The following is a 57671-nucleotide window of genomic DNA, read 5'->3' on the forward strand; positions in this document are numbered from 1 at the left end:
CCAATGGGTGCCATAAGCTGGTCAAACACTCGCTTGAGGGTAATCCGTAGCACAATGATCAATCCGAGCATCAGTAGGGTCGAGATTGCCATCAATACGCCCCAACTGTCGTCCCACAAATCCATATCAAAAGAGCTGATGGTGATGTAAGCAGGGATAGTTTTACCTTGGTCTTTGAAGGCAAAATGATAGACGACTACACCGGGTATAAGAATGTGTTCTTCAGAAAGTCTTAGTTCAAAACGTTGGCGAACCACGGTATCCAATGCCATGGGTGGAACCTTTTTGAGTTGGTCGGAAAAGTCCTCTTCACCATAATAAACCGTCACGTTCTCCGATAGCTTTAGGCTGCCATCGGGAGAAAGACGTTTGTAGAATTGCTCTGCTACCCCTTTGAATGATTTCAGGTGATTCTCTATTTGAGCTTCTTCCTGCAAAACTAGACGCAGTGAGAACACAAAAAATACAACGCATGAAGAGACCAGAGCGATGACAGAAAAGGTGCGCATGGTACGGATTCTGACATCTTCGATTGAGTTGCCTAGTTTGGTTCGAATTTTCATACTTATTGAGGCTCACTAGCAGACAAGATCAACTGAAACCCGTGCTTAGGAATTGTCTTCAACATTGGGAACTCGAATGGTTTATCGAGTACGTTTCGCAGCAGGTAGATATGGCTGCGGAGTACATCTTTATCTGGAATATCATCGCCCCACAGCATGTATATCAAGCTTTCACGAGATACGACGCCGCCTTGGGCTTTCACTAATTCTCTTAGAATCTGAAACAAGATCGGTGTCAGGGTTAGGGTTCGTTTGTCTCTTGACGCTGTATGCGTTTTCTCATCAATCGTTACCTTGCCATAGCTTAAGATCTTTTGAGCAACCAAGCCTTTATGGCGTTTGATAAGCGCGTAAAGACGAGCTTCCAGTTCTGGAAATTTAAACGGCTTAGTGACAAAGTCATCCGCGCCGGAGTCGAAGCTGTTCAGTAGATCTTCTTGGCCATTTAAAGCTGTTAGCATCAAAATCGGTGTCGTTATGCCATTTTGGCGCAATTTAGCTGCCACTTGCATGCCGTTAAGCTTGGGCAACATGACATCGAGAACAATCGCGTCGAAGTCATTGTGCATGGCTAGATTAAGACCTTGTTCGCCATCAGAAGCAAAATCTGCGATTGCCTCTTTAACCTCTAAGAAGTCGGCAATAATGCCTTGTAGTTCGATATTGTCTTCAATGACTAGAATACGGCTGCGTTCAAGCATCGACTTGCTCCACTAAAATATCTGCTCTCATTAAAACGTCTGTTCTCATCAAAACATCGACTCCCAGAAAAAATCTAGCCTACCTAAAATTATGTCGAATTTATGTCTAATTGATAGCGTTGATTAAAAAATGGAGCTTCATCAGATTCTTTTTCAATGTCGAATCGACTTCGACTTTAATTCGACAAAGCCAGTTCAACAATAGTTCACATCAATAGGTGAAGGTTGAATTATGAAAACTAAAATTATCGCGCTGGCAGCACTTCTCGGTGTCTCAACGACTCACGTACCACTAGCTCAAGCAACAGAGCTGATCGGTCACGTTCAAGGGTTAAACAGACACAGTGTTGTGGCTGAGGTGCCCGGTGTCGTGGAGATGAATAACCTTGAAGTGGGTGACGCCGTAAACCAAGAACAAATACTGGCTCAGATTAAAGCCGATGATTTTAAGTTTAGCGTGGATAAGGCCAAGGCCAATCTTACCCTTGCGCAGGCTGATCTAGCATTGCGAAAGGCTACATATAACCGCTATCAAGCTCTCATCAAAAAGAACAGTCTTTCAATGGGGGAGTTAGATACAGCACGTGCCGAGTTTCTCAGTGCTAAAGCTTCAGTTTCCGTCGCTCAAATCGATTACCAACAATCTCTAGTGGATCTCGAAAATACGCAAATTGAATCTCTTATCTCGGGTTACATCTCTAACAAACCCGCGCAATCTGGAGCTTGGGTGAGTGAAGGCGATTTGCTTTATGAAGTGGTCAATATCGATAAAGTCACTCTGTCATTTATGGCGAGTGAGTATGACTTAAAGCACTTCATCGTTGGTCAGGAAGTCGTGGTGTGGTCTGAAACTAACCCAGAGATCAAAATGGAAGCGAATGTGCAGCGTATTGGTGTCGAGATGCAAAATTTAACTTACCCAGTATTGGTCGAGATCACCAACCAAGGGCATCAATTTAAGCCGGGGATGTCGGTTTACGCCTCGACAGATCTTTCGGTGACAAATATAACAACTGCTCAAACTGTATCGAACTCGAACCAAGGTAAAGGGCAGTAGAGATGAACTTTTTAGCATACTTCGCGAATCGTCAATTTTTAGCTCGAATCATTACGGTCATGGTGTTGCTGACGGGTGTTATGTCGTTAATGCAACTCAACTTGCAAGAGTATCCCGATGTTGCGATGGACACCGCGGAAATCGAAACTAGCTATCCTGGCGCAACAGCTCAAGACATTGAACTCAACATCACCAACCCGATTGAGAAAGAGCTTCGTTCCGTGGATGGCATTGCCTACTTTTCGTCTGAATCCTCAGAAGGGCGTTCTTTTATTGAGGTCGAATATCTACCCGGTGAAGACGCTGCGGTGATCTTACGAGATATTCAGCAAGCCGTCGATCGAGTCGGTAACCTGCCGAAAGATATAGACTCGCCACCGGTTGTGACTCAGCAGAAAACCTCTTCTTTGGATGTGTACCATTTTGGCGTGAGTTTATCAGACAGCAACACTGATCCCGCTTCATTACAGCACTACGCGTATCAGCTAGAAAAGAGAATCAACAACCTTGGAGGCGTGGGTTCTATCAAGCTTTCTGGTTTTAACGAGCGTGAGTTTTGGGTTGAAGTTGATCCTGAAAAAGCACGCCGCTATCAAGTTGCGTTCAATGATGTCAGCACTGCAATAGAGCAACACAACCTGTCTCAATCGGGTGGCTTTGTAGAGTCATGGAGCCAAGAGCAGAAGATCGTCACGATGACCAAAGTGGCGTCGACCAGTGATGTTTCTGATATCGTAATTAAGGCGTTAGATTCAGGTCAGGTCGTGCGTGTGTCTGATGTAGCAACGGTGATTGATACCTTTGCGCGAGCAACCGAAGATCCCGTTCTGAGTGGGAAACCCGCGGTGATTTTCTCAATCACAAACAGTGGCAGTGCGGATGTCATTACCACCATCGACAGCATTAAGGCCTTGTTGGGCAAAGAAAGCGAACGCATTGGCGATCAATTTATTTTCCAGACCAGCCTCGACCTTGGCAAAGACATGGGTGAGAAATTCTCTATCGTGGCCACCAATGGTGCGATAGGTCTGGTGTTGGTTCTGCTGATCTTGAGCATGATTCTGCAACGACGCGTCGCCTTTTGGGTATCGGTTTCTATCCCGTTTTGTGTGTTCGGTGTGATGATTGTTTTGCCGATTATTGGGCTTAATTTAGACAGCATCACATTGGCTGCATTGTTGTTGGTGATCGGTATTATCGTTGATGATTCAGTGATCATTGCTGAGAGTATTTTCCAAGAGAAGGAAGCGGGTAAAAAAGGTGTTGATGCTGCGGTGTCGGGTACGTTAAAGGTGATCAAGCCATTGATGGCAAGCCTTGTGACAACGGCTTTGGTATTTATCCCAATGATGTTTATTCCGGGCACCATGGGCAAGGCGGTTGCGGTGATTCCAATTACCGTTATTGCTGCGCTCGTGTTCTCATTGATTGAATGTACCTTAACGCTGCCAGCGCATTTATCGTTGGCGAAAGAGAGCAACTCAAAGACACAAGAAAAGGATCGATTTGAATGGATAGCGAACCACTACCGTTCGCTGCTCAATCTCGCTCTGAACTACAAGAAGTCAGTGATTGTATTGGCGTTGGTTGGCTTCTCCGTTTCTGGCTATTTAGTGTCTTCGTTGAAAGTGGATATCTTCCCAACAGAAGCGGGTAAATACATTGAGATCTACACCGAAGTGAAGGCAGGCACGCCGCTAAGCAAGGTGCGAGAAGCCCATCAGTCGATAGAGAAAGCGATTGAATCCCTGCCGGAAACGGAACTGGTTAGCTACGAATTGGTTTACTCATCACCGGTATCGCAGGGCATCATCAACCTAACGAACTTTGACCAGCGCAGCCGTTCTGCAGAGCAGATTATCACGGGGCTTAATGAAGAGTTGAAAGTGGTGTCTGATGGCATGTTCATCAAGTTCTCGATTGATGCTGGTGGTCCTCCTCCCGGCGCCCCTGTTGAGGTACGTGTACTTGGCGGAACCGAAAGTGAACGTAATCAAACCGTGGATTTGGTGATGACTTGGCTAGAATATTACAAAGGCGTGACCAGCATTAATCACAGTGAGGCACTGAAAGATCCTCAGCTGAATATTGTTCCTCAGTATCACTGGTTGGCGAAATACAACTTAACGGTGAGTGACTTATCGAATGCGCTGCGAGTCGGCTTTGACGGTAATAGCGTGACCTCCACTTGGCTTGGCGATCAAGAAGTCGATATCCGTGTTGTTCTGGATGAGCAATTTCGCGATATCGAGAAATTGAAAACGACTAAAATCTACACGGCAGAAGGGCAACAACTACCGCTCAGCCGACTAGCAACGGTTGAACAGATAGAAATCCCTCGTCTGATTAAGCACTATAACGGAGAGCGTGAGGTGACGGTATCAGCGGCTTTATCTGACGAGAGTATTAGTTCAGTCGCATTAGCCGATGAGCTAATCACAGAGCTTACAGGTCAATATCCATCGAGCGTGACCATTAGCGTTGGTGGCGAAGCGGAAAGTACCAATGAGACCATGAGTGGCTTTATGGTGGTGTTCCCCGCGGCAATGGTGGCGATCTACTTTGTATTGGCGGTGATGTTCAACTCATTGTTGCAACCGCTGCTGATAATGGCGGTTATCCCGTTTGCGATTATGGCCTCATTAATGGCACTCGTGGTTCACATGCAGCCGATGTCTTTGTTTGGTTTGATTGGTGTTCTAGGCATGACAGGCGTGGTGGTCAACAACTCACTAGTGTTGATTAACCGAATCAACGAGCTAAGAATCGAAGGTTTAGATGCGATAGACGCAGTGATGCAAGCTGCGGTCAGTCGCCTTCGCCCGATTGTGATGACATCACTGACCACGGTTGCTGGCTTGCTTCCTCTGGCTTATGGATTAGGTGGAACAGACGTGTTTATGGGGCCAATGTCGCTAACACTGGGCTATGGTTTGTTGTTCTCTTTGCCCGTTGTGCTCTTGGTGATTCCTGCAATGTATACGTTGTTCTTTTCTCGAGCTAACAACAGTGAGTCATGACGCGCGGTTTTGTGACCCGTTGTGCAATAACTCATTTATCTTGAATTCGGTTCGATTAGGTATGCCATTTTATTTAAATGACAGGTTATAGTATCGCGAAAATTGGCGGCACTTACTCTTCTGAAAAGCGAAAAGCGACAAGCTGGAAACTTATAGATGAAGCCGCTAACAATATTACACGCACAACATTAAGGTTTAGCAATGACGCTTAAAAGCTTGGCATGCACCATCAGCGCAGTTCTGCTTGCAGGTTGTGGTTCAACGGTCGCGATGCAAACATACAACGCCGATCTGATCATCAAAAACGGACAGGTTTTGACGATCAATTCAGAAATGGATGTGATTGAAGACGGTGTTGTCGTCGTGAAAAACGATCAGATCATCGCGGTGGGCAATGAGGATTTGATTACTCAGTACCGTGCTGAAAAGGTGATTGATGCTCAAGATGGGATCGTTATGCCGGGCATGGTGAACGCGCACAACCATTTACCTATGATCGCGTTTCGTGGCTTAGGAGAAGAGGGCATCTCGAACCGCTTGTTCGCTTACTTCTTCCCTCTAGAAGCCGAAAAGCTAAGCCGTGAACTGATTTACAACGCAACCAAGCTTGGCTCTATCGAACTAGCACAAAGCGGTGTAACCACTTATGCCGATATGTATTACCACATGGATGAAATGGCCAAGGCGACCAAAGAAGTTGGCTTGCGCGCCGTGTTGGGCGAAACCGTGATTAAGTTTCCAGTGGTCGATGCTAAAGAACCTTACGGTGGGATTGAGTATGCCAAAGGCTTTATTGAGCAGTACAAAAACGATGAGCTAATCACGCCTGCGTATGCGCCACATGCGGTGTACACAGTCAGCAAAGATAAGCTGCAAGAAATCAATAAACTGTCTGCTCAATACGATGTGCCGGTGCTGATTCACGTTGCTGAATTCCCGAATGAAGAAAAGCGCATCAAAGACGAAACCAAAGCCACGTCACCGGTCGAATACATGGATGAAATCGGCGTACTTGATGAGCGTGTTGTGATTGCTCACGGTATCCACCTTTCAGAGAATGACCAAAAGCTTCTCAAGCAAGCTGACGCGGGTATCTCATACAACCCAATGGCGAACGCCAAAGGCGCGACGGGAATTGCACCTGCGTGGGATATGTACCGTGCTGATATGCGTATTGGCTTGGGAACAGACGGCCCAATGAGCTCCAATCAAGTCGATATCATGCGTACCCTGAGTTACGCAGCAAACATGCAACGTTTGAAGCATTCTGACCGCACTATCATGATCCCTGAACAAGTCATTGAGATGGCAACATTAGGCGGCGCAAAAGCCCTGCACATGGAAGATCAAATCGGTTCTCTTGAAGTGGGTAAGAAGGCGGATATCGTGATTGTAGAGACACAATCGGCGAACATGATGCCTAATTACGACCCATACGCGACTTTGGTTTACCAAGCGAACCCAAGCAATATCGACACGACCATCGTTAATGGCCAAATCGTGATGGAAAACCGAGTGATGCAGACGGTTCAATTGGATGAAATCCGCCAAAGCGTCGATGAGTTTGAAACAGATATCAAAGCGTTTGCCAAAGAGCTTTCTAAGAAGGCGATTAAGTCTAAGAGCTTGATGGATTAGGCCGTGAATCGGATTCTAAAAATCGAATAGAAGTAACAAGGCCGACATCATGTCGGCCTTTTTTGTTACGAACTCTCTCCAGAACCTTACTCCTTGAACCTCCGTTCTTTGGATGACAGCAACAGTTGGTTAATTGAGGTTGCACTTGGTTAGTTAGAGAAGCTCTTGATTAATTAGAGCAGCACTTAGCTAATTAGAGCAACTATTGCCATTAGGGATACCGCTACCTAAGAATTCGACGCGAATCTGTTCGATATCTTTTAGATACTGGTTGTTCGCTTGCTCGGTTTTATCAAAGTTGTTAAGCGTGACATTCCATGAAGTGAATGGGGTGGGCTGGAAGTACGCGTATTCGAACTTATTCGCTACGGCGCCATCTGTAATGATGCTGATGTCGTTGGTGGTTGGATCATCAATGCGATAGTAGAACGCGCGTGACACGGGGTTAGAGCTGAACTGGTAATCTTGATTTTCGTATCGATCGGCATAGTTGCCTGAACTGGAGACACGCAGGTTGAGTTGCTTGCCATAAGGTAAGTTTTCACCCTCTAAGAACACTCGTACCGTGGATAGCCTAACGCGGTCAAACGAACAGAGTTGGACTTGCTCTAATGGAATAGAGAAGTTGAGCTGTCCGGTTGTTGCAAAGCTTTCGAGTTGTTCTGGGCTGGAAATGGTGTAGTTATCGATGGTGAAATCTTGTGGTGCGGGTTGGAAAGAAGACAGAGCATTCACATACTCACTTTCGATGGACGCCAAATCAAACTGGTAGTCCAAGTAGCTTTTGTTGAGAGAAGGCGTGATCTCGCTTGGCTTCAATGCCCAATATTCGTATGCCTGAACATAGTTAGATAAAGCAACGTACATCGGACGTTTGAAGTGCATCAATACTCTCGACAGTTCACGTTCAATCGAATCGAAGCTGTCGGTGTCTACCTGGTAACCCCCAATTGCATCATTCAGTCTTTGCTGTTGATTGATGGTTACGTTATTGGTTAACAGTAAGTCGACCAGCTTTGCTTGTTCCTGAGCAAAGTTAAGCTGGGTGATGTTAATTGCCTTACCCAGAAGCACCTGTTTCTCTAGCTCTAGTAAGTACTGTCTTGTCCCTTTAATGCCTAAGCTATCGGCATATCTTAAGTTGCTGCGGATCTCGGTGATCATCAGATCCCACGCTAGATTGCTTTCATTGATGGTTGGGATATTGAAGTTAAAGCCATCCATCGCTTCCGATATCTTCTGGAACTTGATAGTTGATTTAATATCCGCGGTGAGCTGAGAGATACCAGAAATCGTTTTAGTGACGCTATCAATAATGCCCGTGACAGACTTGATATTGGTGACGAGATTTTTCGCTTTTTCTAATGCTTCTGGGGTTTTAGCCAATTGCTCGGTTAGGTCATTGACCCCTGAAAGGTTGCCTGTGAACACGCCACTCACTGCACTGCCAATCTCGGCTATTGCTTTGAAAATCGCCAAAGCTGCGTTGAGTTGCTGCTGGGTTTTCCAATTCTCTACGCCAACTAGATAAGTCGTTCTTGCATCGAGAGTCACTAACTCCTGAGCTTTGTATTGGCTATCTACTTCGGTCAGGCTATCGCCTATCTTGTCTATGTTGGACTGGGTTTGTGTGATGATTGAAGTTTGTGCTCTAAGAACGTCTTCGATGTTAGCGAGTGCCAACTTAGCCGCTTCAATCTTGTCTTCAATGACCGTGCTTCTGTCTTGAATAATGTCCCACTGAGCTTGATACGCAACCATCGCTTTCAGATACGCTTCGTATTTATCTTGGTACAACACCTTATCGAGATAAGGTACGTATTGGCTCTCTTTGGTACTGAAGCTAATGAATTGTTTGAACGCGACGGTTTGCAAGTAAAGGTCTGAAAGGATTGGATCGTCTTCTACCACTGAACCTGAGTAACGTAAGCTCTGTTCAACCCAGTTGATGAGGTCGAGGCTAAGTTCTGGGTTGGTATCGTATAAGCTGGCGGCCATATCAAAAGAACGATTAACAATGTCTGTAAAAGGCTCAGAAGCCAATTTCATTTGCCCAGTGATGTTCGAGTCAATGGTGGTTCTTCGGTAGTGCTCTCCTGCTAATACTACAGATTCACCATCGCCCGTTTTTCCTGTTAGAGCGTCTCGTGTAATGCTGCCATCGCTTTGGAAAGCGAGCACATTAATCGGTGTCTCTATCTCGCCCGCAATCACAGAAATTGAGGCAGCAGAGCCTTGTTGTCCGAGCACAAATGTCGGCGTGCCTTGGCCAACAATTTTACGCGCAAAAATCAGGATGTTTTGGTTATTTACGAGCAAGTTGAAGTTCTCTGGAACCTCAATCGTATCTGCAAAAATGACAACTTTTGAAGGCTTAGTGACATAGAGGTTTTGCTCTGCAATCCAGTCACTTAGGTTGATGTGTAAATCGGATGTTGAACGCGATAGGACGCCAACATCTGAATAGGCCGATTGAACCCAAGTTGGGTATTCAGTTGAATTGGGTAAATTGTTCAGTTCAAGCCAGTCGCTAGAAAAAGCCTGTGGAGAAAATGAAAGAGAAATAATAATAGGTAGAAGTCTCATATTTATGTCCTGTCGAAATTAGTAGTCACCAAATTTTGGGTAGCAGAAGCCGCCACCTTAATTTGCTTAAGGTGCGGCTTCTTATTCGGAAGGTAATTTGGCTATCTTGTTATATTTTTAGCAGTTTCGTTGCTGTGTATAGCGTTTCTGTATATAGCGTCGATTTTATCTGTCGCGCTACTTTTCGATAGGTATAGGGACTAATCCATTTTTTGGATATATGCATTGTTTGCGAACGCTTTTGCTTTCTCACTAATATTACTCCAGTTACTTTCCGCAACTGTTGTATTCGCAAGAGCACCTATCGCACCAAGCATGGCATCGTCTTTCATGATATCGGCATTATCCTGAGCTTGTTCTAGTGCAACGAGTAACGAAGTGAAGTCGGCATTCATTTTCTGCCAATTCAGTTTCAGCTTATTAATATGTGGAATCGCATTTCCAATTTGCTGAGAAATTATCTCGATACTCTCTGAAGAGCGATGATAAGAGTTGTATATCTTTTGCGTGTAAGTTAACTGCTCTTGAAGCTCTTTTACTTCGCTTTGTAATTCGTTACGAAGTTTACGTGCTTTTTCAGCTTTGTCGCCGTAGACGCCCATGATTGGCCCTGCAACCAGAGGGAACCATGCATAAGTCACTGCAGTAGAGGCGACCGTAACGTAGTGAGTGTAATCTTTGTTGAGTTGAGTAATACGCGCATTAATGTCGTTCACTCGTTGCTGAAGCGCACTACCATCATCGCTTAGATAGCCGTTGTGTGTGCCTTCCAACACATCTAGCTGTAATTTTTGCGTGTCCAGTGTGGCTGAGAATTCCAATAGATTGCCGCCAACGTCAGACACTTCTTGTTGGTATCTCATGGAAAAGTTCTGCAAGCTTTTTAGGTAAGCAATCGCCATTTTTCTGTTGCGTTCTACCGCTTCAATATCTTCCGGTAGTGGCGAGAAAGCTTTGGCCAACATTTCATTTAAGGCATCACTCAAAGGGTTGAGCATGTAGTCTTTGATTTGTGCGTAATTGGCCAAGCTCAATGAAAGGCCAACAATGCTCGGGTAAAGGTCTTTTTTCCAATAAAAGGCAGTATCGTGAATATTTGAGTATTGCTCGACCAGTGCTTGAAAATTAGAGAAAGGAATGTCGTTAGGAATACTTAAAGTCGACTTCATACTGGCTTCTGTCACAGGCAGTGCTAAAGCACCTTCGACATAGGCTTGGATCTGATACCACTCTTGCTGTTTGAGAATAAAGTTGTCGGTATCTAAATCAATAAAGACGCCATTCTCACCGATTATCGTATCGTAGGTGACTTGAGGTATGTTTTGTTCAGCTGACGCTTGGTTAACTTGAACTGGCGCTGCTTGAGAAGTGAAAGCAAAAGAAGAAAGTAGCCCAATTGAAATCGAAGATAGTACGAGTGTTTTAGTGATTTTTTTCATCGTTTAGCCCTGTTAGATTTGTTATTAGCTTTTTACAAAGACAATAATCCCCCTACCATTCGATGGAATTTTTAAATATTTATGAAGGGTTATTGAATAGTTTTATATTGTTATTCTTATAATTATTTTTTTGTTTTTAAAATAGACCCCTTTAATGTGTTTTTTGTTTTTATAAGATTTGGTCAATCTATAGTAGATTTATAATGAAAAGTTCTATTTAGATCACATATTTGGATTCATATTGATTGATTGTTGATCTATTGAATTTAATGATATTTAAGTCACTACTCTTGTGTCTTTTGTCAAGCTAGGTATGGAAAGGTCTCGAGAGGTTTTTATTCTATTCATAAATGCGATAAGTGATAAAAGTATAATTATCATCATGATTTCCATTATTACTAAATCTGTTGATTAATTTGATGAATATATAAATAGAACGAGCGTTTTAAATTTGATCTGTGCCAAATAATGTACGGGTTTTATATTAAGGAAAGTTTCTGTTAGTGGCTTTTTATTAGCGAGTGTTTTATTAGTGGAAATTATATTAGATGAAGTTAAATTAGATTCTCTTTAATTAATGACATTGTTTTGGATTTATTAAATCTGGAATTATTTAAGGAAATAGATGGATACGTAGGTTGAGAGGACATCATGTTCATAGGGTTTTAGAATGTTTGCGATATTTTCGAATCTTTGCGGATGTTCGGGGTGTTTGCCCATCAAAGCCACGCGCTTTGGCTTGCAGTGTTTGATGGGCAAGTGTCTTAGTTAGTTGTTATTCATCGCCAGCTTACCGAGCTTCATCGCTGCGGCATGGTGGCGGTGCATCAATTGTTCCATGTCTACGCCAATTACAGCCCCATCATTAACTCGCCATTTTCCGGCTACCATCACCTTATCCGCTTGTTGAGCGCCACAAAGTAGTAGTGCAGCCAGTGGATCGTGGCTGCCAGAGAAACGAATATCATCGAGTTTGAACATCGCGATGTCGGCTTGTTTTCCGACTTCTAGTGTACCGATATCCGTTCTACCCATTGCGCGTGCTGAGCCTGACGTTGCCCAGCGCAGTGCGTCAAAGTGTGAAACATTGGCAGAACCATACTGCAGGCGCTGTAAGTACATCGCCATGCGCACTTCGGCAATCATATTGGAGCCGTCATTCGAGGCCGAACCATCCACGCCTAGCCCGACTTTCACGCCAGCGGCTTCAAGGTCGTTGTTCTTACAAATACCAGAAGCCAGCATCATGTTGGAAGTAGGGCAGTGGCTGATGCCAATGCCTGCTTTACCCAAGCGCTTGATCTCTTCTGGATTGAAGTGAATGCCGTGTGCAAGCCAAGTGCGTTCATTCAGCCAGCCGACATCTTCTAGGTAATCGACAGGGCGTAGACCGAACTTCTCGATACAGAAGTCCTCTTCATCGAGCGTTTCGCATAGGTGAGTGTGCATCATCACGTTCTCACGCTCACTGATCTTGGCGGTCTCTTTCATTAGATCGGTGGTGACTGAGAACGGCGAACAAGGCGCGAGTGCGATTTGAATCATCGCCCCTTCATCACGCTGGTGGTAATCGCGGATCAAGCGTTGGCTGTCATCGATAATGGTTTGTTCGGTTTGAATGGTGTGTCGTGGAGGTAGCCCACCTTCATCTTCCCCTAGGCTCATGGAGCCGCGCGTAAATATCGCTCTCACACCTAGTTTCTCTGCGGCCTCGACTTGTAAATCGATGGCGTGCTCTAGCCCGTTTGGCAGCAAGTAATGATGGTCTGACGCTGTGGTACAGCCCGACATCATTAACTCAACCAGCGCCAGCTCTGTGGCAAGGCTCATCATCTCTGAGTCGAGGTTGGCCCAAACTGGATAGAGGCTTTGTAGCCAATGGAAGAGTTCTTTATTCAGTGCGCCGGGGTAGGCACGCGTTAGGGTTTGATAGAAGTGGTGGTGCGCATTGATAAGCCCAGGAGTCACAACATGACGAGAGGCGTCGACGCTGTAATCTACGGGTAAGGTCGGTTCTTTGTGTTTGCCAACCAGCTCAATGATTGTATTACCTTTAATGACAATACCGCCTTCTGCATCAGCCAGTGAGCCAGTGTAGATTGCGAGAGGATTCTTAATCCAGATGGTTTCCATTCATAGTAGTCCTTAGCCATCTCAGCCTTTTCAGGGAAGAGGGTCTTTATTGGTATTTGCTGTTGAAAGATAAATTCGAATCAGGGCGTTAAAACGTTCAATGCTCTAATCAGCCCTGATCCTACGGAAATCGGTTTTACGTTAGTTTGAGACTTAGTTAGTTCGAGAACCAGCTAGTTCGTTTTTGGCTCAGGGTCATCTGATGCTGCTTGAACGTCTGCTTCTGTACTTGCTTGCTGAATCTCTAATTGCTCGTCTGAGTGTCGTTCTTCTTCTGCTTGCTCTTTCATTTCTAGCTCAACTTGCGCTTGGCTTTCGGCCAGTGCTTCTTGCTCTTCTGCTCGTGAAGACTTTGGTAAAACAAGGTTCAATAGCACCGTCATGATAGTACCGGTAGTGATGCCAGAGTGAAGAAAGTTCGCAAGGTCATGCGGCAAGTGTTGCAGTAATCTTGGTTCGAAAGTGACGGCCAAACCAGATGCCAAACCAACACAGATTACCAAGGCATTTCGCTTGGTGTCTGCGGCTTTGATCAACATGCGGATACCCGCGTAGGCAATCATTCCGAACATCACAAAACCCACACCACCTAGAACAGGTTTCGGAATCGTGACGGCAATAGCGGCTAATTTCGGGAATAAACCGCCTAAAATTAGCAAACCACCGGTTGCAGCCACTACATAACGACTTGCTACACCTGTGATACCCACAATACCGACGTTTTGACTGAACGATGCCAGTGGCATTGCCGTTAAAATCGAAGATAAGGTACTACCAAGTCCATCGCCTAATAGACCACGTTTTAAGTCTTTACCGCTGACTTGGGTTTGGCAGTTGTTGCCTAGTGCCATGAAGTCACCTGTTGCTTCGGCGATAACCACGATGTACACCAAGCTCATGCTGATGATGGCACTCGCAGAAAAGGTAAAGCCATATTTGAAGGGCTCAGGTCCGCCAACCCAAGCGGCAGAGCTGATTTGCTCAAGGTCGACCATGCCGAGTGATAGCGCCACAATATAACCGCCCGCTAAACCAATCACGATGGCCGAAGCGGCAACCGCGCCTTTACAGTAAACCGATACGCCGACCACGATGCCCAGCGATACAAGGGCTAGAAACAGTTTAGGTAGTGTGGCGAATTGTTCTGTGTTGGCAGGGGAGTCTCCGACCCAGTTCATGGCAACCGGTAAAATGGTTAAGCCGATTAAGGTAACCACTACACCACTTACCACGGTTGGGAACAGTTTCCGAACCTTGTCCATATAGAAGCTGGCACCAATCACCACGAACGAGCCGATAAGCGCTGAGCCCATGATAGCGGCGACACCGCCTTCGTTGCCGATTGAAATGGCGACGCCCAAAAAGGCAAAGCTCGAACCCATCACCACAGGCAGTCGAATGCCAACAGGGCCAAAACCGAGACATTGAGCGACGGTTACAATACCTGACGCCAGCAGCGCAGCATTGATCAGCGAAACGATCTCGGTGTTAGGCAAGCCAATTGACGCGCCGACAATAAGGGGAACAGCGACGATGCCACCAATTGAGGCGAGCATGTGCTGTAATGCGAGTAGGAAGGTTAAGCCGTGAGGCGGTCTTTCATTTAGGGTGTACAGAAGTTTCATTTGATATTCCTCTGCCTGTGTTTCCGTTTACAGGCGATTGGCGGTCAAATAATGACTTCTACAAACTGCGTAGGGTCATAAAAAAGGTGCACTAACCGAGCGGATATTTGTGTGTTCCGCTGATTAGCACAATTAGCTTTTTCTTAAAAATGTTGTTCTAGCATGTGTCTTGGTAGCTCGGCCTGCGAACAAGCCAAGCGATAGTTACGTTGGGTGATTAACCGATGAACACGAGCTTCGCGACAAAAATAGCCGCTAAGAAGTACATCGAAATCGAGACGTCTTTTGTTTTGCCTGTCGCCAGTTTCAGCACTGTGTAGGTAATGAAACCCAGTGCGATACCATTCGCGATAGAGAAGGTCAGAGGCATCATTAACGCTGTAATGGCTGCGGGAGCACCGTTGGTGAAGTCTTTCCAGTCAACGTGCTGCATGCTGCTCATCATCACGAACGCCACGTAAATCAACGCGCCAGAGGTTGCGTAAGCCGGGATCATGCCAGCAAGTGGAGATAGGAAAATTGCCGCTAAGAACAACACACCAACCACAATCGCAGATAGGCCTGTTCGTGCGCCTGCTGCAACGCCCGCTGCACTTTCTACGTAACTGGTTACTGGCGGACAACCCACACACGCACCTGCCACACTTGAGATACTGTCGGCTTTAAGCGCTTTGCTTAGGCCTTCAATTTTTCCTGTTTCAGGGTTAGTTAGGTTTGCACGCTCAGCCACGCCCATCAAAGTACCCGCGGTATCGAACATGTTTACAAAAAGGAAAGCCAAGATAACGCTGATCATTGAAACATCGAGAGCGCCCATAATATCCATTTTTAGGAACGTAGGCGCTAAGCTTGGTGGCGCCGCGAAGAAGCCGTTGTAATGCACTAAGCCAAGCATCATACCGACGAGCGTTACACTCAAAATACCGATTAACACCGCACCAAATACTTTACGCTCACTAAGAACAGCGATGATAAGGAAAGCGATAGCGGCCAGTAGCGCTTCAGGTTTAGTGAAGTCACCTAGTGACACCAGTGTTGCTGGGTTTTCGACGACGATGCCTGCTGTTTTAAGACCAATTAGACCTAAGAACAAACCAACGCCCGCAGTCATGGAGTAACGTAAACTCACAGGGATACTTTCAATGATCCATTGGCGGACTTTGTAGAAACTCATCCCGACGAACAAGATACCTGAGATAAACACCGCACCCAGTGCCACTTCCCAGCTGTAGCCCATTTCGCTTACTACCGTGAACGAGAAGAAGGCATTCAAGCCCATGCCCGGCGCAAGGCCGACAGGCCAGTTCGCAAATAACCCCATTAACAAACAACCGATAGCTGCACCAATACAGGTTGCGACGAATACCGCTCCTGCATCCATACCCGATGCGGCCATAATTTGTGGGTTAACGAAGATGATGTAAGCCATGGTTGCGAAGGTGGTGACACCGCCGACCAACTCATTTTTCACACTGCTTCCGTGGGCCTTAATTTTAAAGAGTTTCTCTAAAATTCCGTTATTCGCATCTTGGTTGAGTATTTCTGTTTTACTCTCACTCATGTCAGCAAGTCCTTTTATGTTGTGATCCATTTATTGAATACAGCGAGATTTCAATATTAAGTTTTAAGGTTTTTTCCTAGCCGCTATTTCTTTAGCTATCAGTTGATTAGTCATCAACTTCTAACTAATAACGTTATTAGTATTTTTATATGAGCGTGTTTAATGAGCGCGCATCATTTTAGATGCACGCACTAATCTGCTTAATATTTGTCGGTGAGCCTAGTTAGAAGTTCTAGGTCACGAGACTAACTGCCCCGATAGGTTGAGAAACTGTAAGGCGAGACGAGAAGAGGAACGTGATAATGCGCTTCTGGATCATCTAGACCAAAGCGAATAACAACATCGTCTAGGAAAGGCACGCCATCCAATTCCACGCCTTTACTTCTGTAGTAATCGGCTACGTAAAACACCAATTGATATTTCCCCGGTCGGAAATCATTCCCTGCCAGAATCGGCGCATCGGTTCGGCCATCGGAGTTAGTGATTACCGTCGCCAGCTTTTCTGTTGAGTCTTCATTGACCTTATAAAGCTCTACCTTGATCTCTGCACCCGGTAAGCCGTGAGTTGTGTCTAATACGTGTGTTGTTAATCTTCCCATAGTCCTTTAATAGCGCTTTTGGCGCTCCTCTGTTCCGTGGTTTATCTGTCTGTTTCGACCTTGCAAAGAATGCAACTGGTCACTTTGTTATCACTAACTATGTACGAACTGTACACAATTAGTAAAGCGAATTGTTGTAAAAATGTTAACTATTGTGTCGTTTTTTCTGACTTTATAGATCTTGATTATCGTTTTTTGGTGAGTTTTGGTTTTATTAAGTTATTGTTTTTAATTAGCAATAGTGCGTAAATTTAACTTGAATAACAAAATCTTTACATTGAGATAAATAATTGTATACAATAAATGTACAGGGGTAAGGTTGCTCTGTTTATCGAGAATCCATTTGGTTGAATCATTTGGTGACTTACTTAAAGAGCGGCTAAGCCAACCACTTATGTTAGGAGTACTTGGATGAATAAGGATTATTCAAGAAATTTGATCGGTTACGGAGCTAACCCTCCAAACCCTCAATGGCCAGGTAATGCGCGCGTCGCGGTTTCTTTTGTATTGAACTATGAAGAGGGCGGTGAGCGTTGTTTGTTACATGGAGACGACGAGTCTGAAGCCTTTCTCTCAGAGATCCCGTCAGCACAACCGATCAAAGGCGAACGTCACATCAGCATGGAATCCATCTATGAATATGGTAGCCGTGTAGGTGTGTGGCGTGTTCTTCGCTTGTTCGATGAATATGAAATCCCACTGACCGTATTTGCTGTCGCAATGGCGATTGAGCGTCACCCAGACGTTGCCAAAGCCATGGTCGAAGCGGGGCACGAAATCTGTAGCCACGGTTACCGTTGGATCGACTATCAATACATTGATGAGTCTGAAGAGCGCGATCACATGACCAAAGCGATTGAGATCATTCAACAAGTGACGGGTCAGCGCCCGCAAGGTTGGTACACAGGTCGAACGGGTCCAAATACGCGTCGCTTGGTTGCAGAAGAGGGCGGTTTTCTTTACGACTCTGATGCCTACGATGATGACCTGCCTTATTGGCACACCGAGACTGGTCATCCGCAACTGGTGATCCCTTACACACTCGATGTGAACGACATGCGCTTTTCAACCGCGCAAGGCTTCAACTCGGGTGAGCAGTTTTTCCAATACCTAAAAGACACGTTTGACACCCTTTATATGGAAGGTGAAACAGCACCGAAAATGATGTCGGTTGGGCTGCATTGTCGTCTGATTGGTCGTCCCGGTCGTATTGCTGCATTAAGACGTTTCTTAGACTACGTAAAACAGCATGACAGCGTGTGGTTATGTCGTCGAATCGATATCGCCAACCACTGGCACCAACATCATCCATATCAACCAAATAACGCTATTCATCAACAACAAAAGTAGCAGTGAAGCAAGGAGGCTTAACGTGACTGAATTTCGATCATGCCAACCAACAACCATGGACCGCGATACGTTTGTCGCTCACTTTGCTGATGTCTACGAACACAGCCCGTGGGTTGCAGAAGTGGTGTATGACCAAGGTTTGAATGCAGAAGACGACCATATCGAGAATCTTCATCTGAAAATGGCATCGGCCTTGTTAAGTGCAGACCAAGGCAAACAGTTGGCTTTGATCAATGCTCACCCGGATTTAGCCGGTCGAGCAGCAGTAAACGGCGAACTCACCGAGTCGTCGACCAAAGAACAAGCGGGGGCGGGCATCGACCAGTGCAGCGCCGAAGAATTTGAAAAATTCACTTCTTACAACAACAGCTACAAAAGTCGCTTCAATTTCCCTTTTATCATGGCGGTGAAGGGAGCCAATCGTTACCAAATTCTTGAGTCGTTCGAGATGCGATTAGGAAATGATAGTGAAACTGAGTTTGCTACGGCGATTCAAGAGATCAACAAGATCGCGATGTTTCGTCTCTGGGATATGTAAGTTAACGGAGTTAACAGCTATCTCAGCCCAGTCTTAGTGCGCTAAGAGCACGCTTTATAAGCGAATAAGCCACTGAGTTCTCATTTTATTATTACTTGATTAATTGGATAGGATTACACGGACATGACCCAAACATTTGAACAATACATAAACCTTGCAGACGAAAAACTCGGCGCAGAAGCTATCTTCGCAACAGACGATTTTTTCGCCGATAAAAGCCGTCTTCTCAGCCACGCTGCGCCAGAGTGGAAAGACGACTTATACGACGATAACGGCAAGTGGATGGACGGTTGGGAAAGCAGACGCAAACGCGGTGAAGGTTATGACTACTGTGTCGTTCGCCTTGGCCTAGCTGGCACCATTGCTGGCGTTGATATTGATACCTCATTCTTCACAGGTAACTTCCCACCTTCGGCATCAATTGACGCGTGTTATTCACCACAAGGTGAACCAACGGACGCAACAGAGTGGCAAGAAATTCTGCCTTCAATGGCACTACAAGGTGATCATCATCATCTTGAAGCGATCGAAAGTGACCAAGTATTTACGCACCTACGTTTGAACATCTATCCAGACGGCGGTGTAGCGCGCCTACGTGTTTATGGCCGACCAAGTGTGGATTGGGACGCAATAGATTCTCAGCAACAAGTTGACCTAGCATCGGTTGAACACGGTGGCCGAGCACTCGCATGTAGTGACGAACACTACGGAAACAAAGCCAACATCTTAGGTCCTGGCCGCGGTGAAAACATGGGTGACGGTTGGGAAACAGCGCGTCGTCGTACACCGGGTAACGACTGGGTTATCGTGGCACTAGGCCACCCAGGTAACATCGAACGCATCGTTGTGGATACGGCCCACTTCAAAGGTAACTACCCTGACAGTTGCTCGATTCAAGCCGCTTACGTGAAAGGCGGAACCGACGACCAAGTAGAAACACAAAGCCTATTCTGGCGTGAACTGTTGCCTGCACAAAAGCTGCAAGCGCACGAGATTCACGAATTCATTTCTGAGGTAAACGACCTTGGTGCGATTACCCACGTACGTGCAAACATATTCCCAGATGGTGGTATCAGCCGTTTGCGTCTGTTTGGTACGAAAGCGAAATAGGTAAGGAAATGAGTATGAGTAATGGAATACGTCGTTTATCCATCGAACCGTTAACCAAGCAGGCTTTTGCAGAGTTTGGCGATGTTATCGAGTCCGATAATAGTGATTTCTTCATGATCAACAGTGGATCAACACGTCGTTACCACAAGCTAGCGACAACGGATGTGCAAGACCAAGACGGAGAAGCCATCATCAGCATCTTCCAAGCCACACCGTTGAGCTACCCACTGACCATCAAAATGTTAGAGCGTCATCCACTTGGCTCTCAGGCATTCATTCCATTACTTGGTCAACCCTATTTAATTGTTGTTGCGCCAAAAGGCGACGATCCAACATTAGCCAATAGCCGAGCTTTCTTGAGCAACGGCCGTCAAGGAGTGAACTATCACAAAGGGGTGTGGCATCACCCAGTTCTCGCCCTCACCGATCAAGACCAGTTCTTGATCGTCGATAGAGGCGGCGAAGGGCACAACTGTGACGAAGTTTATTTCGACAGCGATCGAGTGGCATTGCATTTGGACGACTTGCCAACGGACGACAATAAGGAAGAGCAACGCTTAGCTAAAGCGTTGTGATACAGGAGTTTATTATGGATCCGCATATTACAGAATGGTTGAATCTAGCAATACGCTGGGCTCACATGATTGTTGGTGTTGCGTGGATAGGCGCATCATTTTACTTTGTTTGGTTAGAGAACAACCTTAACCGAGTAAATCCAAAAACGGGCCTTTCAGGCGACTTATGGGCAATTCACGGCGGTGGTATTTATCACCTAGAGAAGTACAAACTTGCGCCACCAGAGATGCCAGAGCACCTGCACTGGTTTAAATGGGAAGCTTACTTCACGTGGATCACCGGTGTGTGTCTACTGGGTGTGGTTTACTACCTTAACGCTGAGATTTACCTGATTGCACCGGGCTCTGGTCTTGATTCAACCACTGCAATCGCTATTGGTATTGGTTCATTCGTTGCCGGTTGGTTTATCTATGACTTACTGTGTGACTCACCATTAGGTAAAACTCCAGTGTTGCTTGGTGTTGTGCTGTTTGTGCTGCTCGTCGCTGCGACATATGGCCTAACTCAAGTGTTCAGTGGCCGTGGTGCTTACATTCATGTGGGTGCAATCATTGGTACCATCATGGTGGGTAACGTATTCCGCGTTATCATGCCTGCACAACGTAACTTGGTGAAAGCGATTGAAGAGAAGCGCGAACCGGATCCGGGATTGCCAGCGAAAGGTCTACTGCGTTCTCGTCACAACAACTACATGACCCTGCCAGTGCTGTTCATCATGATCAGTAACCACTTCCCAAGTACTTATGGCTCGGAATACAACTGGCTGATTCTTGCTGGGCTAGCGATCTTCAGTATCTTGGTGCGTCACTACTTCAACACGCGTCATGGTAGTCAGAAGTTTGCATGGACAGTGCCAGTAGCTGCATTGGGTATGATCACGCTTGCGTTTGTGACTTCACCTTACGCGAAAAAACAGATGACTCCAGTTGTACAGGCGCCAGTGGTTCAAGAAGTGCAAGTAAGCGCGACTGAATCGACGGTAGAAGAGGCTGCTTCAATCGATACTGCTTCAACTACAACTGATGCTCTAGCTTTACCAGCAGACCACGCAGCTCAAACCGCTAGCGCAGGAGTCAGCTTTGAAACCATCAACAAGGTCATTCAAGAGCGCTGTTCTGTGTGTCACTCTTCAACCCCGAGCCACGCTGCTTTTGCTGCTGCGCCAGCCGGTGTGATGTTTGATACTCCAGAAGAGATTAAAGCCAACGTCCCAAGGATTGTTGCTCAAACCGTAACAACCAAGGTGATGCCGCTTGGCAACATGACTCAAATGACCGATGCAGAACGCGCACTCATCGGCACTTGGGTAGAGCAAGGCGCTACGCTTCAGTAATGATGTGAATCCTTTACCTAAGAGCATGAGTCTTAGGTGAGGCTTGGGGAGAGTTTGGTTTCGGGCACGCGCCAAACTCATCCCACCCTGTTTCCCCGGTTCCTATAACCGGGGCTTTTTGTTTTTGGGACAAAGGGAATGCAGATTTATCATTCAGTTGGTGACTCTAGGTGCATATGTGGATTAAAGTGAGCCGAATTAACTTCTGTTAGCGCTCTGGAGAAGAGATGAAATATATCGTTGTTGTTTGGACCCTATTGTCATTTACAGTACAAGCTAGTTGCTTTGTTGTAGGTGATCTCAAAGGTTTTTCTACTCGTCAATTTGAAAGCTTTGAAATTGATAAAGATGGTATTTCATCTCAAAAGTTCATCGTTGAGTTTAAAGGTGAGGAAAGTAGCGTATCTCCAAATAATATGAATTGCTTTCAGGTTGGTTCATCCACTCTAATTTGTGCGGATGTTGGTACTGACGGCAAATCAACTGTTGAGACTTGGGCTGTTTACCCTGAGAAAGAAAAAGCGGTTTACACTAAATCGATAAATGGTTTTGGTGACTTTAACGGCGCAAACATGTTTGTTGGTAATATCAAAGGGCGTTGCGACTAACTATTTGAAAAAATAGTCGTAAGTGTCGTGATCTAGGAAAGGATAAATATGGATATTGCCGTACTAACATTTGATGGATTTAACGAGCTGGATTCTTTCATCGCATCGGGTATTTTGAACCGAATGAAAGAGTTTGGCTGGAATGTGCAGATCACTAGCCCTACAGAATCAGTGACGTCAATGAATGGAGTCACAATCCAATCTCAGCAACCTTTGGAGTTTGCCAATACTGCTGATGCGGTATTGTTTGGAAGTGGCATGTTGACCCGCGATATCGCCCAAGATGATAAATTACTCTCAAGGTTAAGCCTTAACCCACAAACACAATTGATTGGCGGTCAATGTTCAGGGACTTTGTTAATGTCGGTATTGGGATTGCTTAATCAAGTTCCAGCCTGTACTGATTTAGCAACGAAGCCATGGGTAATTGAATCCGGCGTGACTGTGTTGGATCAGCCGTTTTATGCGGAAGGAAACATTGCTACAGCAGGCGGCTGCTTGTCATCCAAATATCTAGCAGCATGGGTTATCAGTAAACTCGCAGACCAAGCACATGCCGAAGCTGCAATTCACTATGTTGCGCCTGTTGGTGAGAAAGAAGACTCTGTGAATCATTGCATGTCGATAGTAAGTACTTACGTTTAAACTGATTCATTGCGTGCGCAGTCCTGTATAAGGTTCTTGATATGAACATCTACCCATGGCATTTTTAGTCCAAATTGACTTTAGTTAGGACAAAAAATGGAAGACTTAATAGTCGCGTATTTTAGGGCACTGAGCTCATTCTTTAGGTATCTGTTTCAGTCGATATTGATTGAGTTCATTGGTTATGGAGCTGGCTGGATAGTTTGTAAAGTATTCACATTAGGGCGCTTCCCCCCATTAATTCCAACTGAAAAAGAGCGAACCAGAATCTCTTATATCGGAGCTATTAGCATCGTGTTGCTTCTGTTAGCAATTGGTGTCTTCAATAGTATGTGAGATGGAGTGAGGATATATGAAATTTTACCCCGCGGAGCAATACCAAGCAGCTTGCCACGAGCTGTTTGTCCGATACGAACGTGAAATCAAAAAGCTAATCCCTAACGCGAGAATTGAGCATGTAGGCGCATCTTCTATTCCATCTGCAGTGTCTAAGGGCGATTTGGATATCTTCATAGGTGTTGATCTCGGCGAGCTTGAGGATGCTATAGAGAGACTCACAACACTCGGCTTTAAAGAGAAACTCGATACGTTAAGAACACCCGAACTGTGTATGTTGGAATCTACATCCGCTGATGATGTGGCGTTGCAAGTGGTCGCTAACGGTTCTGAGTTCGAATGCTTTCTGGCATTTCGTGACAAGCTACGTGCGAATCCGGCATTGGTGGAGCAATACAACACCCTCAAAATGTCTTGTGAAGGTTGGCCACAAGATGAATACCGCGAAAAGAAGTCGACTTTTATCGAGCATGTGTTGGCTCTGAAATAGCAACAGTGCCCCTCACCTCTAATTGTCCAATTAACAAAAGTTTTATTAATACAAAGTGTTAAGTCAAAAAACCTTACTTCTGAAGATTGGCCCTCTTAAATTCCCTTCAAACTATCTTACCACGGTTTAATAGCTTAAATTTACGCAACTAAGCTCACATATATTGCATGAGGCATTAGTGGAGGTATTGGTTTGTGTTATGTTTCGCATTATTTTATAAAGCGTGACTTATCCATTGAAAGCAAAGTGTTTTCTTTCGGATTAATTTCAAGATTTGTCTATCAGTACATCAACTTGGCGCTATCAAAAATCGATTGCTCTACGCCAATAATCAATACCACCTTAGGAAAGGACATGTCTGAAGCAATAGAAAACACCCCTGCAATTGTACTCGCGTCTCGATGGTCTCGGTTTTGGGCGTTTGTTATCGACGGCCTCATTTATGCAGCTGCTATGATTCCAGTGGTCCTATATACCGATTTGTTCGATCGAGCCGTTTCTAATGGAGTCATAGAGTTACATGAACAAATCATGATGTTTGTTTATGGCTGGGTGATATTCCTCTTGTGTAATGGCTACTTACTGCAAAAGAAGGGACAAACGATCGGTAAAAATGTAATGGAAATTGCGATTGTTGATATGGATGGCAAGCAACTAGGGCTATTCAACATAATGATCAAACGAATTTTACCTATGAACATCTTTGTTTATATTCCTGTTATTGGTCAATATATATCGATTCTTAATTACCTGTTTGTTTTCCGTAAAAACAGACGCTGTTTGCATGACTTAATTGCAGGAACTCAGGTTATTAATGTTTCAGTGCCGAGAAACTTAGATTTCAGTACTATCGAATAGAAATTCGTAATCAAGCACTTACATACTTTAGGAACTTCATGATTCATAAGCTTTTCTCAGCCATTTCAATTTATAGGTATTTACCGAATAATATCTATTATTTAGCACTGGCTAGAATGATTCTGGGAATGGGTAACTTTATCGTTCCATTTTTAGTCTTACTGTTAACCGATAAGTTGGGTTATTCCGCAACAGTCGCAGGTTCCCTTGCCATGGGTGTGACGGGCTCTTACCTCTTAGGGAGCTTTTTAGGTGGGAGATTAGCCGATAGGTTGGGGCATAAACGGATCATGGTGTTTGGCGAGTTTATGTGCGCTGTATTATTGATTACTTGTGGTTTCTTCGCCGATGCTCCGGTAGTCGTACCTGTGTTCTTGTTTTGTGCCTATTTCTTTGGCGGTTTAGCGTTGCCCGCGAGTAATGCTTTAGTTGCGGACCTTTCTACCCCTCAGAATCGTGATGCAGTCATGTCACTGAGTTATCTAGCCTATAACTTTGGTTCAGCTCTTGGTCCTGTTATGGCTGGGTACTTGTTCTGGAATCACACTGACTGGATATTTTTCGGCAACGGTTTTGCGGCTCTTTTTTGTGTTTTTATTGTGGCTGCATTTGTGAAGTTGCAACCTGGAACGGAATCGACCAGCGAGAGTGAACTGGAACAGCCCGTTTCTGGTTCGGTTTGGTCAGTTTTAAAATCAAGGCCACGGCTTTTGTTGTTCACTTTTCTATGTGGATTGCTGTGGTATTCGCTAAATCAAATGACTATGGCGAGTCCATTGTATTTGAGCCATGTGTTTGGAGAGCAAGGCCCAATTATTTTCGGGCAACTCATGACTTACGCTTGTGTTGTAGTGGTGCTGATTACGCCAATCTTAATGAAGTTCACGTCAGGTAAGGCTGAAACCGTAAGCCTTGCTTATGCAGGCTTTATGTTTGCCTTTGGTTATATGCTCGTCATGTTGTTTCCCAACATTCCTGTTCATTTTTTTGCTTGGCTATTTCTATCTGCGGGCGAGGTTCTTCTTTTGACAAAAGAGGGCATATATTTAGCAAACAACTCCCCTTCGAGTCATCGTGGACGCATTCAAGGCGTGCTCATTACCTTGCGAACGGTTTTCGTTATGCCTAGTTTTATCGTGATTGGCTACTTTATCGATGATTATGGGTACACTTTCACTTGGTTTAGTGTGATATTAATTTCAGTTGTTGGTGCCGTTGGTTTTTATCTTATGTCAGCTAAGGGGAAGCAATCTCCAGCGTTAGTCACCGAGTAGTTATTCGATTTACTAGCAGTAGTATCTTTTAGTCACCAGAGGTAGGCTTATGATTACAATTAGAAAAGCGGTTGAGTCTGATGCTCAGGATATTTTCGATATTCGAAGCCGCGCCATTATCGAAAAGTGTTCCGCTTATTACTCAGAAGAACAGCTGTCAATATGGACGCAGGGTGGAATGTCTGATGGATTCATAAGCGATGTAGTCCAAACCTTTCACGTTTCAGAAGTTGATGGTCGAGTGATTGGCAGCGGTAAGATCAACATCGAAACCGGTATGGTTGATGCTATTTTTGTTGACCCAGATTTTTCCGGAAAAGGCGCAGCGAAGCAGATGTTGCAGTTCTTAGAGGAACTCGCGATTCAACACAATTTGCCGTTAATGAAGTTAGAATCGACTCTGAATGCCGCTGCGTTTTATCGTGCGTGTGGCTTTATTGGTGATGAACTTTCCACTTATCACTCTCCTAGAGGTATTAGCCTCGATTGCATCCCGATGGAAAAGCCGTTAGTTGCTTAAATAAACAGCGCCAACGCCAATTGTTGGTGCTGTTTTTACTTTCCCCTTACACTCCTTTCAAATATCGAATTTAGTATCAAATTTCTCTTTGTTACACAGGCAAGCCTCTCATTATGAAGAACTTCTTTGATAGCGAACTCATGCTCTCTAGCTCCTTGAATTTCGTTTTGCTATCGCTTGGGCTAACGCTCCTTTTTCATCTTCCGATTTGGTGTGGGTTCAACTTGAGCCGACGAAAGTGGAAGCTTATGGATTATTTATGGCCGTTCTTGGCGGGTATCGGGATGCTGGGTGCAGTGTCTGAGATTCGTGCGAAAGTAGCGGGTGATTGGGTTGAAACAGAACAAACCAGAGCGGTGGCGATTTTAGAATCGGTTCAGCAGTTTTCTTTGGATAAGCTGCGAAGTGATACCTGCACCGGTCAACCATCTTTAGATAGTCACGCTCAGCACCACGAAGCGTGTTTGTGGTATTTGAATACGGCGATCACGTTCAAAGATGTCGATTTCACCTTGTTACCCAACGCATCGGATTTTACGGTTCCTGCGCCTAGTGTATCGCTGGTGGAAAGTGATGCCGTGTGGGTGGATGGTATGCTGAGTCAGTATGAGATGCAGAAAAACCAATACATAAAAACCAGAGAAGCGCAGGTGAAGCAGCCACTAGAAAGTATCTTTTGGTATGTGAGCCCTTACTTAGTGTGTTTCGCGATTGCGTTACGTTTGACGAAAGTCACCGCAGAGCTCAAATTAGATAAGTGCGCACAGTAAGTGAATCCCTGTCTTTGAGACGAAAAAAGAGCCTATTATTCAGGCTCTTTAGGTTTCGATTGACAGTGAATTTAGGCGCTCATGTTGTCGCCTAAATATGCGTTAATGTTTAGTTGTGGTTGGACTGTAGGTTAGTGATAATTCACTACCATTGAGGCATTGAGTTTGTATCCCATGGTGACATCGGTATCTCCATCAACGAGGTATACATTGTCTGTTGTTAATTTTGAAGAAATCACGCCTTCCACCCAAACAGGATATTGAACCGTTTCTACTTTGTAGCCTTCAGGGTAAGAGACTCTTACGATTTGATTGGCTGGTGGCGGTGGCATATGGATACAAGCACCAGCCGTGGGAACTAACAAGAACTCGGTGGCGACTAGCGGCGCTGAAAACTCGATAGGTACTAGAAATCCAGGAATACGAACACTTTTACCATCGAAGTCATGTGTTACCGTTTCTGCCGCACGTTGTTGATTCACAATATATTCTGAGCGTAGTTTCAGCAACTCATCCGCGTCCAATCCTTCTGACTTTAATGTTTCTTTCAGTGCTACTAACTCCTCATTGCTCTTTGGGTCATCATATTGGCTTAGGGTGAATATTTGCTGAAGGATTAGCTTTTGTTGATAGCTTATTTCCGGAAGCACAACTTGGTTCTGTGCATGTACTGGTCTCAGATCTTTCCAATCTAATTCTGTTGGTTCACTAGCAAAGCTGCCAAACGAAACAATGGATACAAAGAGGGCAATTAGTCTATTCAATGTTTGGTTCACTTATTGGTTAGTGGATTATCAGTTACTGACTTATCGATCACTGGAATGTCGTTATCAATTGGTTCATCGGCTTGATGAGAGCCGATGAACAAAGTTACTTCTTTAAAAAGCTTTGAAGCCTAAAGCCTGAAACTCAGAGCTTTAAACCTAAGCCTTAAAGGCTGTTTTTGTAGATAACACCATCTTTCATAATAAGTTGGATGGACTCTGGAGATTCTGGTCGCTTATCGGCACCAAACCATTGATCACCTGTACCTACTACAGAGAAATCTTCGAATGGGTTGCCATCAAGAAGAAGTATATCTGCATAAGCTCCTTTCTCAATAACGCCTAATTTCGCGTCTGGGTATGGGTTCATGAAATCACCCGATAGTGTTGCAATCTCGCCACCTACTGAAGTGAGTGTTTTCAACGACTCGTAAGGACCAAAGAAGTCATTGTTTAGCTTTTTCTCGTAAGCGATTTGAATGTTACAGGCATCAACAGAGCCTACACAGTCAGTTTGGAAGCCACGTGGCGCCGGACATTTCTTCATATTAGGGATGTAGTCTTTAAACGCAGCAGAAGCTGATTTTGCTTTGGCTAGACTCGATGCAACGTTCTTCACTGCCGGTATTTCAAGGAGATTAGGGTCAAAAGCGGTGAGGTTAGTGGTGATGTACGCCCCTTTTTCTTCCATGAGTTCGGAAATTTCACAGTCGAACATGAAGCCGTGCTCAATGGATTTCACGCCTGCGTTTAGCGCGCCAATGATTGCTTCTTTTCGATAGGAGTGCGCCATTACATAACTACCGTAGGTTTCGGCCACTTCAACGGCTGCACCTACTTCTTCAGGTGAACCTGCGAGTAATTGCCATGGGTCAAAGGCTGAAACCACACCGCCAGACTGCATGTATTTCAATTGCGTAGCACCCATACGGAAGTTGTTACGAGCGTACTTTTTCACTTCTGCAACACTGTCTACTTCTTGTGCCATGTTTAAGCGACTGAAGTTGGTTTCCTCTCCAACTGGGGCTGTGTAGTTTGCAAAGTCAGCATGTCCGCCGCGGGTACTCAAAAACGCGCCCGATGGGTAGTAACGAGGGCCGAGGATTTGGCCTGCATCGATGGCTCTTCTTAAACCACCATTTGCACCACCGGCATCACGTACAGTGGTGAAGCCTTGCATCAAGTACATCTCAGCCATACGCGTTCCGTGTATCGCGAAATCTTCCCATGTTGTGTTGGATTCCATTGTTGGTAAGCTTGGCCCCATTAACATCAGGTGCGCATGGTTTTCGATAAAGCCTGGGGTTAAGGTTTTGCCTGTGCCGTCGATAACAACGGCATCATCACGAACATCAATCGCTTTTGTAGATATAGAGGTAATGATATTGCCTTCGACCAATACAAAATGATCTTCGTATAACTTGTTTTCAGTGCCGTTGAAGATATCTACGTTTTGAAATAACGTTTGTGGGAGTTGAGCCTCTTCGGCATAGGCAAATGACGCCACCAATGCCAGTGATGAAGCAAGTAAAGTCTTCTTCATTTTTATATCCTTATAATTAACGTAGAAATGAACTTATGATAGGTAAGCCAATGTTAACTATAGGATATGCATTAGGGGACTGCTGTGATTAATATGCTAGTTACGAGATGTGTCACCAAATGGCTGCTTTCAACGGATTATCTGAATTTATTCATCACTAACTCGACATAGACAGCGCGAATGACAACAAGATAGGCAAGGTAACCACGCTCAGGAAGTTACCGAACAACACCATAGATGCGACCTTGGGAGGCTCGACATTGAACCTTTCTGCAAACAGGTAGTTCATCACGGCGGGTGGCAGCATGGTGAACAGCACCATCATTTGTAAGTGCAGCGTAGGCAGCGGAATAAAGAAGTAGATGATGGCAAAGGCGATGGCCCCTGTGAACAGTGATTGAGCCGTACACAACAAGCCTACTTTGAGTCCGCTTAGCTTCAAGTTCACCATTTGCGAACCCAACGACAACAGCATGATAGGCACGGCTGCTTGGCCGAGTAGCGATGTTGCTTCGTAGATTGGATTCCATACTGCAATTCCAGACAGGTTGAGCGTCATCGCTAATGCTGCGGCTAAGAATATCGGCATCTTGAGGATCTGCTTGATCGGATTACCTTCACTCAGTAACGCCAAGCCAACACTAATATGGACACACGCCGATACCACAAACAGTAGTACTGCAGGGGCTAATGCGCTCTCACCAAAGGTATAGGTAAATAGGGGAATCGCGAGGTTGCCACTGTTGCGGAACATGTGTGGCGGAGCCCAAGCTTTGAAGTTGAGCTTAAAGATCTTACAGGTTGGTATCATCAATAAAGCAGGCACCAACACCGCGACCAAAGAGGCGGTGATGAGTGGCAATTGCTCGGTGTCGAGGGGCATGGTGGTCAGCGAGGCAAACACTAGCGCAGGAATACACACATCCATGTTGATCCTATTGATCGGTTTGAAATCGGGCTTGAGCCAACGACCAACCGCAAAGCCAGCACTGGCTAAAGCAAAAACGGGAAACAGAATGCTGACGACCTGTTCGAACATAGAATTCCTTTCTAGATGTAGTGCTTCCATTTAGCTGAGAAACGAATGTTCGAGAGAGATGCTAAAGTGAAGTATGAAATCGGGATGTATAAACATTAACCTATCAATATAATGACTTGGCGTCACCGAAGATCGTTGTCTGTGAGCGGTTAATTTATATTTCTTTGAATGAAGCACAAAAAAGACCAGTGGCATCAGCAACTGGTCTCTAAAGGCTAGATAAATCTGGACGGATTTTTAATTAACGACGGCTGTCGTTGTCTAGCGATTGTTACTCGGTTTTAAGCCTAACTAACGAGCTTTTTGTAGTCTTTGAAGTTCACATCGTAGGCCTTTTCGCCGTAGATGTAAGTCTCGCTAACGGTTCTGTCGTCACCCAAGCTCATCAATACAAACAGCTTCTCTTCAAGCTTGGTGGCTTGTTCCATTCTAAAGCGCATCAGCTGAGTTGCGTGTAGATCCAACACCACGAAATCCGCTTCTTTGCCGACTTCCAAGTTACCAATCTTGTCTTCTAAATGCAGCGAACGTGCGCCGCCTAATGTTGCCAAGAACAGCGACTTAGCTGGGTGCAGCTTCTTATGCTGTAACTGCATGATCTTGTACGCTTCACTCATTGTTTGCAGGATTGAGAAGCTGGTGCCTGCGCCTACATCAGTACCCACGCCGACACGAATACCGTGATCTTCCATCTCTGGTAACCGGAATAGACCAGAGCCTAAGAAAAGGTTAGAAGTTGGGCAGAAGGCGATGGCAGATTCAGTATCAGCAAGGCGTTTACATTCACAATCAGAAAGGTGAATACCATGAGCAAATACCGAACGCTTGTGAAGTAGTCCGTAATGGTCATAGACATCTAGGTAACTGTCGCGCTCTGGGAACAGCGATTTCACCCACTCGATCTCTTTCTCATTTTCTGAAAGGTGCGTGTGCATGTACACGTCTGGATATTCTTCTAGCAGTTTACCGACAGTGGCAAGTTGCTCTGGAGTACTGGTTGGCGCAAAACGAGGCGTCACCGCGTAAAGCAAACGGCTGCGGTTGTGCCATTTCTCAATCAGTTCCTTGGAGTCTGCGTAGCCTGATTCTGGAGTGTCGGTGAGGTAGTCTGGTGCATTGCGATCCATCAATACCTTACCGGCGATCATACGTAGATTACGCTTCTCGGCTTCTTCAAAGAATACGTTAACCGACTCTTTGTGTACCGTGCCAAATACCAGTGCCGTGGTGGTGCCGTTGCTTGCCAATTCGTCTAGGAATAGCTTCGCGACTTTGTGTGCATAAACTGGGTTTTTGAAGCGTTTTTCTTCTGGGAAGGTGTAGTTTTCTAACCAATCAAGAAGCTGCTCACCGTAAGACGCGATCATCCCTGTTTGAGGGTAGTGGATGTGCGTATCAATAAAGCCAGAGGTAATCAGCTTGTCTTTGTATTGTTTTACTTCGAGTGTTTTTGGTTGGCGAGCCAATACCTCATCGGCATGGCCTAAGTCGACGACATGGCCGTTCTCAACCACTAAAACACCGTCTTCAAAATAGTCGTAAGACTCATCGATACCGACGTCTTTTGGGTCGGCGACGCTGTGTAAAATACTGGCGCGATAAGCTTTGAGTTGCGTTGTCATGTTTACTTCCTTTTAATGACTTCAGCGACGTTATGGCCACTGAAGCTTTGCGACTTGTGTTAGGCGATCTTCTCTTCCAATGGTGGTTCGCCTACGTCGCTTGGTTGACTGTGTTGATCGGTCAAATCCTGATTTCGATATTGTTTGGTTGGGCGCTTTTGTTCAAGGGCTTGGCCTTGATAGTGTGCGATCAGTTCACCCGCAACCGATACCGCAATTTCGGCAGGGTGTTTGCCATTCACCGCGCTAATACCAATCGGGCAAATCATGGTTTCAATTTGCTCTTGGCTATAGCCGCGTTGCTCTAAGCGGAAGTCGAACTTCTTGCGCTTAGTAAGCGAGCCAATCATGCCGAAGTAACGGCTGTCTTCACGGTCGATAATGGCCTTAGTTAGGTCAAAATCGAGCTGGTGGTTGTGCGTCATTACAAGGTAATAGCTGTTCGGTGGCATGTGTTTTACTTCACCGACTGGATCGTCGCTTACTAGCTTTTTCACACCGTGTGGCAGCGTTTCAGGAAACACTTCTTCACGCTCATCAATCCAAGTCACGCGGAAAGGCAGGGTTGCGACAATGTGCAGCAGCGCTTTGGCAACGTGGCCAGCGCCAAACAACACGAGGTGGTTCTGTTGAGTGCCAATCGGCTCAAAGCTTAACGTTGCCATTCCGCCACAGCATTGGCCTAAGCGAGCACCGAGGTTGAAGCGTTCCACTTTGAGTGATTTTTCACTGGCAATCAGCATCTCGCGAGCCATTTTAGTGGCCACATGTTCAAGGTGACCACCACCAATCGTAGCGATGATTCGGTCACGAGTGACAAGCATTTTGGTGCCCGCATCGCGTGGAACGGAACCTCTGTCTTCAAGAACCGTCACCATCACACACGGTTCGTAGTTCTCTTCCAGTTTTGCCAGTTCGTGAATCCAATTATCCTTAAACATATGTCCTCCTAAATCCCTTTTTTATGCTTCCCAAGCTAAACGATCGATATGAGCCCTAAGCCGTTTCTGATTGAGCATCGACCGAAGTCGGAGCCGTTTCAGAGACTTCCTGAATCGCCATCAAAATACGCTCTGGCGTTGCAGGTGTGTTGAGCTTAGGAATCGCGCCATCGACAGCAACATAGCTAATCGCATCTTTCAGTGCGCTCCATACCGACATACCCAACATGAAAGGTGGCTCACCCACGGCTTTCGAGTTGAAGACGGTGTCTTCTGGGTTGCTGCGGTTTTCCAACAGGTGCGTTCTGAAATCAATCGGCATATCAGCAATCGCAGGGATTTTGTAACTTGCCGGGCCGTTGGTCATCAAGCGGCCTTGCTGGTTCCAAACCAACTCTTCCGTCGTTAACCAACCAACACCTTGCACAAAGCCACCTTCGACTTGGCCGATATCAATCGCAGGGTTCAATGAAGCGCCCACGTCATGCAGGATATCGACACGCAGAATCTTGTTCTCGCCGGTTAAGGTATCGACGATAACCTCTGAACATGATGCTCCGTATGCGTAGTAGTAGAACGGGCGACCGCGTGCTTTCTCGTGATCGTAATAGATCTTCGGAGTGCGGTAGAAGCCAGTGCTCGACAGCGAGATTTGGTTAAACCAAGCCAGTTCAACAAATGAGTTGAAGGTCATGATCTCATCGCGGATCTGCACCATGCCGTTCTTAAATACCACCTCTTCAGGCCACACTTTGAAGTGCGAAGAAGCGAAGTCGATCAGGCGCTGCTTAATGGTCATTGCGGCGTTTTGCGCGGCCTTACCGTTGAGGTCGGTGCCCGATGAGGCTGCGGTTGGTGATGTGTTCGGAACTTTGTCTGTGTTTGTAGCGGTGATCTGGATACGTTCGACATCGACTTGGAACTCCTGTGCAACGATTTGTGCCACTTTGATGTTCAAGCCTTGCCCCATTTCCGTACCACCGTGATTCAAATGAATACTGCCATCGGTGTAGATATGGATGAGCGCACCTGCTTGGTTCAAGAAAGTCGCAGTAAACGAGATGCCGAATTTCACGGGGGTGATCGCTAGGCCTTTTTTCAAGATTGGGCTTTGCTTGTTGAACTCGGCAATGTCTTTACGACGTGCGTGATAGTCACTGCTGCGTTCAAGCTGTTCGGTTATCTCAGGTAAAAAGTTGTCTTCAACGGTTTGGTAGTAATGGGTCACGTTACGGCCTTCTTCGCCGTAGTAGTTCGCCTTACGTACTTCCAAAGGATCTTTTTTCAGGTAACGCGCAATCTCGTCCATGATGTGTTCAATGGTCATCATGCCTTGCGGGCCACCAAAGCCACGGTAAGCGGTGTTCGATGCGGTATTGGTTTTGCATCGATGACCAACCACAGTTGCATCACCTAGATAATAGGCGTTGTCTGAGTGGAACATTGCACGATCGACGATAGAACTTGATAAGTCTGGCGAGTAACCACAGTTACCTGCAACGGTAATATCGGCACCTTGAATCACACCATTGTCGTCAAAACCGACCGTGTATTGATTGTAGAACGGGTGGCGTTTACCGGTTTGTTGCATGTCTTCATTGCGCAGCAAACGCATTTTGGTTGGTCGACCGGTGAGGTGAGCAATTACCGCGGCCATACACGCTGGAGAGGCTGCTTGAGTCTCTTTACCACCGAAACCACCGCCCATACGACGCATATCAATCACGACTTTGTGCATCGGTACGCCAATCACTTCCGCAACCAGTTTTTGAACTTCGGTCGGGTTTTGTGTCGAGGTGTAAACGATCATGCCGCCGTCTTCGGTTGGCATTACGCTACTGATTTGAGTTTCTAGGTAGAAGTGTTCTTGTCCACCGATCTCTAGGTCACCAGAGATCACGTGTTTTGCTTTTGCCAGCGCCGCTTTTGAATCACCACGTTGTTGCGTGTGGCTTTCTGTGACGAAGTGTTCTTTCTCTAGCGCTTCTTTTACATCAAGAATCGCAGGCAGTTCTTCATATTCAATGATTGCAGCGTGTGCGGCTTTACGTGCCGTTTCCAAATCGTTGGCAGCCACGGCAATCACAGGTTGGCCGTAGTATTCCACTTTGCCGTCTGCAAGCAGTGGGTCACCCGGTAGGATGGCTCCGATATCTAGCTCACCCGGTACGTCTTTGGCTTGAATGGCAATCGCCACGCCTTCGAATTCGTAACACGGTGATAAATCTATCTTGGTGATGTTGGCGTGTGCTTGCGTGCTCAGGCGTGCGTATACATGCAGCTGATTTGGGAACTCAAGGCGGTCGTCAATGTATACCGCTTCTCCCGTGACTTGCTTGGCTGCACTGTCGTGTTTAACGCTTTTACCTACGCCAGTTTTTAGGTCTTGTTTTGCAATGGTAACCATCTCTTCGTGGGTCATCGCATTGCTCTTGTGAACAGAGGAATTTGATTTAGACATAAGACGTTACCCTTGTTTCGATTTGGTTGTTTTTGTTCTGTCGTTCAATGAAGTAGCGACGCAGCATGTTGGCCGCCGACAATGAACGGTATTCTTGGCTTGCACGGAAATCAGATAGCGGCTCAAAGTCGTTATACAGTTCCTGCATCGCTAACTTAATATTAGCGTCTGTCCACGGTTTGCCTAATAACGTATTTTCACAACGAGTTGCACGCTTAGGCGTTGCTGCCATACCGCCAAAAGCGATACGAGCGTATGAAACCTTGCCATCTTCAATTTGAATATCAAACGCGCCACACACCGCAGAGATGTCGTCGTCTAAACGTTTCGACACTTTGTAAGCTCGGAAGCTGTCGTTGGTTGGCTTAGGAATGATGATCTGTTCAATGAATTCACTCTCTTTCTGCGCCGTCACTTTGTAGCTGATGAAGTAATCTTCAATCGGCATGGTGCGTGACTCGTCGCCACAACGAAGTTTGATCTTCGCGTTCAGGGCAATCAGCAGAGGAGGGGTGTCACCGATAGGTGAAGCATTGGCTACATTGCCGCCGATGGTGCCTTGGTTACGCACTTGCAGTGAAGCAAAGCGATGCAGCAGTTCACCAAAATCTGGGTAGTGTTTTTTCAGTAGTGCGTAAGAGTCACTGATAGGCAGGTTGGCACCAATGATTAAATCGGTGTCGGTCTCTTCACATACCTTCATATCTTCAACAAGGTTTACGCTGATCAGCGTTTCAATCTCACGATGGAATTGCGTCACTTCCAATGCTAAATCCGTACCGCCAGCAACCAGCTTAGCGTTCGGATGTGCTTGAAAAAGCTTGGCCAGCTCATCGGTGCTTTTCGGGGAAAAAGCGGTGAGGTGACCAAGGCGTAAGTTGGCTTCAGTGTCTTGAATACCTTCTAGCTTCTTGATGGTGTTGCGTTCAAGTTCTGCAAATTGGTCAATCAAAGGCTGGTCTGTTGAAAGCGACATCGCAGCATCAACAATTGGTCGGTAGCCAGTACAGCGACATAGGTTACCCGCCAGTGATTCCATGACGTCTTCTTTGCTCGCATCGGGTTTGTTCTTGCCTAGGGCAAACATCGACATGATGAAGCCCGGCGTGCAGTAACCACATTGGGAACCGTGAAAATCCACCACTGCTTTCTGCACGGGGTGCAAAGAGCGATCTCGGTTTTGTAGATCTTCTACTGTGATCAGTTGCTTTCCATGCAGCGCTGAAACGAACGTCAGGCAAGAGTTCACCGAGCGGTATTGCAGCTGTCCATCAACCACTTCACCCAGAACTACCGTACATGCACCACAGTCACCCGACCCACAACCTTCTTTTGTACCCGTTTTATTAACCTTGGTACGAAGGTAGTTGAGCACTGTCATATTTGGCGACAGATTATCTTCACGTCTTATTTCCTGATTGAGCAAAAAAGTAATCAAGAGACCTCCTTGTAAATCGACATATTTCCATGTGTATTCTTTTTGACTTCTAGGTCAATAATTATCCATCCTGACCCTGTGGTCAACTATTTATTTACAAAAATGCAACAAATAGTCTTTTGTGGAGATTGTATACAATTTCATTTTGACTGTAGTTGTCTGTTTTATAAGGGGTTGAATTGAAGGTGAACAGTTTTATGGTGTGAATGAATGGGTAGCTATGTATACAAGATAAAGGCAAGATTTATGGCACTGTGGGAAGTGATTCTGTAGAGGCTAAGATCGTTGTTGAGGCCAGAATAGACAGCATTTTTAGATGGATGTGAGTCGATCGTCGTCTTTATTTTTAGGGGAGAGGGTATAAAAAAGAGAAGTAAACACTAAGGCTTACTTCTCTCCAATTTTGTTAACGAAAAGCTGTTAACAAAAAGCTGTTAATAAAAAGCTGTTAACAAAAAGCTGTTAGCGGATGGTTATTAAGCGCTTGTTGAATCTTCTATGACTTGCTCTTAAGCAGATCTGAGAACACGACATGCAGATCACTAGAAGCTGTGCTGCTGTCTAGGTTGAGCTTCGAACGAATGTGGCTTAGGTGCTCGTGCATCAATTCTACCGCTTGTTGTTCGTTGCCAGACTCAATCGCATCAAGCAATCCCGAATGTTCGTCTAGAGAGCAGTTCGAGTGGTTACCTGTTTCGTACTGAGCGATCAGCAGTGAGGTTTGCGATACCAAGCTGCGTTGGAAAGCCAGCAGTGGTGCGTTCTCTGCCATTTCAGCCAATTTGATGTGGAACTCACCAGACAAGCGTAAGCCGGAGCCGTAGTCACCTTGGTCGAAAGCACAGTTCTCTTTCGCGACTAATTTTCTACACTCTTCTATTTGAGCTTTGGTTGCGTTTTTCACCGCCAGCTCAGTGATAGCAATTTCCATCACTTCACGTGCTTTAAAGATCTGTTTGGCTTCGTCAACCGTTGGCGCAGCAATCACGGCTCCTCTGTTAGGACGGATCACCACAACTTGTTCTAAAGAAAGACGCAGTAAGGCACGGCGGATAATGGTGCGGCTAACGCTAAAGATTTCTGCTAACGCTTCTTCGCTTAATTTGGTGGCTGGTGGCAGCCTTTGTTCTAGTATCGCGTCGAAGATATGGCAGTAAACAACATCGTCTTGAGTCTGGCCTGTTACTTTCGTTTTTACACCTTTGGAGACAGAGTTTTTGAGAACTGTCATAGAGATAAGGACCCTTGTTTAGTCGAGTTGGGTTGGTCGAGAATAATTCATGAGTATTACTCTATATTGTATACATTTATCTATACAATGCTACCGGATGAAAGTGCGATGCACGCTTATTTGTTAATGACTTATAACATTTTGTTTGCAGGGAACTGTGTGCAATCTTTAGCTTTAAGCCATTTTTAATCCAACTAAACTCGATTATCACCGCAGCTGTAGGCAACGATCTGGCTGATTTCGCTCAGGCTACGACCTGACTGTTGCTGCCATTCGTTGAAGGCTTTACCCGCTGCCAGTTGTGCTCGCTTGGTGTTACGACCGCTATCCATCACATCGGTGCTGCGTAGGTGTGCTTCAACATCTGATGACAAGATGAAGGTGTCTTTACCCATTTGGCGCAGAGTGTAGGCACCAGTATTACCACCTAATCGCTTGCCGTGTTTCTTCAGATAATCCCAAAGTTCAGTGATACGTTCTGATGGCCATTCGGCAACCATTTGCGAGAATGAATCGGCTTCACGCTTGGCATTGTGGATCATGGTGGCATTGGCAGGGATGGTCATCACCTTAGTAAGGTGGCGAATAATGCGCGGGTCTTGCGCTTTCTGTTCCCACATTTCATTCGGCAGCATCAGCATTTTTTCGATATTGAATTCAAAGAACACTTCTTCAAATTGCGGCCACTTCTTTCTCACCACACTCCACGAAATACCACACTGGAATACTTTTTCGGTAAAGGCGGCTAGCCAACGATCGTCGGTGATTTTCGATAACTCGGCTTGGGAAAGGGGCGCACGAACAATCTTTTCGAGCTCGGCTGCTCCGCCTTTGCGGTGAGCTGCTCGTTGATAAATAGTGTCGAATTTTTCTTGGGTCATTGGAGGTTCCAAATTACATCTGTGTATCTTGAGTGTGTAGCTAATGCTTAATGATATGGGGTCAAATTTGGTAATTAAAACAAGTCTGTTAACTAAAACCAGTCTGACAATTAAAACAAACTAGCCGAGCTTTAATTCCATCTGATACAAGGGCCACGTTTTGCCATTGAACTCTTTTACGCTCGGCTCTTTGTCGACCACCTGAAAGCCGGCTTTGTCGTAGCATCGTTTCGCACCGTAGTTTTGCTTAAATACCGCTAAGGTGATGGTGGTGACATTCGGTATTTCTTTCGCCGCTTCTAAGGCACTTTCTATCATGGATTGCCCAAGCCCTTTACCACGTTGGCTTGGGTGAATCGCGACTCGGCAAAAGCGAAGCTCACTGTCTGACATACGCTGAAACTCCATAAAGCCAAGCAAGTCACTGGCGTTTGAGTTGGCGTTTGAATCGGCGTTCGGTTCAGAGTCTGACTTAGACGCAGAAAAGGTATATAGCTCGACATGTGGCTCTTGAGAACGTTCGATGATGGAGGTTGCTTTTAACGGCCAACCAAAGGTTCGCCCACCCCACAGCACGTAGTCTTCTAGGGATGTAAACCAAGTGACGAGCTCTTCAGCGTCGGATGCTTTAAAGCGGTTTATTTCCATATCCTTCTCTCTTCCTTATTGCCTGCTTCTTTTTCTAAGCCGCTAAACTTCCGAGCCCAATTGCTCAAGAAAACCACGCATGTAGTCGGTGCGCTTGTTGGCTTCTAACTTGGCGGATTCTGTATTCATGGTTTCAGCGAGCTTGAACAGCTTCACGTAGAAATGGTCGACGCTGTAATGCTTGTCATCCAAGTCACGATGTTCCGCGAACGGATCTTCGTGGTTATAGAGCTCTGCGTTAAAACTCTGACCCACATACAGGCAGCGCGCAATGCCAATTGCGCCGAGAGAATCTAGGCGATCGGCATCTTGGACGATTTGAGCTTCTAACGTTTCAGGTGTGATGTTGGCGCTGTAGCTGTGCGTGACAATGGCGTGATGGATCTCATCAAGATAGGACGCAGGATATTCGATAGATTTGAGATAAGAGATGGCTTTGTCTGCTGCCATTTGTGAGCTTTGAGCGCGGTCTGGGTGGTTCTTTGGAAAGGTGAAGCAATCATGAAGGTAAGCGGCGGGCAGCACGACTTCAAACTTAGCTTGTTCTTGAGTACATAAAGCCTTGGCAGTTTTGACTACGCGCTTAATATGGCTGATATCGTGCGCTGCATCTTGTGTCATCTCTTGCTGTGCAAAATCAAGCAGTTGGCTTTCAAATTTTTCTATCACGCGTCCCTTTCTCCATTATCAATGTTGCTTATCGATCAGTGTCGTTTCATATCGACTTTAACAGTTTCAAGCGCGAGTTTTTATCTTTTATAAAAGGAATAGCCACAAAAAAACCGACTCTGTGAGTCGGCTTAATAGAAAGGTTATTCTGTGTTGATTAAAGCGTTATCAACGGTAATAAGAGCCTAAGCTGCAGCTTGTTGAAGCTGCGCTAACACATGATGCAGAGAAGGGCTGATCGTGTGACCAAGCGCTTTTACTTCTTCGCAAGGCTCAACCAAATCAGGGATCTGGAAGCTGATCATGTTGGCTGCCATTGATGCGCGAATACCGTTGTTTGAGTCTTCAAACGCTAGGCAGGTTTCAGGGGCAACACCTAGGCGTTCTGCCGCTAGCAGGTAGATCTCGGGGTGAGGTTTACCGTTGGTCACTTCACAGCCTGTGCTTAGTGAGGTGAAGTAAGAATCTAGGCCAGCCAGCTCAAGCTTCTTTTTAGCGATATCAAGCTGAGTCGAGGTCGCCACCGCGATTGGAATGTCGTTTGATTTCAGCCATTCAAGAAGCTCAATCACGCCATCTTTAACTGGGATAGCCTGGTGCTTAACAATCGCACTGTAGCGAGTGCGCCATTCATTGTTCAGCGCTGGGTAATCTAGCCCTTCACCGTAGCCATTTCTAAAAATCTGTTCGATGGTTTTTGCGTTACAGCCAATGATGCCTAGGTAAACATCCTGCAAAAACGGAACACCTTGCGCGTGACATGCTTCTTCAAAAACCTGCATACAAAGTCGCTCGGTGTCGAGCAGCAGTCCATCCATATCAAAAATAGCAGCTTGAAAATTCATATCCGTGGTTCTTTATGTGTTGTCGTCGTGAGGGCGAGTATTTTGACATAGTGCCTGGAGATAGGCGAGTCAGTGTTCAGTAAGAATATGCCGAATTGTATCGGTAATATGCTTCTAGATGAGGCGAAACCTGATTAACTTGCGTTGGAATAATATCGTTCAGTTATGAGTCTGATGTTTGATAGGTCATGCGGTTCTAACAGACACAATAATAGTTATCATACATAACAAATCTCGGTTGAGTGCCTAGCTTCCTATTACAATTCATAAACTTACAGACGTGTTAGCGTGACCATAATCTTATAAAAAACAATTTGCGGAAGCCTGCAATCATAGTGTGACCAAGTAATAAGTAAAAGGCTGAACTAAAGGACAAAATATAATTAGTCCACATTTTTAGCAAGGTTGCTTATGTTGTATTTTGAGTTTCTATTTTTATTAGTCGTACTTTATATCGGGTCTCGGTATGGCGGTATTGGCTTAGGTGTTGTTTCTGGGATTGGCTTGGTTATCGAGGTGTTTGTCTTCAAGATGCCACCAACGTCTCCACCTGTCACCGTAATGCTGATCATCCTCGCTGTTGTTACCTGTGCTTCGATCCTCGAAGCGGCTGGTGGCTTGAAATACATGCTTCAAGTTGCGGAAAGGGTACTGAGAAAGAACCCGAAACGTGTCACCTTGATAGCACCGTTCGTGACTTACTCGATGACTTTCTTATTGGGTACTGGCCACGCGGTTTACTCAATTATGCCAATCATCGGCGATGTTGCGTTGAAGAATGGTATTCGTCCTGAGCGCCCAATGGCGGCTGCGTCTGTTGCGTCTCAATTGGCTATCACGGCATCACCAATTTCTGCTGCTGTGGTCTATTACCTCGCGCAACTTTCTGATATCCAACACTCTATTACTCTGCTTTCTATTCTGATGGTGACGGTTCCTGCAACCTTGTTCGGCACACTTTTGCTTTCTCTGTATAGCTTGAAACGTGGCAAAGAACTGAACGACGATCCTGAATACCAAGCTCGTCTAAAAGATCCAGAGTGGAAAAAGCGCATTGAAAGCACCACCGCGACCTCTTTGGATGAAGTGCTTCCAACTTCGGCTCGTAACGCAGTATTGATTTTCCTATTGTCGATTGTGGTGATTGTTATCGTGGCGATGGTGCCAGAGATCAGAACCATCGTAGACGGCGACAAGCCAATCAAGATGTCGGTGATCATCCAAATGATGATGCTCTGCTTCGGCGGTATCATCTTGCTGGCGACCAAAACTGACCCGCGAGATGTGCCAAACGGCGTGGTATTCAAATCGGGTATGGTGGCGGCGATTGCTATCTTCGGTATCGCTTGGATGTCGGATACTTACTTCCAATACGCAATGCCTCAGTTCAAATCTGGCATCGTGGAAATGGTGACCAACTACCCGTGGACGTTTGCTCTAGCGCTATTCATCGTATCGGTTGTGGTGAACTCTCAAGCCGCGACTGCGCGTATGATGTTACCGGTTGGCCTTGGCTTAGGACTAGACCCAGCCTTGTTGATCGGCTTGATGCCAGCGGTTTACGGCTACTTCTTCATCCCGAACTACCCATCAGATATCGCAACGGTTAACTTCGATGTGTCTGGCACCACCAAGATTGGTAAGTGGTACTTCAACCATTCATTCATGTCGGTGGGTTTAATCGGTGTAGTAGGCGCATGTTGCTTAGGCTACGCACTGGCACAGATTTTTATCACTTAATGAATTAGCTTTCTTTGAGATAGCTAGACAACAAACAAAAACAGCGCCTGAATTGGCGCTGTTTTTGTTTAATCTGTCTTGGGAATTAGCTTTGATACGAGCTCTTAAGCAGTATTAGCGAGCCTCAAAAGCCAAAGACTGAATCGCTTCTTCTATCGTTAGGAAGTGGATCTTCATCAGGCACACTTCGGCTTTCTGGAATTCGTGATTTCGAATCAGTTTGGTCACGCTTTCAACTGAATACTGGTCTGCTCGTTTCGCTAGAGACAGTTGGTTTGAGCTCGATTGAAGCGAGTAACTGTCGCCAACTGAATCGATGAGGTAATCCTCTTCGCCCAAGATCATGTCTGAGCATTCTGCTCGAAATTCGTGTTCGGATGCGACGTAAATAAGCTCATCGTCACCGTCGAGTTTTACCAAAGATGGCCAACTGATCATTACTGCCCTTTCTATGTGCTGCTTACTGCTTTTAATAGTGGTGACGACAAGCAATTATGTAAAAGTTATCGTCATCTGCTTTATACACTAATCGATTCTTGTCATCGATTCGTCTTGACCAAAATCCAGACAGGTTGCCGACTAGTGGCTCCGGCTTTCCAATCCCTTCAAAGGGCGTTCTTTTGGCAGCTTCAATCAACTTATTTAGTTTCTTGAGCGTTTTCTTGTCTTGGGTTTGCCAGTATAGGTAATCTTCCCAAGCATTATCTGTAAATACAATCTTTCGATCATTCGTCATTATTTAATTCTCGAACGGTTGTATTTCCGGCTTCGAGTTGAGCAATGGATTCAGCCAATCTTTCAGCGTTTTTAGGCGAGCTCATTAGGTGCAAGGTTTCTTGCATTGAATTAAAATGATCAAGAGACATTACCACGGCATCTTCTGAATCTCGTCTGGTTATTACCGTAACATCAGAATCGTCTACCACTCTATCGAGCACAGACTTAAGGCTATTTCTGGCCTCAGTAAAAGAAACAATATTCATCACTTATTTACCCTGTTGTTTTTGGATATGTTTAATCTTTCAATATACACAGAATAGTTAATCATTCATGAATTAACTATTGTACATGTTCCGCTTGTTGTACATGTTATCTCAGAGGTTACACATGATCAACTTATGGTACATGTCACTCACTGTAAATCTGCAGAGTGTTACTGACTCAAAATGCTATTTACTTAAAGATCGGCCCAACGGCGCGAAGTAACCTTGCAGCGCTTGATAAATCTCTTTGCGATGCGTGAGGTCTGGATAGAGGGGGAACATATCCGGTTTGGTCGTGCCATCGACTAAGTAAGAATTCTCGATATCTGAGCAGGACTCAATCGTAGCTTCAAAGGCACGCGCCATCATTTCTGTGGGTAGTGAGAAGTAGCGGGCAGACGTCGCTTTGTCGGCAATAACACTGCGTGCAACGTAGTCGTGTTTATCTAGGTTGTTGTCACTGAGTAGTGTGGCATCGAACACAGACATCAAACTCTCGTTTAATGGATGAGGTCGCACCTTTCTATCGTGTAGCCAACAGTCACTGGCGAACAAGATGTGTTTTTTGGGGCCAGAGGTATCGCCGATTTCAAACGCCTTCTCAGCGATATAGTGGTCAAACGCATGCCAAAACTCGTGAGCGAGCGCACCAGCTCCTGCATTCTTAGCGAGGGCTAACTCTCTTTGATTTGGTGCGTAGTGTGCTTGTACGCCTTTTCTTCCGCCACTGCCGAAAGCTAAGCCTAATGTGCCGCGAAGGCCAATTGCTTCTGGTGGCAAAGCCAGGATGTAAGCCAAGTCGGCTAACGAGTCGAATATCAGATTCGCGGCTAGCTCTTTCTCTTCTTTCGTTACCCAAGCGCCCACACGGATGCTGCCCATACCGAAGGTCTGTTTGATGTCCATGAATGACACCTGATCGCCATGTCGGTAGTCTGGGCCTTTGCGCGTTTTGTATTTAAAGTGGGTTAACTTCAAAGGGGTCCTTGGAGAAAGATGTTAGGTGGAAATAAAGGTGTTCGGTGGAAATAAAGATGTTAGATGAGAATTAAGTGGAGCATTCTTATCGGATGCTGGGCATTGAGTCATATTCTTTAAACTACACCGTTATGAACAGTATTTATGAACGAAAGTTAGCACCTTTGTGAGTAAATTACCGAACAAAATGAGTTAGATTGTGTTCGAAAGCTTCCCATGAGGTTGGGCTACCTTCGTGGGTCAGTGGAAACAGCGGCTTATTTGGCTTGGCATAGCTTAAACGATGTAGCCTCTGCGTGACATGATAGCTGTCTAGCCCAGAAATAGTGACTAAATCTAACGCTTCTAAATCTAGGTAGCCGTCCGGCATCACGGCACGTTTTGGCGCGTGAATTGTAATAACTTCACCAATCAACATTTGAGTTTGGTTACTTTCAATTGTGATTTGTTCTTTGAAAGCCAAGCCTATTTTCAGAGGACTTTCCAAGACAAACGGAGCAGGGAACACATCATCGTAATAGGACGTGAGACCGACCGCGTTAAACTCTGAGATTGATTTAGGATAACGAGCGGAAGTTTGGTGGGCTTTTTGAACAAAGCCCGCACCGATGCTGTTGATGGTGAAGTGTCGAGTTTCTTGGATGTTCTCTAATGTATGACGGCGACTTTCTGCAGGTCGGACGATGAAGCCAAACAAGGGGGGATTTGACCCTAGGTGAACCACAGAACTCACCACAGCAAGATTTTCTAGCCCTTGTTTATCGCAGGTGCCAATAAGGTTGGCGCTTTTGAACCCCGATAAGGAGTTAATTAAACGAGCGCGCTCACGTTGATCCATTGCTTGGATATCTTGTCTTGAAAGGGTCATTTCCTTCATATTTTCTCTTCTTCTCACTTTTATTTCGACGACTTGTTCACTAACCAATTCATATTTACGCAGAAGCATCCTCTATCGATCAGCAGAGTGGTTAGTTTGGGCGTGGGCAGCCCGTCTCTTTTATCTCTGCTACGGCACAACGGGCGAGATCCTTTGCATAGATTTACCTATGTTGACGTCGCTTTACATCACAGGAGCTAAAGTAATGATGTCGTCTTTATGAGTGTTAAAAAATGAAATCAATCCGCAATATCATCTGGGCAATGATTGCCACAATGTCAGCCTTTTGGTTTGCGATGGAACCGCAACTCTTCGCTTCAAACAACGTATTTGAATGGCGCTCTGCCTTGATTTAGTACTCGGGTATTTTGTCTCTGATGTTAATGTCTATCACCATGATTTTGGCGATGCGTTTGCCTATGGTTGAGAATTGGCTCAACGGTATGGATAAAGCGTATCGAGTCCACAAATGGCTAGGTATAGGCGGCGTAGCACTGGGTGTGACACACTGGTTGTGGTACCAGATCCCTAAGTGGCTAGTGATGTCTGAAGTGTTGGCTAAGCCTGTTCGACACGATGGTTCAGGCCCTGCAAGAACATTGTCTGGTTGGGAAGCATGGGTCAATGGACTCCACGGCTTTGCTGAAAACATTGGAGAGTGGGGCTTTTACCTATTACTTGTTTTACTGGTGGCGTCGTTGTGGGCGGCTGTGAAATACAAACCGTTTAAACTGTCACATCGTTTTATGTCGGTCGCGTACCTATTGATCGCTTTTCACTCAGTATTACTTCTCAAACATGCCTATTGGGGCGAACCAATTTACTACCTAACAGTGGCATTTGCTTTGGTTGGGTCTGTTGCGGCGATTTACAGTTTATTGGGCTTTGTAGGGCGTCGTAATCGTCACTCTGCTTCTGTCGTTTCCATTCGCTACTTTCCCAAAGCTGAAGTGATGGAGTTAGTGCTAAAGCCAAGTTCATCATGGCGAGGACACAAAGCAGGGCAGTTCGCATATCTGCGTTTTGGTAATGAAGATCCTCATCCGTTTACTATTGTTTCAGGTAGCGAAGACTCAGAACTGCGTTTCTTGATTAAAGAGTTGGGTGATTTTACTAATGGGTTAGTTGAGCGAGTAAAGGCGGGCGATGCGGTTACGGTGGAAGGGCCTTATGGTCGACTTGAGTTTGACCTAAACAAGCCACAGATTTGGATTGCTGGTGGTGTCGGAATAGCGTCGTTTTTTGCAACGCTTGAAGCGCTCAAAACAGAGAAAACTCATCCTCGAATTGAACTGTTTTACTGTACTCGCGGTGTCGATGAGCATTTAGTCGATGAATTATGGCACCTTGCGCATCAAGTCGGTGTGAAGCTGAACGTAATAGATACCTTGCACTCTCCGCGATTAAATGCAGAGAGAATCGCGAGTCAATGTGGTGATCTAAACGTTTATGAGTTGTATTTTTGTGGGCCAGAGTTGTTCTCAACGTCGCTTAAAAAAGAACTCGATGCGTACAAGTTTAATGTTGACCAGAATTATCACGAAGAGCTGTTTGTGATGCGTTAAAAAGGCCGAATGAGGTATCAATAGCGTCAAGTTTGGCTCTTCGTTGCGGGGTTAAGGCAGCGGTTGGATTTGGTGTTATTGATACTTAACGACAAGCTCTAATTAAAAAGGCAAAAGTTACTCAATTTTTTATTGCAGCGGTTTGCTATTGAGCGATACCATGTACGGCTGTTTTATTGGTAAAGATTGCAAAATGTCAGATGAAAAGCTCGCGCTAGAGTGGATGCGTCAACAAGCGCATAGAATTGATCCATATGTTATAAATCCATCATTTGATGAATGCGTTGAGTTGCTTGAGCCTGCCTTTAAGAAGGGCAAGAGTGTCGCGCAGCTAAAATATCTATTATCAGAAGCGGATCGCCGAGCTGGCGCTGCCGAGCGTAAACACGCCGCTTTAAAGTTCGCCAAAGAAAAAAGCCCAAAGGCAGGCCAAAACCTTCGCCTTCAAAGCAAGCTTCAACAAGTTCAGTTGGCATTAAAGTTAGCGACGGGCGATAACAACATGACCATATCGCAGTTCTGTTCTGAGTATGATGTCAGTAAGCGAGACGGCAACGAAGCGTGGAATGAAAAGCTGGTTGAGCAGAATAATAAGAAGTGATTTTTTCGATGTCTTATACTGTCTCACTGAGGCCCGATAAGATTTACTTGATCGTGAAAATTTGTTCATAAAGTCATTTCAAACCCTATCAATAAATGTTGTTCCACTGTATTTCAAAAGCCTGAAAAGCATCTTTTCTTCTCAGGCTTTGCGAACAGCTAGTCACTCATCTTTTTCGTCTTAACCGTAAACCACAGCTAAAAGTATCGATGAGCGAATATCAGATATTAAGGTCGAATGTTGTTGAAGCTGACCTTCTTAGTTCCATCGTCTAGGTTCTCCAACTTAACCACGTCCCCTTGATAGTAATACGGTTCCATTGGCATATTGCTGTTGGTCGGTCTTGCGTAGTGCAATACAGCCAGTTTAGCGTCAACTTGCTGAGCATATAAATAGCCAATCAGCGCATGTTCAAATTGGTGATAGCCATTGCCCCAATGGAAAGCTTTAGTTCGCTTAGGAGCAAGCCCAACGCCACCATATTTGTGGTCGACCCATACATCATGAAAGGTCGGTAGGGTGTATTGCAGGACGTCTTTCATTGAACCATCGACCAGCGAAACCGTCATGGCCGCTTGATCAAGCTCAGCCCACTCCCATGATGACGCCCACTGACTGTGCGGTCTGCTTTGCCAGCCCGTGATATCTTGCCCTTGCCACATTTTCTGAAGTCGCTCACCAAAGTAGTTAGATACATTGGCAAAGTCTTTCTGATATTGCGCCTGATCCAGAGTGTGTTTCATGCCGTCTAAACCAAACTCCGACCAATCGGAATTATCTAATGCATGACCGGTTAGATAGGTCATCCAATATGCTTTGATGGTGTGCCCAAAATCGTTGTGATTGGCATTCGGCATCATCGCAGCTTTATCGTGAATAGCCCCGTAGAAGCGTTGTTCATCTTCAGAATGGTATTGGTCAATCATGGCTTGCGTGAGCCAGTTTAAGTCATCAAGCCATTTTGATTTGATGGGCTCTTTGAGCAGAGGAGCGACTAATAACAGGTAGCCGTTTATTTGATCAAGTTGCGCGACCAGTTCGCGTCGTTTTGCACTGCCATCTTCACCGTCAGCAAGTACCCAAGCAAGACCACTGTTGTCGCTAAGTCGATATTTATCAAAGATAAAAGCTTGTTGGGCGATGAGTGCTTCTTCTACCTTTTTGTCTTGGGTCAGGTAGTAGTACATGGCAAGGCCAACTAATGCATACGCTTGATCTTGAGAGGTACGCTGCTGCCAATCCTGGCCTGCTTTTCCCTCTTTTGTGTAGCCGATAAAGCCACCATTTTGCTTATCTTCTAGCTGATCAATGATGTAGTAGGCACCTTGTTTGGCAAGCGCTAAAGCCTGCTTATCACCAGTAAGGTGGTAGAGCACGCCGTAGGCATAGGTTTGGCGTGATTTCATGCGTGTAAACTCCTTGCCAAAGTGCGGAGTGATCCAGCCTTTGTTCAATTCAGGACACACATCAGATACATCGAGCAAGGTACCATCATCACAGCGGAAAGTAGGGAAGTTGCCTACCGGTTCCCCCTGGGCGCTAGGCATTAGCCAATAAGGTGCAAGCCCTTTAGAAGCATGATTGATCCAGTCTTCTCCAGTGGGAAGAGTGACATTGGCAGATACAGTGAAACTGGCCACGCTGAGTAATGCGATCGTTGCTCGTAACATGATGTTTATCTTAATGATTTGAATTTCGTTGAATATAAACAATCACATCTGCACATTGTGATTCGGTGATCACAATCGACCAAATTATTAAGGTTTAAATAAAGGCTCACAGACTGGTGAGCCTTGAAAGGGTGTCTTGTATTTTATACAGGCTTTCCCGCCTCATCTTCTTCAACCACATCGGTTTCTAAGCTTGCCTCTGCTAGCCATTTTTGTATTGATGGGCTGTTGAGCACGCGTTGTTGATACTGTGATGCCTTTTCGGAAAGTTGGATGCCATAGGTTTCTACACGTAAAGCCACAGGTGCAAACATCGCATCGGCAATCGACCATTCACCAAATAACCAACCTTTTGGATATTGTTCCATTTGCGTCGACCATATGGCATCAATACGAGCGATGTCTTTCAATGCTTCTTCACTCAAAGCAAGCTTTCGTTGAGCGCGGCAGTTCATCGGCATTTCATTTCTGACGGCGAAAAATCCAGAGTGCATCTCTGCAGAAATTGCTCGGGCATGGGCGCGTTCTTTCACTGAGCTAGGCCACGCTGCACCGTTCAAGTGGGCGTCGTTAACGTATTCGAGAATGGCCAATGAATCCCACACCGCAACGTCGCCGTCAACTAGGGTTGGAACCTTGGCCGTTGGCGTCACTTTCGCCAGAGTGTCGTAAAAATCAGAGGTGAATAGCTTGAGCTTGATGACTTCTGCATTGAGGTTGTAGTTATCGAATATTAGCCATGCGCGCAGTGACCAAGTTGAGTAGTTCTGGTTTCCAATATAAAGCTGCATAGTTGCTTCCTTGCGTTTAGTGGGTATGTATTGAGCCTAGGGGCATGCATTTGAGCTTAGGGGATTGTATTGCGGCGTACTAACGGATAATTTTGATGCAATACATTAATAAAAACGATGGGTGGTGATTTCAATATGGATATTGATGCTTTGCGAGGTTTTCTCGCGTTTGTGGAAACCAGTAGTTTCACACGTGCAGCGAAACAGATAAATCGCACCCAATCGGCATTCAGTGCTCAGATGCGTAAGTTGGAAGAAGAACTCAACGTCACTCTTTTCCAAAAAGAAGGGCGTAACTTAATACTCACTGAAGCAGGCTTAGCGCTGCGTTCTCATGCCGAACAGTTGGTCGCGCTCCACAATACAGCCCTCAAGCAAGTAAAGCGTTACGAAGACAAACAACCTCTGCGACTCGGCTGCCCTGAAGACTACAACGACACTATTCTGCCAAAAGTGATTCGCCTGTTGCAGAAAGCAGAACCCACCTGTTCTATTCAAATATTTAGCCTGCCGAGCATTACGCTCAGAGAGTGGTTGGATGATGGCCGTTTAGATGCGGCGATTGTCACTCGAGCGCCCGACAGCGAAGAGGGGCATTGGCTCACCAGTGATATTGGGGTTTGGATTAGTAGCCCTGATTATGCGTTTGATGGTTCCAAGCCTGTTCCATTAGCTTTGTTTCAAACGGACTGTAAATATCACGCTGCAGCAGTGAATGGTTTAACTAAGCAGGGCACGCCTTATCAGTTATTGGTGTGCAGTAATACCGCTTCTGCACAACGTGCCATCGTCAAAGCGGGTTTGGCCATTGGTGCGATGGGTAAACTGAGCGTGACTTCAGATTTGAGAATCCTCGATGATATGCCACCGTTGCCTTCGGTCGATATTGTGCTGATCCTAGCGAGTAAGCATCATCCGGTATTGGATAAAGAGGTACTCAATCAGCTTGTGGAGTTAGACTCCAATTAGATTTTTGCTCGGTGAGGGTAATGTTGAGTGCGGAACTAAAATAGATAGGCCGAAAACATTGCGTTTATCGGCCTTATTTTTATGGAAGACTGAACGTGAGTTAAGAAAGCTTGAACTTGCTTAACTCACCGTGCAAATCTCCGGCTTTCACTGTCAGCTCATTACTGATTGCTACTGATGATGTCATGGTGCCCATCACTTCCACAGCGGTGTCATTGATGATCACTACATTGCGGTTAATCTCTTCTGATACTGAGCTTTGCTCTTCAGCCGCGGACGCAATCTGATTGTTCATGTCGTTAATCACTTCAATCGCTTGGTTGATTTCAGATAGTGCTAGATGTGCTGCTTGGGTTTCCCCTTTGGTGTCATTCGCTTGCTTCTGGCTTTGCTCCATCAATATCACGATAGATTGAGTCTCTTGCTCTAGGCGAGCCAGCATCGAGCGAATCTCTTCTGTCGAACCTTGAGTGCGATTTGCGAGGTTACGCACTTCATCTGCCACGACAGCAAAGCCTCGTCCTGCTTCACCCGCACGTGCTGCCTCAATAGCGGCATTAAGCGCAAGTAAGTTGGTTTGTTCTGCAATACCACCAATCTCGCTCAAGATACCCTGAATAGCGGTGCTCGAATCGACCAAATTTTGCGTTTGTTGCTGTGCGTCATTTACCTGCACAGCCAAGCTGTCTACAGCGCTGGCGGCATTGTCCATGCGTGTCATGCCATTGAGACTGTTGCTTTGTACTTGGCTTGCTGCTGCGGCTGCTTGAACGGCTGAGCTTGCCACTTCTTGCGCTGTCGCACTCATTTCATTAATGGCTGTGGCAAGTGAGTTCACCTCGTTAACCTGAGAGTTCAACTGGTCACGTGAAACTTCCGCACGAGCTTGACCTTCTGTTGCGTTTTTATCTACTTGGTCGGCCGTTACCATAACGGTAAGTAGCATCTCTTGCATACGAGATAGGAAAGTATTGAACCAGTGTGCAAGCTGAGCGGTTTCATCTTTTCCTTTCACTTCAATGCGGTAAGTTAAGTCGCCTTCGCCTTGTGCTGCATCTTTAAAGCGCTCCACTAAGTTGTTTAGAACCTTGCCCAGAGAATTGGCAATGAATGCCATTGAGGCAATGCCTAGAATAGCTGCGATGATCCCCGCCCACACACCTTTTTCAAGTGCTTTTGAATTCTGTGCATCACTCCATTGTGTGTAGTCGTCGACGCTTTTTGTAAGGTGACTACTGGGAACTGACACCATGACTACCCATGGCGCATCACTCGTATCAATGGCTGTTATTGCGTACTCATCGCCGCCGAAATTAACAAGACCAGCCCCTTCTCGCTTAGCGATAGATTGAATTGTCGACCATTCGGATTCCAATTCAGAAGAGACTCTTTTACCCACCATGTTTCCAGCTCGGCTGTTGGCGAGAGTTATGCCTTTCCATGATGTAATAAGGATTTTTCCTTCGCCATCAAACAAGTTACGTGCAAGCAATTCGCTTTGGCTTTGAAGCTCAAACAAAGACAAGTCAAAGCCAATTGAGCCAATGATTTTCCCGTCTTGTTTGATTGGTTGGCTGATGGTAGTGATGAGCTCTTGCTTGCCGCGAACTGGATAGAAATAGGGTTCCATCACAAATGTCTTACCGGTTTGGTATGGCATTAAGTGCCAGTCGTCTTTGCGCTCACCGTTGCTGTTGAGTTCGGTATTGCTGAAGCTCTCCATTGCGACGGCGTCAAAGCTGTTCTGATCATTTGGAGAGAAGAAAGGCGCAAGGTAGCCCTGACTGTTAAAGCCTAATTCGGTGTCCAAGCTGATCTCGTTATTCAGATCGGTTTGTTGTGGCCAAGTCTTGTTCTCCCAAACCATGTAGCCAGCAAATACAGCTTTGTTTTGTGCTTCCAATGCGGCAGTAAACTGTTTAACGATAAGGTCTGCGCTTGCGTTGGTTTCTGAACTTAACTCAATAATGGATCGTGCTTGCTTAAGGTTTGCTAGTACAGGATCAAGTTGGTTGGCAATGTTCAAACCTTGTTGAATGGCTGTGTTTTGTAAATCTGTCGTTGTGGCGTCTGTCAGCTGCGTCTTTACTTTTTCAGTGACTTGTTTGTTCACATCGGTAAAGGCGCTGGTGGTCATGCCCATTGCGATCAACAGAGTGAAAGCCATCGCTCCACCTGCACTCACCGCAATTCGCGTACGTATACTGTTAAACATAAGATCCCTGTAGCCAAATAGTGGTAGTTTTCCAGAGATTTTAAACAAGATAAGTGAATGGAAAATTCAAAATAATGAACACAAAAAGAATAGGGTGATCAAAATTATAAATAGGATTGCATAGTGCTCAGATTTATATCTTTTGGGCGTGTTCTATAAGGCAAGGAAATGGCCGTAATTATTTCATTAGCTATTTGTATTCATTGATCTTTTAAATTTATTGATGATATTTATTTGTCGGTAAATCAAGAAGTTGTAGTTTGAGAGTGTCCTGAATATGGATTACTCATTACGTGACTTTGCTCACGCTTTAATTTAATCCCAAGCGCATTATATCCACTTGTAAAGTGTGTATTTATGCGTTGCATGTTCAATCTGAGGAACCAAATCATTGTGCATGTTTTATTGAAGAATCCCCAAGCTCTTTAGCTTTCGATAAATGGTATTGCGGCTGATGCCGAGTATTCGAGATGTCTTGCTGATGTTGCCTTGGTTCGCTTGATACGTTTGCAGCAAGGTTTCTTCAACGGTACTTCTTAAATCGTTACTCGCTGTACCTTTGATGGCATTAGGAGTCATTAGTTGATGCTGATTATCGTGTGCTAACGACGTGAGATGTTGAGCAAGGTGGCTAGGTACATGTTCTAGCGTGAGCTGTGGTTCATCACTCGCGAGTAGGGCGGCGACCTTAAGTAAATTATCTAACTCGCGAATATTGCCTGGCCAAGAATAGGCGCACAGTAAGCTCATTAAGTGCGGGCAGATTGTCTGTTCGTCTTCGGTATATTTACGATGAATGTGTTCGATTAGGGCGTGCTTGTCTTGTCGGTGTTGCAAGCTTGGCAGAGTAAAAGCCAAGCCATTCAGGCGGTAAAAGAGATCTTGTCTAAATTCCCCCGTAGCGACCAACTGTTCTAGGTTTTTATGAGTTGCGGCGATGATCTGACAATCGACTTGATAGCTCTGATTTGAGCCAACAGGCACTACGGATTTGTCTTGCAGAACATGCAGCAATCGACATTGAGCCTCCAATGGCATGTCGGCGATCTCATCTAGAAACAGAATTCCCTTGTCTGCTTGGCGGATCTTACCTTGGAAACCTTTGTGGCTTGCGCCAGTAAACGCGCCCGGTGCGTAACCAAACAGTTCTGATTCGATAAGATCTTTCGGTAGCGCGCCACAATTCACCGCCACGAGAGGCGACGATTTGCGTTGGCTCTGTTTGTGTAATGCTTTAACAAATTCGCCTTTTCCGACCCCTGTTTCTCCTAGGATTAATAGGCTGATTCCTTTGTCGATAACTTTGTTGGCTTGCTGCCAAGCGTGTTCTATCTGTTGTTCGCCATGGTGCAGATCACACGATTCTGAAATGGAGCGCGTGCGTTTGGTGGTTGTTTGTTTGAGATGCAGTTTCTCAAACACAAAGGGCGTGTCTAATGAGGTTCGGTTGAAGAGGGTATCTATGCATTCGCCGACGATCGAGGTTTGATCCAGCAGCTGAGAGGCGACCTGATTGTGCGCCACTACCTCACCGGCTTCATTGGCTATTACTATCCCTTGCCAACCACTGTGTAATAACGATTTTTCACACGCGAGGTCAATACGAGTGGTGCCTTGTGGGATATGACTCAGTAGCTGGTTCTCAACAAGCTGAACCATATTTTGAACCAGCAATTGGACAGAACTGTCGTGTTGTTGCTGCTCGCTGGTGATGTCCAATATGCCAACCATTTGACCTTGATGGTCGAACACAGGGCTTGCTGAGCAACTGATAAATCGGTGCTGGTGGATGAAGTGTTGTTCGCCAATGATGGATACTGGCTTGGCTTCAACAATGGCGGTGCCAATCGCGTTGGTGCCTTTCAGTTGTTCCTGCCAACAGGCTCCAGAGCTGAGTGCAATTGATGTCAGCTTCTCCTTAAACCGCTCCTGTCCCCAACTCGCCAGAATCACCCCTTCAATGTCGGTCAGAATCAAACGACTGTCGGTGCGTGCAAACATCTGATTAAACAAAGGCAGCGCATTACGTTCGACGATGTTGATTAAGTCAGAAGATTGATGTCGTCGCTGCTTAAGAATCGATTGTGGCAGGCGAATGTCTTCGGGAAGTCGTCTCTGTTTTAGCCCCGCTTCTGTGCTGCGGTGCCAAGAGGATGAAAGCCAATCTGAGGTGTTTGCTTGTTGAAGGTGCATGACTGTTCCATGTCGTAACAGTGAGGGTGTACCAATTTGGAACAGTTGAACACTGGTGTGGTTTCCAGACGTCCGTTCAATGCCAACTCACTTTGGGTTGTAAACGTTTGGTAATCATAGTTTTACAATTTATTAACAACAAGTTTTGAAGTTCTGGCGTGTGATTTGCGTTGTTACTGTTGTGAAGAAAACACGAAGTATCAGTGTTTTAAACAGAAAGCATAAACATGGTGGCTCTCTTCTTACGAGCTTTCTTCTCACGTGATCTCTTCTCAAGAGAAGCCGCCATGCTAGCTCGACAACATAAGCTCAATAACGAATGAACAACGATTAAAAATCTAAGAAGGATCTAACTATGATTTACGCACAGCCGGGTAGTGATAACGCAGTGGTGAACTTTAAAGCGCAATACGATAACTTTATCGGTGGCGAGTGGGTGAAGCCTGTCAGCGGCGAGTATTTTGATAACACTTCCCCAGTGAATGGTCAGGTGTATTGCCAAGTAGCACGCTCAACAGAGGCCGACATTAGCTTGGCACTTGATGCGGCGCATGCTGCTCGTGCTAGTTGGGCTTCGACCAGTGTGACTGAGCGCTCCAACATCCTACTTAAAATTGCTGACCGTATTGAAGCGAACCTTGAAGAAATCGCAGTCGCCGAGACGTGGGAAAACGGCAAGCCTGTGCGTGAAACTTTGGCAGCAGACATTCCTTTGGTTGTAGATCACTTCCGTTACTTTGCGGGCTGTATTCGAGCGCAAGAAGGCAGCGCAGCAGAGCTAGATTCAAACACCGCAAGCTACCACTTCCCAGAACCTATTGGTGTGGTGGGGCAGATCATTCCTTGGAACTTCCCTATTTTAATGGCGGCTTGGAAACTGGCTCCAGCACTTGCTGCGGGTTGTTGTGTGGTGATGAAACCCGCCGAGCAAACACCGACATCGATTTTGGTGATGATGGAGAAGATCGCTGATCTTCTACCTGCAGGCGTAGTCAACATTGTGAATGGTTTTGGTAGCGAAGCAGGTCAAGCATTAGCAACTAGCGATCGTTTGGCGAAGTTGGCGTTTACTGGCTCAACAGAAGTCGGCCACCACATCTTGAAATGTGCGGCTGAAAGCTTGATTCCATCAACGGTAGAGCTTGGAGGTAAGTCTCCAAATATCTACTTCCCAGACATCTTTAACCATGAAGACGAATACCTCGATAAGTGTGTCGAAGGCATGTTGCTTGCGTTCTTCAACCAAGGTGAAGTGTGTACTTGTCCATCACGTGTGTTGATTCATGAATCGGTATACGACAAGTTCATCGCAAAGGTAGTCGAGCGTGCTCAAACTATTAAACAAGGTAACCCGTTAGATACCGATACTCAGGTGGGCGCACAAGCTTCTAAAGAGCAGTTCGATAAGATTCTGAGTTACCTAGAAATCGGTCGTCAAGAAGGTGCGAAAGTGCTAACAGGTGGTGAAATTGCGCAACAACCAGATGATCTCGGCAACGGTTATTACATTCAGCCAACCATGCTGGAAGGGCACAATAAGATGCGCGTATTCCAAGAAGAGATCTTTGGCCCTGTTATCGCAGTAACGACGTTTAAAGACGAAGCGGAAGCGTTAGAAATCGCTAACGATACCGAGTATGGCTTGGGTGCAGGCGTATGGACGCGTGATGCAAACCT

The 57671-nt window shown here is 45.6% G+C and carries 49 protein-coding genes and 1 pseudogene (2 of these 50 running past the window's edge); 21 read left to right on the top strand and 29 right to left on the bottom strand.

Going from position 1 to position 57671, the window contains the following annotated elements:
• Both OCU90_RS25050 and OCU90_RS25055 read right to left on the bottom strand, forming a co-directional pair.
• Positions 1–509 carry the 5' portion of a sensor histidine kinase gene (locus OCU90_RS25050; RefSeq protein WP_081089946.1) on the bottom strand. 742 nt of this gene lie to the left of the window's left edge, so only the first 509 of its 1251 coding nucleotides appear in the window; the start codon lies at positions 507–509; its stop codon lies off the left edge, out of view.
• A 56-nt stretch (positions 510–565) separates the two neighbouring features.
• Positions 566–1264, bottom strand: a complete 699-nt coding sequence (locus OCU90_RS25055; protein WP_061021330.1) for a response regulator transcription factor — start codon at positions 1262–1264, stop codon at positions 566–568.
• A gap of 232 nt (positions 1265–1496) precedes the next feature.
• Here OCU90_RS25055 and OCU90_RS25060 point away from each other — a divergent pair, with 232 nt between their 5' ends.
• The 3 genes from OCU90_RS25060 (at position 1497) to OCU90_RS25070 (ending at position 6979) form a co-directional block, all read left to right on the top strand.
• Complete coding sequence (locus OCU90_RS25060; protein ID WP_061021331.1) at positions 1497–2321, top strand: efflux RND transporter periplasmic adaptor subunit; 825 nt, start codon at positions 1497–1499, stop codon at positions 2319–2321.
• A 2-nt stretch (positions 2322–2323) separates the two neighbouring features.
• Positions 2324–5341, top strand: a complete 3018-nt coding sequence (locus tag OCU90_RS25065; protein ID WP_061021333.1) for an efflux RND transporter permease subunit — start codon at positions 2324–2326, stop codon at positions 5339–5341.
• Positions 5342–5542: 201 nt separating this feature from the next.
• Positions 5543–6979 (top strand): amidohydrolase, encoded by a 1437-nt coding sequence (locus OCU90_RS25070; RefSeq protein WP_061021335.1) that lies wholly within the window; start codon positions 5543–5545, stop codon positions 6977–6979.
• Positions 6980–7168: 189 nt separating this feature from the next.
• On the opposite strand, the gene OCU90_RS25075 is transcribed toward OCU90_RS25070, so the two are convergent.
• The 6 genes from OCU90_RS25075 to uraH all read right to left on the bottom strand — a co-directional run bounded on the left by OCU90_RS25075 (position 7169) and on the right by uraH (position 16922).
• A complete protein-coding gene (locus OCU90_RS25075) occupies positions 7169–9565 on the bottom strand; it encodes a hypothetical protein (RefSeq protein WP_061021337.1) in 2397 nt (798 codons plus the stop codon).
• Positions 9566–9765: 200 nt separating this feature from the next.
• Positions 9766–11004 (bottom strand): alpha-xenorhabdolysin family binary toxin subunit A, encoded by a 1239-nt coding sequence (locus tag OCU90_RS25080; protein WP_061021340.1) that lies wholly within the window; start codon positions 11002–11004, stop codon positions 9766–9768.
• Positions 11005–11772: 768 nt separating this feature from the next.
• On the bottom strand, positions 11773–13137 hold the full coding sequence (locus OCU90_RS25085; RefSeq protein ID WP_017095078.1) for an 8-oxoguanine deaminase: 1365 nt from the start codon (positions 13135–13137) through the stop codon (positions 11773–11775).
• Positions 13138–13310: 173 nt separating this feature from the next.
• Positions 13311–14762 (bottom strand): nucleobase:cation symporter-2 family protein, encoded by a 1452-nt coding sequence (locus OCU90_RS25090; protein ID WP_017095079.1) that lies wholly within the window; start codon positions 14760–14762, stop codon positions 13311–13313.
• Between the two features lie 217 nt (positions 14763–14979).
• The gene (locus OCU90_RS25095) at positions 14980–16323 is read right to left on the bottom strand and encodes an NCS2 family permease (RefSeq protein WP_017061593.1); all 1344 of its coding nucleotides are present in this window, start codon (positions 16321–16323) and stop codon (positions 14980–14982) included.
• 245 nt (positions 16324–16568) lie between these two features.
• Entirely contained in the window at positions 16569–16922 is a 354-nt protein-coding gene (uraH, locus tag OCU90_RS25100) for a hydroxyisourate hydrolase (protein WP_017083063.1), read from the bottom strand.
• A 411-nt stretch (positions 16923–17333) separates the two neighbouring features.
• On the opposite strand from uraH, the gene puuE reads away from it, so the two are divergent.
• The 13 genes from puuE (at position 17334) to OCU90_RS25165 (ending at position 27330) form a co-directional block, all read left to right on the top strand.
• A complete protein-coding gene (puuE, locus tag OCU90_RS25105; RefSeq protein ID WP_061021342.1) occupies positions 17334–18272 on the top strand; it encodes an allantoinase PuuE in 939 nt (312 codons plus the stop codon).
• Positions 18273–18294: 22 nt separating this feature from the next.
• Positions 18295–18810 carry a 2-oxo-4-hydroxy-4-carboxy-5-ureidoimidazoline decarboxylase gene (gene uraD, locus OCU90_RS25110; RefSeq protein WP_061021344.1) on the top strand — a complete coding sequence of 172 codons (516 nt, stop codon included), beginning with the start codon at positions 18295–18297 and terminating at the stop codon, positions 18808–18810.
• A gap of 123 nt (positions 18811–18933) precedes the next feature.
• Positions 18934–19920 carry an allantoicase gene (gene alc / locus OCU90_RS25115; RefSeq protein ID WP_061021346.1) on the top strand — a complete coding sequence of 329 codons (987 nt, stop codon included), beginning with the start codon at positions 18934–18936 and terminating at the stop codon, positions 19918–19920.
• A gap of 14 nt (positions 19921–19934) precedes the next feature.
• Positions 19935–20495 carry an ureidoglycolate lyase gene (locus OCU90_RS25120; RefSeq protein ID WP_004732859.1) on the top strand — a complete coding sequence of 187 codons (561 nt, stop codon included), beginning with the start codon at positions 19935–19937 and terminating at the stop codon, positions 20493–20495.
• 14 nt (positions 20496–20509) lie between these two features.
• Complete coding sequence (locus tag OCU90_RS25125) at positions 20510–21829, top strand: urate hydroxylase PuuD (RefSeq protein ID WP_061021348.1); 1320 nt, start codon at positions 20510–20512, stop codon at positions 21827–21829.
• 227 nt (positions 21830–22056) lie between these two features.
• Positions 22057–22437: a hypothetical protein gene (locus OCU90_RS25130; protein WP_061021350.1), complete on the top strand. Its 381-nt coding sequence runs from the start codon at positions 22057–22059 to the stop codon at positions 22435–22437.
• 48 nt (positions 22438–22485) lie between these two features.
• Positions 22486–23082, top strand: a complete 597-nt coding sequence (locus OCU90_RS25135; protein WP_061021352.1) for a DJ-1/PfpI family protein — start codon at positions 22486–22488, stop codon at positions 23080–23082.
• Positions 23083–23178: 96 nt separating this feature from the next.
• On the top strand, positions 23179–23418 hold the full coding sequence (locus OCU90_RS25140) for a hypothetical protein (RefSeq protein WP_019824606.1): 240 nt from the start codon (positions 23179–23181) through the stop codon (positions 23416–23418).
• A gap of 16 nt (positions 23419–23434) precedes the next feature.
• The gene (locus OCU90_RS25145; protein ID WP_019824607.1) at positions 23435–23908 is read left to right on the top strand and encodes a GrpB family protein; all 474 of its coding nucleotides are present in this window, start codon (positions 23435–23437) and stop codon (positions 23906–23908) included.
• Between the two features lie 354 nt (positions 23909–24262).
• Positions 24263–24766 carry an RDD family protein gene (locus OCU90_RS25150; RefSeq protein WP_061021354.1) on the top strand — a complete coding sequence of 168 codons (504 nt, stop codon included), beginning with the start codon at positions 24263–24265 and terminating at the stop codon, positions 24764–24766.
• Between the two features lie 38 nt (positions 24767–24804).
• Entirely contained in the window at positions 24805–26040 is a 1236-nt protein-coding gene (locus OCU90_RS25155) for an MFS transporter (RefSeq protein WP_081089942.1), read from the top strand.
• A gap of 49 nt (positions 26041–26089) precedes the next feature.
• The gene (locus OCU90_RS25160; protein WP_061021356.1) at positions 26090–26560 is read left to right on the top strand and encodes a GNAT family N-acetyltransferase; all 471 of its coding nucleotides are present in this window, start codon (positions 26090–26092) and stop codon (positions 26558–26560) included.
• A 248-nt stretch (positions 26561–26808) separates the two neighbouring features.
• Positions 26809–27330 carry a hypothetical protein gene (locus tag OCU90_RS25165; RefSeq protein ID WP_061021358.1) on the top strand — a complete coding sequence of 174 codons (522 nt, stop codon included), beginning with the start codon at positions 26809–26811 and terminating at the stop codon, positions 27328–27330.
• Between the two features lie 131 nt (positions 27331–27461).
• On the opposite strand, the gene OCU90_RS25170 is transcribed toward OCU90_RS25165, so the two are convergent.
• From OCU90_RS25170 to OCU90_RS25225, 12 genes are all read right to left on the bottom strand, one after another.
• Complete coding sequence (locus OCU90_RS25170) at positions 27462–28094, bottom strand: DUF3299 domain-containing protein (protein ID WP_061021495.1); 633 nt, start codon at positions 28092–28094, stop codon at positions 27462–27464.
• A 166-nt stretch (positions 28095–28260) separates the two neighbouring features.
• Positions 28261–29637, bottom strand: coding sequence for a metal-dependent hydrolase family protein (locus OCU90_RS25175; RefSeq protein ID WP_061021360.1), 1377 nt, complete (start codon positions 29635–29637; stop codon positions 28261–28263).
• 157 nt (positions 29638–29794) lie between these two features.
• The gene (locus tag OCU90_RS25180) at positions 29795–30676 is read right to left on the bottom strand and encodes an AEC family transporter (protein WP_061021362.1); all 882 of its coding nucleotides are present in this window, start codon (positions 30674–30676) and stop codon (positions 29795–29797) included.
• Between the two features lie 287 nt (positions 30677–30963).
• A complete protein-coding gene (guaD, locus tag OCU90_RS25185) occupies positions 30964–32298 on the bottom strand; it encodes a guanine deaminase (RefSeq protein ID WP_061021363.1) in 1335 nt (444 codons plus the stop codon).
• A 59-nt stretch (positions 32299–32357) separates the two neighbouring features.
• Entirely contained in the window at positions 32358–33239 is an 882-nt protein-coding gene (gene xdhC, locus OCU90_RS25190; protein WP_017630713.1) for a xanthine dehydrogenase accessory protein XdhC, read from the bottom strand.
• A gap of 55 nt (positions 33240–33294) precedes the next feature.
• The gene (xdhB, locus tag OCU90_RS25195) at positions 33295–35700 is read right to left on the bottom strand and encodes a xanthine dehydrogenase molybdopterin binding subunit (protein ID WP_061021365.1); all 2406 of its coding nucleotides are present in this window, start codon (positions 35698–35700) and stop codon (positions 33295–33297) included.
• On the bottom strand, positions 35693–37081 hold the full coding sequence (gene xdhA, locus OCU90_RS25200; protein ID WP_240513374.1) for a xanthine dehydrogenase small subunit: 1389 nt from the start codon (positions 37079–37081) through the stop codon (positions 35693–35695). The genes xdhB and xdhA overlap by 8 nt, the downstream gene beginning before the upstream one ends.
• A gap of 553 nt (positions 37082–37634) precedes the next feature.
• Complete coding sequence (locus OCU90_RS25205) at positions 37635–38369, bottom strand: GntR family transcriptional regulator (protein ID WP_061021368.1); 735 nt, start codon at positions 38367–38369, stop codon at positions 37635–37637.
• A 194-nt stretch (positions 38370–38563) separates the two neighbouring features.
• Positions 38564–39250 carry a DNA-3-methyladenine glycosylase I gene (locus OCU90_RS25210; protein ID WP_017095088.1) on the bottom strand — a complete coding sequence of 229 codons (687 nt, stop codon included), beginning with the start codon at positions 39248–39250 and terminating at the stop codon, positions 38564–38566.
• Positions 39251–39370: 120 nt separating this feature from the next.
• Positions 39371–39898 (bottom strand): GNAT family N-acetyltransferase, encoded by a 528-nt coding sequence (locus OCU90_RS25215; protein ID WP_054541475.1) that lies wholly within the window; start codon positions 39896–39898, stop codon positions 39371–39373.
• Positions 39899–39940: 42 nt separating this feature from the next.
• Positions 39941–40567, bottom strand: coding sequence for an HD domain-containing protein (locus tag OCU90_RS25220; protein ID WP_061021370.1), 627 nt, complete (start codon positions 40565–40567; stop codon positions 39941–39943).
• A 185-nt stretch (positions 40568–40752) separates the two neighbouring features.
• On the bottom strand, positions 40753–41412 hold the full coding sequence (locus OCU90_RS25225) for an HAD family hydrolase (RefSeq protein WP_061021371.1): 660 nt from the start codon (positions 41410–41412) through the stop codon (positions 40753–40755).
• 411 nt (positions 41413–41823) lie between these two features.
• Between OCU90_RS25225 and OCU90_RS25230 the strand changes: the two genes are divergently transcribed.
• Positions 41824–43152, top strand: a complete 1329-nt coding sequence (locus tag OCU90_RS25230; protein ID WP_061021373.1) for an anaerobic C4-dicarboxylate transporter — start codon at positions 41824–41826, stop codon at positions 43150–43152.
• 114 nt (positions 43153–43266) lie between these two features.
• Here OCU90_RS25230 and OCU90_RS25235 read toward each other — a convergent pair whose 3' ends face one another.
• The 5 genes from OCU90_RS25235 to OCU90_RS25255 all read right to left on the bottom strand — a co-directional run bounded on the left by OCU90_RS25235 (position 43267) and on the right by OCU90_RS25255 (position 45990).
• Entirely contained in the window at positions 43267–43590 is a 324-nt protein-coding gene (locus tag OCU90_RS25235) for a DUF4144 domain-containing protein (protein WP_061021374.1), read from the bottom strand.
• A 31-nt stretch (positions 43591–43621) separates the two neighbouring features.
• Positions 43622–43888 (bottom strand): Txe/YoeB family addiction module toxin, encoded by a 267-nt coding sequence (locus OCU90_RS25240; protein ID WP_017069754.1) that lies wholly within the window; start codon positions 43886–43888, stop codon positions 43622–43624.
• On the bottom strand, positions 43878–44135 hold the full coding sequence (locus OCU90_RS25245; protein WP_061021376.1) for a type II toxin-antitoxin system Phd/YefM family antitoxin: 258 nt from the start codon (positions 44133–44135) through the stop codon (positions 43878–43880). The genes OCU90_RS25240 and OCU90_RS25245 overlap by 11 nt, the downstream gene beginning before the upstream one ends.
• Positions 44136–44321: 186 nt before the next feature.
• Positions 44322–45113 carry a CLCA_X family protein gene (locus OCU90_RS25250; protein ID WP_061021378.1) on the bottom strand — a complete coding sequence of 264 codons (792 nt, stop codon included), beginning with the start codon at positions 45111–45113 and terminating at the stop codon, positions 44322–44324.
• 175 nt (positions 45114–45288) lie between these two features.
• Entirely contained in the window at positions 45289–45990 is a 702-nt protein-coding gene (locus tag OCU90_RS25255) for a flavin reductase family protein (protein ID WP_061021380.1), read from the bottom strand.
• Positions 45991–46223: 233 nt separating this feature from the next.
• Between OCU90_RS25255 and OCU90_RS25260 the strand changes: the two are divergent.
• A pseudogene (locus OCU90_RS25260) lies at positions 46224–47555 on the top strand (ferredoxin reductase family protein).
• 193 nt (positions 47556–47748) lie between these two features.
• Complete coding sequence (locus tag OCU90_RS25265; protein WP_026012354.1) at positions 47749–48156, top strand: hypothetical protein; 408 nt, start codon at positions 47749–47751, stop codon at positions 48154–48156.
• A gap of 227 nt (positions 48157–48383) precedes the next feature.
• Here OCU90_RS25265 and OCU90_RS25270 read toward each other — a convergent pair whose 3' ends face one another.
• Complete coding sequence (locus OCU90_RS25270) at positions 48384–49826, bottom strand: AGE family epimerase/isomerase (protein WP_061021382.1); 1443 nt, start codon at positions 49824–49826, stop codon at positions 48384–48386.
• A 143-nt stretch (positions 49827–49969) separates the two neighbouring features.
• The gene (locus OCU90_RS25275; protein ID WP_061021383.1) at positions 49970–50617 is read right to left on the bottom strand and encodes a glutathione S-transferase family protein; all 648 of its coding nucleotides are present in this window, start codon (positions 50615–50617) and stop codon (positions 49970–49972) included.
• A 117-nt stretch (positions 50618–50734) separates the two neighbouring features.
• Here OCU90_RS25275 and OCU90_RS25280 point away from each other — a divergent pair, with 117 nt between their 5' ends.
• Entirely contained in the window at positions 50735–51586 is an 852-nt protein-coding gene (locus OCU90_RS25280; protein ID WP_061021385.1) for a LysR family transcriptional regulator, read from the top strand.
• A gap of 100 nt (positions 51587–51686) precedes the next feature.
• Here OCU90_RS25280 and OCU90_RS25285 read toward each other — a convergent pair whose 3' ends face one another.
• The gene (locus OCU90_RS25285) at positions 51687–53801 is read right to left on the bottom strand and encodes a methyl-accepting chemotaxis protein (RefSeq protein WP_061021387.1); all 2115 of its coding nucleotides are present in this window, start codon (positions 53799–53801) and stop codon (positions 51687–51689) included.
• A gap of 402 nt (positions 53802–54203) precedes the next feature.
• A complete protein-coding gene (locus OCU90_RS25290; RefSeq protein WP_061021389.1) occupies positions 54204–55994 on the bottom strand; it encodes a sigma-54-dependent Fis family transcriptional regulator in 1791 nt (596 codons plus the stop codon).
• A gap of 355 nt (positions 55995–56349) precedes the next feature.
• Here OCU90_RS25290 and exaC point away from each other — a divergent pair, with 355 nt between their 5' ends.
• On the top strand, positions 56350–57671 hold the 5' portion of the coding sequence (exaC, locus tag OCU90_RS25295) for an acetaldehyde dehydrogenase ExaC (RefSeq protein ID WP_016785531.1). The gene runs 199 nt beyond the window's last position; 1322 of the gene's 1521 nt are visible here — the first part of the coding sequence; its start codon is at positions 56350–56352; its stop codon lies off the right edge, out of view.

This window comes from Vibrio splendidus (assembly GCF_024347615.1).
GTDB classification, from domain to species: domain Bacteria; phylum Pseudomonadota; class Gammaproteobacteria; order Enterobacterales; family Vibrionaceae; genus Vibrio; species Vibrio splendidus.

Excerpts from the sequence above, each read along its gene's own strand:
- OCU90_RS25055 (WP_061021330.1), bottom strand. The coding sequence starts at position 1,264 with ATGCTTGAACGCAGCCGTATTCTAGTCATTGAAGACAATATCGAACTA.
- OCU90_RS25060 (WP_061021331.1), top strand. The coding sequence starts at position 1,497 with ATGAAAACTAAAATTATCGCGCTGGCAGCACTTCTCGGTGTCTCAACG.
- OCU90_RS25065 (WP_061021333.1), top strand. The coding sequence starts at position 2,324 with ATGAACTTTTTAGCATACTTCGCGAATCGTCAATTTTTAGCTCGAATC.
- OCU90_RS25070 (WP_061021335.1), top strand. The coding sequence starts at position 5,543 with ATGACGCTTAAAAGCTTGGCATGCACCATCAGCGCAGTTCTGCTTGCA.
- OCU90_RS25075 (WP_061021337.1), bottom strand. The coding sequence starts at position 9,565 with ATGAGACTTCTACCTATTATTATTTCTCTTTCATTTTCTCCACAGGCT.
- OCU90_RS25080 (WP_061021340.1), bottom strand. The coding sequence starts at position 11,004 with ATGAAAAAAATCACTAAAACACTCGTACTATCTTCGATTTCAATTGGG.
- OCU90_RS25085 (WP_017095078.1), bottom strand. The coding sequence starts at position 13,137 with ATGGAAACCATCTGGATTAAGAATCCTCTCGCAATCTACACTGGCTCA.
- OCU90_RS25090 (WP_017095079.1), bottom strand. The coding sequence starts at position 14,762 with ATGAAACTTCTGTACACCCTAAATGAAAGACCGCCTCACGGCTTAACC.
- OCU90_RS25095 (WP_017061593.1), bottom strand. The coding sequence starts at position 16,323 with ATGAGTGAGAGTAAAACAGAAATACTCAACCAAGATGCGAATAACGGA.
- uraH (WP_017083063.1), bottom strand. The coding sequence starts at position 16,922 with ATGGGAAGATTAACAACACACGTATTAGACACAACTCACGGCTTACCG.
- puuE (WP_061021342.1), top strand. The coding sequence starts at position 17,334 with ATGAATAAGGATTATTCAAGAAATTTGATCGGTTACGGAGCTAACCCT.
- alc (WP_061021346.1), top strand. The coding sequence starts at position 18,934 with ATGACCCAAACATTTGAACAATACATAAACCTTGCAGACGAAAAACTC.
- OCU90_RS25120 (WP_004732859.1), top strand. The coding sequence starts at position 19,935 with ATGAGTAATGGAATACGTCGTTTATCCATCGAACCGTTAACCAAGCAG.
- OCU90_RS25125 (WP_061021348.1), top strand. The coding sequence starts at position 20,510 with ATGGATCCGCATATTACAGAATGGTTGAATCTAGCAATACGCTGGGCT.
- OCU90_RS25130 (WP_061021350.1), top strand. The coding sequence starts at position 22,057 with ATGAAATATATCGTTGTTGTTTGGACCCTATTGTCATTTACAGTACAA.
- OCU90_RS25135 (WP_061021352.1), top strand. The coding sequence starts at position 22,486 with ATGGATATTGCCGTACTAACATTTGATGGATTTAACGAGCTGGATTCT.
- OCU90_RS25140 (WP_019824606.1), top strand. The coding sequence starts at position 23,179 with ATGGAAGACTTAATAGTCGCGTATTTTAGGGCACTGAGCTCATTCTTT.
- OCU90_RS25145 (WP_019824607.1), top strand. The coding sequence starts at position 23,435 with ATGAAATTTTACCCCGCGGAGCAATACCAAGCAGCTTGCCACGAGCTG.
- OCU90_RS25150 (WP_061021354.1), top strand. The coding sequence starts at position 24,263 with ATGTCTGAAGCAATAGAAAACACCCCTGCAATTGTACTCGCGTCTCGA.
- OCU90_RS25155 (WP_081089942.1), top strand. The coding sequence starts at position 24,805 with ATGATTCATAAGCTTTTCTCAGCCATTTCAATTTATAGGTATTTACCG.
- OCU90_RS25160 (WP_061021356.1), top strand. The coding sequence starts at position 26,090 with ATGATTACAATTAGAAAAGCGGTTGAGTCTGATGCTCAGGATATTTTC.
- OCU90_RS25165 (WP_061021358.1), top strand. The coding sequence starts at position 26,809 with ATGGATTATTTATGGCCGTTCTTGGCGGGTATCGGGATGCTGGGTGCA.
- OCU90_RS25175 (WP_061021360.1), bottom strand. The coding sequence starts at position 29,637 with ATGAAGAAGACTTTACTTGCTTCATCACTGGCATTGGTGGCGTCATTT.
- OCU90_RS25180 (WP_061021362.1), bottom strand. The coding sequence starts at position 30,676 with ATGTTCGAACAGGTCGTCAGCATTCTGTTTCCCGTTTTTGCTTTAGCC.
- guaD (WP_061021363.1), bottom strand. The coding sequence starts at position 32,298 with ATGACAACGCAACTCAAAGCTTATCGCGCCAGTATTTTACACAGCGTC.
- xdhC (WP_017630713.1), bottom strand. The coding sequence starts at position 33,239 with ATGTTTAAGGATAATTGGATTCACGAACTGGCAAAACTGGAAGAGAAC.
- xdhB (WP_061021365.1), bottom strand. The coding sequence starts at position 35,700 with ATGTCTAAATCAAATTCCTCTGTTCACAAGAGCAATGCGATGACCCAC.
- xdhA (WP_240513374.1), bottom strand. The coding sequence starts at position 37,081 with ATGACAGTGCTCAACTACCTTCGTACCAAGGTTAATAAAACGGGTACA.
- OCU90_RS25205 (WP_061021368.1), bottom strand. The coding sequence starts at position 38,369 with ATGACAGTTCTCAAAAACTCTGTCTCCAAAGGTGTAAAAACGAAAGTA.
- OCU90_RS25210 (WP_017095088.1), bottom strand. The coding sequence starts at position 39,250 with ATGACCCAAGAAAAATTCGACACTATTTATCAACGAGCAGCTCACCGC.
- OCU90_RS25215 (WP_054541475.1), bottom strand. The coding sequence starts at position 39,898 with ATGGAAATAAACCGCTTTAAAGCATCCGACGCTGAAGAGCTCGTCACT.
- OCU90_RS25225 (WP_061021371.1), bottom strand. The coding sequence starts at position 41,412 with ATGAATTTTCAAGCTGCTATTTTTGATATGGATGGACTGCTGCTCGAC.
- OCU90_RS25230 (WP_061021373.1), top strand. The coding sequence starts at position 41,824 with ATGTTGTATTTTGAGTTTCTATTTTTATTAGTCGTACTTTATATCGGG.
- OCU90_RS25235 (WP_061021374.1), bottom strand. The coding sequence starts at position 43,590 with ATGATCAGTTGGCCATCTTTGGTAAAACTCGACGGTGACGATGAGCTT.
- OCU90_RS25240 (WP_017069754.1), bottom strand. The coding sequence starts at position 43,888 with ATGACGAATGATCGAAAGATTGTATTTACAGATAATGCTTGGGAAGAT.
- OCU90_RS25245 (WP_061021376.1), bottom strand. The coding sequence starts at position 44,135 with ATGAATATTGTTTCTTTTACTGAGGCCAGAAATAGCCTTAAGTCTGTG.
- OCU90_RS25255 (WP_061021380.1), bottom strand. The coding sequence starts at position 45,990 with ATGAAGGAAATGACCCTTTCAAGACAAGATATCCAAGCAATGGATCAA.
- OCU90_RS25265 (WP_026012354.1), top strand. The coding sequence starts at position 47,749 with ATGTCAGATGAAAAGCTCGCGCTAGAGTGGATGCGTCAACAAGCGCAT.
- OCU90_RS25270 (WP_061021382.1), bottom strand. The coding sequence starts at position 49,826 with ATGTTACGAGCAACGATCGCATTACTCAGCGTGGCCAGTTTCACTGTA.
- OCU90_RS25275 (WP_061021383.1), bottom strand. The coding sequence starts at position 50,617 with ATGCAGCTTTATATTGGAAACCAGAACTACTCAACTTGGTCACTGCGC.
- OCU90_RS25280 (WP_061021385.1), top strand. The coding sequence starts at position 50,735 with ATGGGTGGTGATTTCAATATGGATATTGATGCTTTGCGAGGTTTTCTC.
- OCU90_RS25285 (WP_061021387.1), bottom strand. The coding sequence starts at position 53,801 with ATGTTTAACAGTATACGTACGCGAATTGCGGTGAGTGCAGGTGGAGCG.
- OCU90_RS25290 (WP_061021389.1), bottom strand. The coding sequence starts at position 55,994 with ATGCACCTTCAACAAGCAAACACCTCAGATTGGCTTTCATCCTCTTGG.